Raw genomic sequence first — 57671 nt, 5'->3', positions numbered from 1 at the left:
TTTTATGGATTTTCCATGTGATTATGACTGGTCTAGGTTTTATGGTGATGAGCTTATTAGGCGTTACGATTGGTAATACAGATGGTGGCGTTCTTGACTTCTTAATCTTTGGTATTATGCAAGGCAACTATACGAAATGGTGGCTAGTCTTGATTGTAGGAGCCGTTTGGTTTGCAATATATTATTTTGTCTTTAGGTTTGTTATTGTCCGAAAAAATTTAGCTACTCCTGGACGTGAAGAAGTCATTGATACAACGGAATATTCTAATGAAGAAGTAAACTATAGTAAAAAAGGCAGTTTTGATGCAACAGGAATTTTAGCTGCTTTGGGTGGTACTGAAAATATCGAGTCTTTAGATAATTGTATTACACGCTTACGTTTGGTATTAAAAGATGGAACCTTAGTGAATGATGCTCGTTTAAAAGAGCTTGGGGCGTTAGGAATTGTTCATTTAGATGATAAAAATGTTCAAGTGATTATTGGGACCAAAGTAACGACAGTGCGTAATGCGCTAGATGCATTGCTTTAATAAGGAGGAATCATGTTGAATTTTGATAACATCATAGATCGTAAAGGAACTTTTTGTACCCAATGGGATTTTGTTCAAGACCGTTTTGGTGTCGCTGATCTTTTGCCATTTACGATTTCTGATACTGATTTTGCATTGCCTCAAGAAGTTATTGAGGTGCTTACACAACGTTTAAAGCATCCAGTTTTTGGGTATACTCGTTGGAATCATACCACCTTTAAAAGTAGTGTCTGTCAATGGTATCAAAACCGTTTTGATACGCCGTTTAATGAAGAGTGGCTCATGTATAGTCCATCTGTTATTTATTCGATTTCTAAGTTAATTCAATTGGTCTCAAAAGAACATGAGGGTGTGGTTGTTCAAACACCTGCTTACGATGCTTTTTTTAAAGTGATTGAGGGAAATAACCGACAAGTGGTTGAAAATCCACTCTGCTATCAAGAGAATCGTTATACGATAGACTTTCAGAACTTGGAAGAAAAATTAGCAAAAAAAAACAATACAATTTTATTATTATGCTCGCCACACAATCCTACTGGACGGGTGTGGTCCACGCAAGAGCTTAGAAAAATTGTCGCATTATGTGAACAGTATGAGGTTTTTTTGATTTCAGATGAAATCCACATGGACGTCTTGCGCAAAGGAGTGACACATCAGCCAATTCTTAATTTTTCTAACAAAAAAATAGCGTTAGTTAGTTCAGGTTCTAAAACCTTTAATTTTCCAGGTTTAGTTTTTTCATATGCTATTTTGCCAGACGAACAAGTACGTGCCCAGTTTCAATTGGCTTTAAAAAATCAAGATGGGCTTTCTTCTGCAAGTACGCTAGGAATGTTGGCAACGATGACAGCATACGACGAATGTGGGTATTGGGTAGATGAATTAAACAATTATTTAGATGAAAGCATTGCGATGGTCACTGCTTTTATTCAACAGAACATTCCTGAAATAAAGATTATTCCTGCTGAAGCGACCTATTTAATGTGGCTAGACATTAGCCAATTAGGCGTAGAAATGACTGAACTCCAAAGAGCGCTAATTGATATTGGCAAAGTTGCCATTATGGATGGCAGTGTCTATGGTGGGAATGGGCAGTCATTTTTACGTTTAAATATTGGCTGTCCTAAAGCAAAAGTGTTCGATGGGTTAGAGCGATTAGAAAAAAGTATTCAGTATCTTAAACAAACCACTAGATAAAAAGTCTGGTGGTTTTTTCTTTCAAAAACTTCTATAATAAAAGTAAAGTAGGTGAGAAAATGCGTTTAGTAATTGATGGTGATGGTTCACCGGTTAAAGAAGAAGTGATTCAATTAGGTGCAAAATTTAAGTTGCCCGTGTTAATTGTCACGAGTGTCGATCATTATACAACAAAAGAGTATCCTGATTTTGTTCGGTTTATTTATGTTGATAAAGGCGCAGATAGTGCAGACTTTCAAATTGTGAAAGAAATTCAACCCAACGATCTTTTGATTACCCAAGATTATGGCTTGGCATCGTTGGTTTTACCAAAAAAAGTACGCGTTTTTCATCATTCAGGAAAAGAATATTTACCAGAAACAATCGATCAACTATTGGCACAACGCTATCTAGGGACGCAAATGCGTAAAGCTGGGAAACGAACCAAGGGACCCAAAGCCTTTACTAAAAATGATCGTCAACATTTTTATCAAATTCTAGAACAAAATATCCGAAACTATTGTGAGTAATTTGATTAAATGAAAGCATGGCAAAAAATTCAGTGAGAAGACTCGCAAAATAACAGTTAATGATGTGACAAAGTATTATTTTGTGCTAAAATATGTGAGAATCATACGTGAAATGTGACTCTAAACACAGGAGGAAAAACGTTGAAAATTATTTTACTTTACGGCGGACAAAGTGCAGAGCATGATGTATCTATTTTATCAGCTTTTTCTGTACTTAATGCTATTTACTACAACTATTATCAAGTACAACTTGTCTTTATTTCAAAAGATGGACAATGGGTGAAAGGGCCTTTGTTAACTGACAAACCCGCAGCACCAGAAGAATTACACTTAACTTGGTCAGCGACAGGTGAAGCAGGCGAATTTACAGGAACATTGATTCAACCAGGAGATATTAAAGAAGACGATGCAATTGTCTTTCCTTTATTACATGGTCCAAATGGAGAAGATGGTACGATTCAAGGTTTCTTGGAGACAATTCGGATGCCGTATGTTGGTGCTGGCGTTGTAACAAGTGCTTGTGGCATGGACAAGATTATGACGAAATATATCTTGCATTCAGCAGGCATTCCACAAGTTCCTTATGTTCCAGTATTGAAAAATCAATGGAAAGAAAATCCAAAACAAATTTTTGAACAATGTGAAGGTTCTTTACGTTACCCAATGTTTGTTAAACCGGCGAATATGGGATCAAGTGTGGGTATTTCAAAAGCGGAAAATCGTGTTGAATTACAAAATGCGTTAGAAGAAGCTTACAAATACGATACTCGTGCAGTCATTGAACAAGGTATTGAAGCTCGTGAAATTGAAGTAGCGATTTTAGGAAATGAAGATGTGCGCACAACAATGGCGGGTGAAATTGTTAAAGATGTTGCTTTTTATGATTACAACTCAAAATATATCGACAACAACATTGTGATGCAAATTCCTGCACAAGTTCCTGATGAAGTGCAAGAAAAAGCCCAAGAATATGCAAAACTTGCTTATACAATGCTCGGCGGTAGCGGCTTAAGTCGTTGCGATTTCTTCCTGACGAATAAAAATGAATTATTCTTAAATGAATTAAATACAATGCCTGGTTTTACTCAATTTAGTATGTATCCATCATTGTGGAGCGAAACAGGTTTGCAGTATGGTGACTTAATTGAAGAATTAATTCAATTAGGTGTAAAACGATATGAGCAACGCCAAAGCTTTCTAACAGAGATGAAATAAATCGACAAGGCATCATCGAGCAAACTCGACATGCCTTGTTTTTATATGAAGGAGAAGAACATGAAGTTAACAGTAAAAGAAATCGCAGATGCGTTGCAGATTTCATTGGTTGGAAATTCAGAAGCGGTGGTAACTAGTGTTGAATTTGATAGTCGTTTAATTCAAGAAGGTAGCTTATTTGTTCCGTTAGCTGGTGCTCGTGATGGACATGAATTTATTGGACAAGCAATCGCTAAAGGCGCAGTGGCGACTTTATGGAGCAACGATCTTTCGGAGGCACCAACGGATATAGCTGTGTTGCCTGTAACAGATACCACCCAAGCTTTTCAACAACTTGCTGTCTATTACCAACAAAAAGTGGCACCTAAACTTGCGGCAATTACGGGCAGTAACGGTAAAACAACAACCAAAGATATGACAGAATCAGTGTTGGCACAAAAATTCCGTACGTATAAAACGCAAGGAAATTACAATAACGATTTGGGAATGCCCTATACGATTTTACATATGCCGATAGACACGGAAATGTTAATTTTAGAAATGGGAATGGACCATGCCGGTGAAATTTCTTTCTTATCAAAATTAGCTAAACCAGATGCAGCAGCCATCACTCTAATTGGAGAAGCTCATATTGAACATTTAGGCTCACGTGCAGGGATTGCTGCTGCCAAAATGGAAATTGTCGATGGCTTAAAAGAAGATGGCTTGTTGATTATTCCTGGTGATGAACCACTCTTACAGCCATTGTTCGCCGATTTGACGCAACAACTTGCGACATTTGGATTAAGCGAAGGAACCATTCGTGGTGAAATTTTAAATGAAACCAAAGAAGAAACGACGTTTATGATTGATGGTAATGAATACCGTATTCCAGTTTTAGGTGGCTATAATGTCAAAAATGCTTTAATTGCTTATGGATTTGGTCGTTACTTTGGTTTAACAACCGAACAAATTGCTACGGGCTTAGCTGAATTTAAACTAACTAAAAATCGTACCGAGTGGTTAAAAGCTTCGAATGGTGCAGATATTTTAAGCGATGTGTACAATGCCAATCCAACGGCGATGGGCTTAGTCCTAGATAGTTTTGGACAGTTAGACTTACCTGGTCGTCGCTTAGCTGTATTAGCAGATATGCTTGAATTAGGTCCTGATTCAAAAGCAATGCACCGTCAAATGGCCGATCATCTTAGCAACAACTATGATATTGTATACTTGTATGGTGAAGAGATGTCAGCTTTACATGATGCTGTAAGCAGCAAAGTGTATTATTTTGAACCTAATCAAAAAGAAGCCTTAATAGCGCAAATTAAAGCCGATTTATTGCCAACAGACAGCATTGTCTTAAAAGGTAGTAATGGCATGGGATTAGCAGAGGTTGTTGCCAAGTTATAAAGAAAAGTAACTGGAAAAGAAATTTCTTGTAAGCAAGCGTGGAAACTTGCTGAAATTTTCAACCTATGTTAGACTGTTTAAGTGCCGAAAGATGAAGAAAAAATTGGAATAACTGATAACCTAAGCCGGTTGCGGTTTAGATAAAAAAGAAATGATCCTATCATTATAAATTCAAAATGAGGCTAGACAACAGCAAAGTATCGTTTGTTCTAGCCTTTTCTAATGCCTTCAAGAAGTGGTTTTTCGGTGAGAAATGATTAAATAAATATGTCAGGGACCATGTTTGGATAATCATGGAAAAAAGCGAACGCTTCAAACTATCAACAGATACAAAAAATTGTATCTAGTTAAAAACGACGAGATGAGAGTATCATCTACGATCACACTTAGGAGGATCCATTTGAAATTTAAAGAATTAGAACTATCACAAGAATTATTGACTTCGATTGAGCGTGCCGGCTTTGAAGAAGCAACACCCATCCAAGAAGCAACAATTCCACTAGCATTGACAGGTAAAGACGTGATTGGACAAGCCCAAACAGGTACAGGTAAAACTGCTGCATTTGGTCTACCAATGTTAGAAAAAATTGACCCAGCAAAACAACAATTACAAGGTCTAGTAATTGCCCCAACTCGTGAGTTGGCTATCCAAACACAAGAAGAATTATACCGTTTAGGTAAAGACAAAAAAATCCGTGTACAAGCTGTTTACGGTGGTGCTGATATTGGTCGCCAAATCCGTCAACTAAAAGATCGTCCACATATTGTTGTAGGAACACCTGGACGTATGTTAGACCATATTAACCGTCACACTTTAAAATTAGCAACAGTAGAAACATTAGTTTTAGATGAAGCAGATGAAATGTTAAATATGGGCTTTTTAGAAGATATTGAAACAATTATTGCCCAAGTCCCTGAAGAACGCCAAACATTATTATTCTCTGCAACAATGCCACCAGCAATTAAAAACATTGGCGTAAAATTTATGAAAGAACCTGAACATGTAAAAATCAAAACAAAAGAAATGACTGCTGATTTGATTGATCAATATTATGTACGTGCAAAAGATTTCGAAAAATTTGATATCATGACACGTTTATTAGATGTTCAAAAACCTGAATTAACAATTGTTTTTGGTCGTACAAAACGTCGTGTTGACGAATTAGCACGTGGTTTAGAAGCACGCGGATACAAAGCAGAAGGCATCCATGGTGATCTTTCTCAACAAAAACGTATGAGTGTGTTACGTGCATTTAAATCTGGCAATCTAGATATCTTAGTTGCGACAGACGTTGCTGCACGTGGTTTAGACATTTCAGGCGTGACACATGTATATAACTATGATATCCCTCAAGATCCAGAAAGCTATGTTCACCGTATTGGTCGTACAGGACGCGCTGGTAAAGGTGGAATGTCTGTCACTTTCGTAACACCAAACGAAATGAGTTACTTACATGTCATTGAAAACTTAACGAAAAAACGTATGTCAACACTACGTCCACCAACTGAAAAAGAAGCTTTCAAAGGTCAAATTGGTGCGGCTATGGAAACTGTTGAAGAAAAAATGGATGCCAATGGGTTGGAAAAATACCTACAAGGCGCAGATCAATTATTAGAACAATATTCAGCACAAGATTTAGCAGCATTGTTATTAAAAACATTAGCCAAAGATCCTTCTGATTTAGTTCCAGTAAAAATTACACCTGAACGCCCATTACCACAAGGGAAAAAATCATTCAAAGGTGGTGGCGGACGTCGTAGCAGTAACAACCGTGGCGGACGTCGTGAAGGCGGACGTGGACGCGATGACCGTAACAGAAGCCGTGGCGATCGTGATCGCAACCGTGATGACAAAGAAGGTCGTCGCACAAACAAAGGTAGTTACAATAAAGACGGTGGTTCTCGTAAACCAAGCCGTCGTCCAAGCGATAAAAAACGTAGCTTCGTTATTCGCAATAACCAAGATTAAGAAAAAATTAATGATTTTATGAATGGCTGAAGACCAACGAATAAGTCGTTAAAAATTACCCATCTGCACCTGAGAAAAGAAATTTTCTTGGGTGTTTTTTTTGTTTCTGAAAAAATTTTCAGTGGTATTTCTTTTAAAGTTTGGTAGAATAAAGCTAACTTAAAAGGAAAGAGTAGGAACCTATGATTCAAGGAATTGGAATCGATGCTGTAGATTTAGCACGTATAAAAAAACTTATCCAAGATAAACCAAAATTTATCTCACGGATATTAACTCCCAATGAGCACATGTTATTTGATAACTTACCTCTAAAACGTCAAATTGAATTTTTAGGTGGCAGATACGCTTGCAAAGAAGCATTTTCAAAAGCATGGGGAACTGGAATTGGTAAAGTTACCTTTCAAGATTTAGAAATTTTAACCAATGATTTTGGTGCGCCTGTTGTAACAAAATCACCTTTTACAGAAGGCAATGTTTTTGTCAGCATCACGCATACCGAAGAACTCGCATTTGCACAAATTATTTTAGAGAAATAGAAAGAAGGATATTCGATGGCAATCTCTTATCATCGCCCAACCAAAATAGTTGTAGATTTACAAGCAATTCAGCAAAATCTTAAAAATGAGCTTGCACATAATCAAGGAAAAGACATTTTTGTAGCAGTCAAAGCGAACGGCTACGGACACGGTGCAGTGGCTGTTTCCAAAGCCGCACTTGAAGTTGGCGTGACTGGTCTATGTGTGGCAACTATTGATGAAGCAATTGAATTACGAGAAAACGGCATCGATGCACCCATTCTTTGTTTAGGAATTATAGATATTTCAGTAATTCCTTTAGCTATCACATACGATATTGCAGTCCCTGTAGCCACACTTGACTGGTTACATGCTGCCAATGAAATGCTAACAACGACGCCACTAAAACTACATATTGCAGTCGATACAGGGATGGGCCGAATTGGCTTTTTAACAGTCGAAGAAGTCAAAGAGGCGGCGTTATTTATCGAGCAGGCTCCTGCGATGACGTGGGAAGGTATTTTTACGCATTTTTCAACCGCTGATCAAGAAGAGGATATGTATTGGCAAAAACAAAACCAGCGTTTCAAAGAAATCTTGGAGCATTTGCCACGTTTGCCACATTATGTACATGTTAGCAATAGTGCCACATCGTTATGGCATGATGATTTAGGTAATATGGTTCGCTTTGGAATTGCCATGTATGGTTTGAATCCATCAGGAACAGCTATGACCGCCAGTTATCCATTACAACCCGCACTCTCTTTAGTTTCGCAATTAGTACAAGTCAAAAAAGTACCAAAGGGCGAAGGAATTGGCTATGGAAAGACGTACGAAACAAGTGAAATGGAATGGATTGGAACAGTTCCGATTGGGTATGCAGATGGTTATTTGCGTAAAATGCAAGGTTTCCATGTATTAGTTGAAGGGGAATTTTGTGAAATTGTTGGTCGGGTGTGTATGGACCAGTTGATGATTCGTTTACCAAAACCCGTTGCAACCGGTACTCGTGTTACGTTAATTGGCAAAGATAAAGATAAGGAAATTACGTTGCAGGAAGTAGCCGATTATTTAGATACGATTCATTATGAAGTTATTTGTTCATTTTCAGAACGAATACCACGAGAATATAATTAAGAAAGGAAGATGTCTATGGTCAAACGTGGTGAAATTTACTTTGCAGATTTATCTCCAGTCATTGGTTCTGAGCAAGGTGGATTACGTCCAGTATTAGTGATTCAAAATGATTTAGGGAATCACTTTAGCCCCACAGTTATTATTGCAGCCATCACTGCAAAAATGGCAAAACCCAAGTTACCAACACATATTGGAATTACAGCAGCTGGGACAGGGTTAGGTCGCGATTCTGTTATTTTAATGGAACAAATTCGCACAATTGATAAGTCACGATTAAAAGAAAAAGTGTGTCGTCTACAAAATGATGTGATGAACTCGGTTGATATTGCTTTGAAAATCAGCGTAGGTTTAAATATTACAGTAGACGAGAAGGGTCTAGTACATAAAAAATAAGTTGGTGAATAAATGGGATACATTGTCGTCAGTCTAACACTGATTTTATTAGTCTGGTTTACTTTTCAACGTGTGCGTCAATCTTTTTTATTTCGTCAACCAGTTGAAAAGTCTGGGTATTACTTATTAGTAAAAAAATATGAAGATCCCTCTGGCAAGTATTTTGGCGTATTTCAACAAGGTGAGGAAGAAATAATCTTAGAAATGTCAGCAAATATTTATATAAAAGTTCAAGTTCCTATGCGAGGCTATTTAGAAATCATAAATGCACGTGTAGAATCTTTTGAATAGGAGTGAAGGAAAATGAGCAAAATTGGTTTTTATGGTGCCGGTCATATGGCAGAAGCAATGATCCATGGTTTGATTGAATCAGGCATGTATCAACCTGAAGAAATTTATGTGTATAATCATCGATATGAACCAACCTTAAAAAAGGTTGAGACAGCCTATCATATTCAAGCGCTCGTGGATGAAAAAGAGCTATTTGCATCAGTGGAGGTCATTGTTTTAGCTGTACAACCCCAAATATTAATCAACGTATTACCCACGATTAAGAACTATGTAACGGACAATCATCTATTGGTCTCTGTTGCCTCAGGTGTGTCTTTAGAAGTAATTGAAGCTGGTTTAGGCGCTCACAAAATTGCTCGCGCTATGCCTAACACGCCCGTAACAGTGGGAGCAGGCATGTCTTCGATTTCAGTCAATTCATATTGTACAGAAAAGGAACGTCAATTGCTGATTCAAATTTTTGAAAGCTTTGGTCGTGCTAAGATTTTACCTGAAAGTCAAATAGATGCAGTCATCGGTGTTAGTGGGTCATCACCAGCTTATGTGTATCTATTTATTGAAGCTTTAGCAGATGGTGCAGTTGCAGAAGGAATGAGTCGGCAAGATGCCTACGAATTTGCAGCCCAAGCAGTGTTAGGTGCGGCTAAAATGGTCCTAGAGACCGGCAAGCATCCCGCTGAATTAAAAGATGCCGTTTGCTCACCTGGAGGAACAACCATTGCGGCGGTTGCTTCTTTAGAGAAAGATGGTTTTCGTTCAGCGGTAATGAATGCAGTACAAGCAGCGATTCGTAAAAATCGAGAATAAAAAAAATGCGTGGAATCGTTAATCCACGCATTTTTTTGTTCAATCTACTAATTCAAGTGATTCACAGGTAAAATCATCTGACGTTGTTCAGTTAATTGATAGGTAGTTACTGGTTTATCATAAAATTTTGGCAGTAATTCAGGCGTTAAAATTTCTGGACGAGTCCCTTTGGCAAAAATCTTCCCATTCTTTAACATCATGACATGGCTAATAATTGGTAAAATTTCTTCTGTATGATGCGTAACAAATAATAGACTGGGTGCGTTAGGTTGGCGAATTAAGTGATCGATTTTGATTAGCAATTCTTCTCGAGCAAACAAATCTAGTCCGTTACACGGTTCATCTAAAATTAATAGCTCTGGTTCTGCCATCAATGCTCGTGCAATTAAGACAATTTGACGTTCGCCTTGAGAAAGAAAATGGTAGTTTTTACCAATCAAACTTTCAGCATCTAAAGAAACCAGCAGTTCTTTTGCTTTATTTAAATCCTCATCAGTAAATTCTTGATAAATGCCGATACTAGCAAATTTCCCCGACAAAACAATTCGTTCAGCGGTATCGCTGACATTCAAACGATATTGTAACGCAGTACTAACCCAGCCAATTCGTTTAGAAAGCTCTGGAATCGATGCTTGCCCAAATACTTGATCTAAAACCGTTAATTTTCCTTTAGAAGGCCAAAGACTGCCAGTGATTAACTGGAGTAATAAGGTTTTCCCGGCCCCATTTAACCCTAAAATAGCCCAATTTTCACCTTCTTTAATTTGCCAATTAATCGTGTCTAAAAGTGGTTGTTGTTGTCTGATAAGTGAAACATTTTCAAATGTTAAAATTGCCATATGCGCGCCTCCTTTCTCTTATCATACCAGTCTATGATACGTTTTACCAATAGTGTTTTGAATTTTCAAAAAATTAGATGGAGTGATTAATCCTTCACTTTTTTGTTATTTTTGGTAGAATAAAAAAAACAAGAAGGTGGCGAAAATAATGGCAAATTGGCGAGATACTGTCAAATTATGTAGTGATGAAAAAATATTCTGGGAAGATCATTATTATCGTTTCCGTAAATTAGACGATACGCATTATGAATTGGCGCGTTTAATTGCAGGACCGTGTGGTGACTTCACGTATCATCCAAAAATTACTGTTATGGTTCAAAATGAATTATTTGTTCCCATCTCATATTTTGATAATGAGGAAACTCCAGTGAAACAACTAACAAGAAAAGATGATGAGAGTTTCTTAGATCAGACTTTTGTAAATTTATTAGATTCATTTTTACAAGCAAAACAAGCGCAAGAGTAAGGGAGAAGTCAAGAGCTTCTCTTTTATTTTTGGACATAAATCAATAAATGTCTAAAAAAACAATAAAAGAGAAGCAATTAGATGGAAAGAAGCTTGAAATCGTGATAAATTATCCAACGACATTGAAGAAATGATGGTGAAAAAAAGTGAATCAGATAAAACAATTCCCCCAACATTTGAAAAATACTTGGGCATTATACAAACTTGATTGGAAACGATTGGCAAGCAATCCGGTTACAATCTTCCTCGTTATTGCATTAATGGCGTTGCCGTCTTTGTATGCGTGGTTTAACATTAAAGCATTGTGGGATCCTTACGGTAATACCAATGAACTACCGATTGCTATTTATAGCGACGATGAAGGATCAAAATTGAAAGACAAAGAAATCGCGATAGGCAATCAAGTCATTGAGACATTGCATGACAACGATCAATTAGGCTGGCGGTTCGTTGACTCAAAAAAAGAAGTGACAGAAGGCGTGAAATCTGGGAAATATTATGCTGGGATTTATATTCCTAAAAATTTCTCCAGTGATTTATTGAGTTTTACAACGGGCGAAATTAAAAAGCCGGAAATTGATTATTATTTTAATGAAAAAATCAATGCGATTGCCCCCAAAATTACAGCTAAAGGTGCTAGCAGTCTGCAAGAACAAATTACGCAAAATTTCATTCACACTGCAAGCGAAACATTATTAAAAGCGTTAAATGAACTTGGTTATAATGTGGAATCAAATTTAGTTTCAATTAATAAAATTAAAAATTTGATTTTGGAAGTAGATGCGAATACCGATAAAATTGATGGTTATACGAAGGATGTACTTGCATTCCAAGCAAAATTCCCTGAACTAAAAGAAAAATTAGGAAAAGCAGATGAATTTGTTGCGCATATTCCTGAAATTGATGCGATGGGCGAAAAATTAGTGGCTATGAATAATAAAATGCCTCAAATCGAAGAACAAGCTAAAATTATTTTGACTTTACAAGAAAAAATTCCAGAAATTCAAAATGCAGGTCGCCAAATTGCAATGATTGATGAAGACTTTGACAATATTTCAGCAACATTAACTGAAGGAATTGGCGAAGCAAAGCAAGGATTACAAATTATTCAAGATGTTCAAGCCCTATTACCTAAAATTCATCAATTAAGTGATGATGCAAGTTTTTTTGCGGATAAAACGATTGAAGCAGCGTATAAATTAGATGATAATTTAGATGCGATTACTCAAGCTGTCCAAACGAATTTTGAAATGATTACTGGTTTAGCAACGACCGTCAATAATTGGGCAAATACCTTGAATACGATTGTGACTAATGCGGAAGAATTAACACCTGAAGAACGCGAGGCACTCAAACAAACGTTGAATGACATCGCGACAAGTTTAGAAAAGCAACAACAAATCGTAACGGATTTAATAGATTGGTTAAGTCAATTACAATCACAATTAGATGGTGACTTTAGCGGACCTATTGCCCGCTTAACTCAAGTTCGCGATTTAATGTCTTCAGCACAAAAGACAGCAACGAACTTAGCTGCGGGTGTTGGAACGATTAGCAAAGAAGAAATCCAACAATTTTTACAACAATTAGAAAGCTTATCTGGGAACTTAGCTGCTTTAAGTAATGATGTTAATGTGGATGAGATTAGCCAAAATGTGCGAGCATTATTAGAAAATAAATTGATTCCAGGCTTAACTAACGCCCAAGATTTATTAGCAGATGCCAATAAAATTGATTTAGATGGACTATTGAGTTCTACTGCTCAAACAGTTACAAATGCGATTGACATGTTAGAAAAATACGAAAAAGAAATGCCGGCTTTAGGACAAGAAATTCATGATGCAAACGTCATGTTAAACGGTCATATGGATGAAATTGTTGATGGTATTAATAAAGGGGTAGACTTATACCAAAATGAACTTCCTGAATTAACAGCCAAACTCAATAAAGCTGCAGATTTTGTTGTCAATGATTGGCCAACATTGAAAAATGAAGTGACTTCTACATTAGATACTGTTCATGAAAAATTACCGACAGTTGAATCGGCATTGGATATGGCAGCAGGTCTGATTGAAGATGAATGGCCTTCTCTGAAAAATGGAGTGCATAAAGCTGCAACGGCTATCCATAAAGGAGAAGAAATTGCGGATTTAGGAGATATCATTAAACTGCTAAAAAATGATGCACAAGCTGAAAGTGACTTCTTTACAACACCCGTTGAGTTAAAAACAACCACAATGTATCCAATTGAAAATAATGGTTCTGCAAGTACACCATTCTATACGGCTTTATGTTTATGGGTAGGTGCTTTGTTGTTATCAAGTGTAGCAGGAACAGCCTTCCACTTAGAAGGTGAAGATAAAAAACGATTTAGTAAACGTGAAATGTTCGTAGCACGTATGATGACTTTCTTAACTTTTGCAATTGGGCAAGCCTTGATTGTTACTTTAGGAAACTATTTTGCTTTAGGAGTAGATGTTCGTGAGCCAGTTTATAGTATCTTATTTGGTTTACTTGTGGCACTAGCCTTTATGATGATGATTTATGTTTTTGTGGGTCTTTTTGGGAATGTTGGTAAAGGGATTGGGATTATCTTATTAGTTCTCTCAATTTCTGGTGGTGGTGGGAACTATCCAATTCAAGTTTCTGGACCATTCTTCCAATTTATTCATCCATTATTACCCTTCACCTATGCAGTTAATCTATTGCGTGAGTCAGCAGGGGGGATTTATTGGCCTAATGCCACTCTCGACTTATGGGTTTTAGGTGGAATTTTCGTGGTATTTGGGATTATTGGGACAGTGCTTTGTCCGTTTATGGTGAAACCAATGGCACGTGTCGAAGAATTAGCACATAAGAGTCATTTTTTCCATTAAAAATGAAAGAAAACTGTTTGAATTGATGAAGTTATTCCGTTAATTTAAACAGTTTTTTTGTGTTTTTGTTAACCTTAGAAAATGTAATGAAAAAATGAAAATACCTAAAAAAATATGATGAAAAACAACACAGAAGCTCGTTGACTTTTACCATAGCGAGGCGTAATATACAGTCTTGTTCCGGAGAAAATCGGTACAAGATAAAAAATGTAAAATAACAAAATAAAAAATATTTTTTCAAGGAGAGCGAAAGAAGTGAATGCGTTAAAACGTTTGTTGGTAGGCAAACCGTTAAAATCTGCAGAGAACGATGATCAGAAATTAACTCGTTTTGCGGCCTTAGCTTTATTATCATCTGATGCCTTATCATCAATTGCATACGGTACAGAGCAGATTGTGGTCGTTTTAATCACTTTATCTGCGGCAGCGATTTGGTATTCCTTACCAATTGCAGCATTTGTCATTATTTTATTAGTATCATTAACCTTATCGTATCGACAAATTATTCATGCGTATCCTCATGGTGGTGGGGCGTATGTAGTAAGTAGTGAAAACTTAGGGGAAAAAGCCGGTTTGATTGCGGGTGGTTCATTGCTTATTGATTATATGCTGACCGTTGCTGTGTCTGTTTCAGCAGGTGCTGAAGCCATTACTTCGGCTGTACCAGCTCTTTATGGTCATCAAGTGGCTATTTCTGTCATTATTGTGTTGCTCATCATGATGATGAACTTACGTGGTTTGCGAGAATCAGCAACATTTTTAATGGTACCAGTTTACACCTTTATTGCGGTTATTAGTTTATTAATTGTCGTAGGTTTATTTAAAATTGTTACAGGAGCAGCACCTTTACATGCAACAGCTTTACCAGGAACGATGGTACCGGGAATTTCTATTGCCTTATTATTACGTGCCTTTTCATCTGGTTCTTCTTCATTAACTGGGGTTGAAGCGATTAGTAATGCGGTTCCTTTCTTTAAAAAACCACGTGCTAAAAATGCAGCGGCAACTTTAACCTTAATGGCAGCTATTTTAGGCTTCTTCTTCGTAGGGATTACCTTTATCAACTATTGGTATGGGATTGTACCTGAAAAAGAAGTAACAGTCCTTTCTCAAGTGGGACAAGCTGTTTTTGGTCATGGTGTCTTGTTTTATGTCTTACAATTTGCGACAGCATTAATTTTAGCGGTAGCCGCAAATACTGGATTTTCAGCATTTCCTGTACTGGCGTATAATTTAGCTAAAGATAAATTTATGCCGCATTTATATCAAGATCGTGGCGATCGTCTGGGGTATTCCAATGGGATTATCACATTAGCAGCCGGTTCGATTGTTTTACTCTTTATTTTCCAAGGGTCCACTGAACGTTTAATCCCACTCTATTCGATTGGTGTATTTATTCCTTTTGCGTTATCCCAAACAGGAATGGTCATTAAATGGCGCAAAGAAGGCAAAGGCTGGTTAAAAAAATCGATTGCGAATATTATTGGTGCGTTCATTTCTTACGCGATTATTGCGATTTTATTTGCCTATCGTTTAGATGATATTTGGCCGTTCTTTATTATCATGCCAATTTTATTGTTTATTTTCTATAAAATACATGATCATTATAAAAAAGTAGCAGAACAATTACGTTTAGAAGAAGACGTGAAGTTGCATACGTATGATGGCAATACAGTCATTGTTTTAGTTGGGAATGTCACTCGTGTAAACATTGGTGCGTTGAATTATGCGCGTTCGATAGGCGATTATGTGGTAGCCATGCACGTATCGTTAGATGAAGATGTTCAAAAAGAAAAAGAAATTGAAGCAGAATTTAAAGCAAAATTCCCTGATGTTCGTTTTTCGATTGTTCATTCCTTGTATCGTTCGATTGAAAATCCAGTTATTCGGTACGTGGATATTGTCAGCAAAAAAGCGCGACAAAATAATTACACTACGACGGTTATTATCCCGCAGTTTGTACCAAAACGTCGTTGGCAAAATATCTTGCATAACCAAACAAGCTTGCGTTTACGCTTCCGTCTGTCATGGCGTGAACATATTATTGTTAGCACCTATAGTTATCATTTGAAGAAATAAGAAAGAAGTCTTAAAAATTTCGTTTCATTCGACGGAATTTTTAAGACTTTTTGTGAGGGAGCTTATTTAATTGAGACGGATTGTTCCAGCAATGTATCTTCGCTAGTTACGATATTGATAGCATTTTGCGGATTTTCTTTGATTTGTTTTAAGCGGTTTGCATTATCCGTTATGACTAAGATTCCAATTTTGTTCTCACGTATTTTTTCATACGGGATAAACTGTATCTTTTTTTTGTCATCAGAGTGTTTTAAGCGTAGCATTAATTCAGGTGCTTTTTTGTTATATAAAATTAATTTAAAGTAATATGAATCATCTATCGTTGATTTCCTAACTAGGTACAAATAAAACATGATAAATTAGTAAGTTTAAACCTTACTAGATTTATCATGTTTTTATTTTTATAAAAAGTTTAATGTATTCTACTAATAAGCAAGAAAATCATTCATCTTTATTTACTAGTACGGCTTGCTGGATCTAGGCGTCTTTCAATTAAACCTAAGAACCAATCGGTAAAAATTGACATGACAGCGGTTGGTAACGCACCTGCTAGGATAATCGCGGCACCATCTGTCGCGTTTGTACCACGGACAATAATATCCCCGAGACCACCTGCACCTACGAAGGTACCGATAGCGGTGATTCCGATTGCGACTACTAGCGCGTTACGAATTCCTGCCATAATGACTGAAACGGATAAAGGTAACTCAATCATATACAGACGTTGCCAAGCAGTCATCCCCATGCCTTTACCGACATCTAAGGCATTACGGTCTACTTGAATCATGCCGGTATAAGTATTTTTGATAATTGGTAAGAGTGAGTATAAGAAGACGGTCACAATAACCACATTTACACCCAAACCAAAACCAAACATCAAGATCGAAACCATCGCCAAAGCGGGAATAGTTTGAATGATATTCGCGATTCGAATAACCCAATCCGCTAATTTCCTGCGTCTAGAAATAGCAATCCCAATCGGAATTCCTACAATTGCGGCAAAAAGGACACCATAAATCGAAATCAAGAAGTGGCGCAAAAATTGAGCAAAAACGTAACTGCCGTTTTCTTGAAAATAATAGAAAAATTGTTGCAGTAAATTCATTTCATTCATGTTCATTGCGCATCCTCCTCAAAGTAATGATGGTCTTCTAAAAAGCGTTCTGCGACAATTGATGGTTCCACCAAATTATTATCAGATTCATAGTTTAGTTGTTGCATCGTTTCTGTATCAATTTTTCCTGCTAAACGAAGTAAGGCATTTTCTAATTCAGGGACTTCATCCAGTAATTCTTGATTGACAACGGGCGAAGCATCATAAGGTGGGAAGAATTGCTTATCATCTTCAAGCATGACTAGATCATAACTAGCAATTCGTCCATCTGTAGAGTAACCTAACACGACGTCCATTCGGTGGGCGTCCACTGCATCATATACTAATCCAATTTGCATCGGTAAAATTGATCCAAATTTAAACCCATATGTTTCAGTAAAGCCATCATACCCGTCTCCTTCACGTGTCATCCACGCACGATCGGCACCAACTACTAATTCATCCGCAACGGCTTCTAAATCGCTGACGGTTTTTAAATTATATTTTTCAGCAGTGTCTTTTCTTACAAGAAAGACATAGGTGTTATCAAAGCCATACGATGGAAACCATACTTGGTCGTAGCGTTCTTTAAATTCTTTTTGCACGACTTCTAAAGCTTTGTCAGGATCCATCACAGGCTCAAGCAAGAGAGTCGAAGCAATATCGGTCCCTGTATAACGAGTCGACGAGATACCGGCATCGCCATTGAGCATGGCTTGGTGATTGATGTTGGTTGTCCCTAAGTTATTGATAATGGTTGTTTGTTTATCTGTATAATGTTCGACCATACCAGCAACGATACTTCCCAAAATTTGTGATTCAGTTGTAATACCACCTGTAATCGCGATAGTATCTTCATCTGTATTGGTCGCTAGTCCTGGAAATGAACAACCTGCAAAAAGAAATAGTCCTCCAAAAAGTACGAGTAATCGTTTCAATTTATTCATTATTCATTCTCCTCCTTTAAAGCGGATGGAGTCAATTTATCTTCTAGTTTTCCTAAAAGATAGTCCGAAATCAGAGCTAATAAAATAACCGGAATTGTTCCCGCGAAGATAAGTGGCGGTTGATAGTTATCTAAACCACTGAAAATCAAGACCCCTAGACCGCCCGCACCAATATAAGAGGCAAGTGTTGCCCAAGCGATAACATAGACTGCTGCTAAACGAACGCCAGCCATAATTGTTGGTAATGCAATAGGCACTTCTACGCTGATAATTGATTGAAGATTGGTCATACCCATACCTTTGGATACATCCAGATAGTTAGGATCAACATTTTTCATACCAATATACGTATTACGTAAAATCGGCAACAGTGAATAGATAAACAATGCGACAATTGCTGGAGCAACACCGACGCCAAGAAAAGGAATCATTAGTGTTAATAGCGCCAGAGATGGAATTGTTTGTAACGCACTGGTAATCCCAATCACGATGCTAGCAATTTTAGGTGCACGTGTTAAAAGAATCCCTAAAGGAATAGCGACTAATGCGCCTAAAAAGAGCGCTGAAAAAGAAATTAAAATATGTTGCCAAATATTTGAAATTAATTGAGAACCATATTCTGAAAAGAAAGCTTGCATCAGACTAGACCTCCTTTATTTCTTCAGGATTGAATGCCTCAACTGCTTCTATAATAGATTGCTCTTCTCCCCAAAGAACGTCATATACGATTTCTACTAAAGAGGCACGCGTTAAAATACCAACGACGCGTTGTTTTTCATCCACAACAGGTACATATTTTAACCCACGTGTTAAAATACGTCGTAAGGTATTGCGTAACAAGGCAGTTTCTTTAACGAAAAAGACATCAGTTTTTAAAATATCGCCGACACTACTTGAATTACCACGACGAAGATTGATTGACTCAATGTCAATATAACCTTTTAAAATGTTTTGATTATCTGTAACTAACAAAGTATCAACACGTTTTTCACGCATTAATTTAATTGCTTCTTGTAATGATTTTTCCGGAGTAATAGTGACAGCTGTTTTCAGCATTACTTCACTTACTGGGGTAGTATCAGGTTTGGCCTGTAAGAGCCGGTCTTCACCAATTAACTCTTCAACAAAGGTAGTCGCTGGATTTTTCAAGATATTGGAAGGCGTATCAAATTGAATAACCTTACCTTCACTCATAATCGCAATGCGACTGGCTAGTTTTAGAGCCTCGTCCATATCGTGGGTGACAAAGACAATGGTTTTACCTAAACGTTCTTGCAAATCTTTAACCAAATCTTGCAAGGAATCGCGCGTAATTGGGTCAAGTGCACCAAACGGCTCATCCATTAAAATAATGTCTTGGTCGGCAGCTAATGCACGTACGACACCAATTCGTTGTTGTTGCCCACCGGATAATTCATGGGGGTAACGATCAAGCATCTCGCGAGGGAGTTCCACTAAATCAATCATTCGTTCGGCAATGGTATTCCGTTCTTCTTGAGAAACTTTGAGTAATTTAGGAACTAGCGTGATGTTTTCGCGAATAGTCATATGAGGCATTAGGCCAATATTTTGAATGACGTAACCGATTTTACGACGTAATTCGACCGGGTTCATCTTTTGAATGTCTTCTCCATCAATCAGAATTTTCCCTTTTGTTGGTTCTGTCATGCGATTAATCATACGCATAGAAGTGGTTTTTCCACTCCCGCTGGTTCCGATAAAACAAATGAATTCACCTTTATCAAATGACAAATTAATATCTTCGACAGCAACTTTTCCACCTTTATAAATTTTTGAAACGTGTTGAAACTCAATCATTGATTTCACCTCAAATTATTTATTTTTAGTGTACCTGTTAGTAATAGTATGAACAACATTCGTAAAAAATACAAACGATAAAACACTGTTAGCGTTATCAAAAGGGTGGAAAACGAACGGAAATCAAGATGTTTCACAAAAAAGAACGATTGCACAACCCCTTGTACCTGTAAGAGTTCACAGACTTTTCTCATAAAACAAAAAAGAGAAATTCATTTTTTTGAAACAATTTGAAAAAAAGTGCTAAAATGGGTAGGCAGATTGAGAAAGAAAGAGTGAAGAATATGTTAACAACAGAAGATTTTGATTTTGAATTACCAGAAGAATTGATTGCACAAACGCCTTTAACAGATCGTACAAGTTCACGTTTGCTTGTCTTAGATTCAAAAACGGGAAAAATGGAAGATAAACATTTTTATGATATTATCGACGAATTAAACGAAGGTGATGCGTTAGTTATGAATGACACGCGTGTATTACCTGCACGTTTATACGGTGAAAAGGTAGAGACAGGTGCGCATTTAGAAATTTTATTGTTAAACAATACAGAAGGCGATACGTGGGAAACGTTGATTAAACCGGCTAAACGCGCCAAAATAGGTACAGAAATTTCATTTGGTGACGGTCGTTTAAAAGCGACTGTGAAAGAGGAATTAACGCATGGTGGTCGAATCATTGAATTTAGTTATGACGGTATCTTTTTGGAAATTTTAGAATCACTAGGTGAAATGCCATTACCACCATATATTAAAGAGCGTTTAGAAGATCCTGACCGTTACCAAACCGTTTATGCAAAAGAAAATGGTTCAGCAGCGGCACCAACTGCGGGTCTCCATTTTACAGAAGAATTACTAGAAAAAATTCAAGCCAAAGGAATTGAGTTAGTCTTTTTAACGCTACACGTAGGATTGGGAACCTTCCGTCCAGTTAGTGTAGACAAGATTGATGAACATGAAATGCACAGTGAATTTTATCGTTTGACCGAAGATGCTGCTGACAAGTTGAATCATGTTAAAGCCAATGGTGGTCGCATTGTTGCAGTTGGAACAACGTCGATTCGCACTTTAGAAACAATTGGGACTAAATTTGATGGAAAAATTCAAGCTGATAGTGGTTGGACAAGTATCTTTATTACACCTGGCTATGAATTTAAAGTAGTGGATGCTTTTTCAACGAATTTCCATTTACCAAAATCAACCTTAGTTATGCTTGTTAGTGCGTTTGCAGGCAGAGAACAAACTTTAGCTGCGTACCAACATGCAGTAACAGAACGCTACCGTTTCTTTAGCTTTGGCGATGCTATGTTCGTTAAATAGTACAAAAAAACGGTTGCCACAAATTTCGTGGCAACCGTCTTTTACTTTGGAAGGCTTTGTTGAGTTGTCGTGCGTGTTACTGTGGTACATGGAACAAAAAATTTTGTCTTGGAATACAAACTCGACACTAATTTTTTAGCAAGTTTTGTTACAATGGGGTTCATGTTTTTCTTTTAAAGAAGGTGTAGCTTTGAAACATTCATTACATTTACTTTTAAAATACTAGGTGAAACTTGTAGCTGTGACAACTTTTTGCTTTGCTGTTATTTATAGTGAACTAACTCAACAAATGTTGCTCCTTCCTTACACTCAAAGCATACCATAAAATGATAGCGTTTGCAAAACAAAAGCATTTTAACACGAAAATAAGAAGAAATTGTGAAGATGATATAGATAAAAATCAAAAAAATAACAAAACTCTATTTATTTTTTATGCTGAATTTGAAAAAATATTTAATAGTTTCGGATAACCTAAGTTGAATGTTGCATGATATGAAAAGTTCGTGGTACAGTAGAAGTATACGTAAAGGAGGGGTTTAATGGAAGCATACAAAAAAACTACAGAAGAGGTTCGTCAAGAATTGCAAGCGACAAATACAGGTGGTTTAACACAACAAGAAGCATCTGAACGCTTGGAACGAGACGGACGCAACCGTTTTGAAGAAGCGCCAAAAGAGTCAATGGTGAAGAAAATTTTACATAGTCTGTCTGATTTTACGACAATTGTTTTATTAGTCGCAGCAGCCATTTCATTTTACACTGCCGTAGCAACGGATCACGGTGATTTATTTGAAGGAATTTTAATTATTGCCATTGTTATTATTAATTCAGTTTTGGCGATTGTTCAAGAAGGAAATGCTGAAAAAGCATTAGCAGCTTTGCAAGATATGAATAAGCAAACTGCTTCAGTTATTCGAGATGGCCAGTTACTAGAAATTGATGCAGAAGAAGTGGTCGTTGGGGATACATTAGTTATTGAAAATGGATCAATGATTGTTGCTGATGCAAGAATCATCAAAGGGTCACAATTACGTGTGGAAGAATCTGCATTGACCGGTGAAAGTGAACCTGTCGAAAAAGAAGTTGATTTTGTAGCTACCGGAGACGAAAGCTTAGGAGATCAAATCAACATGTTGTTTAAAGGTTGTACAGTCGTAAATGGCCGTGGACAAGCGATTGTGACAGCAACTGGAATGCAAACAGAGATGGGTAAAATTGCTGGTTTATTAAATGAAAGTCAAGCCCAAGAAACACCGTTACAAGCACGTTTAAATAATCTAGGTAAGCGTATCAGCTTAATTGCCTTAGTCGCAGCTGCCATTGTTTTTGCTTTAGGGTATATGCAAGGCGAACCAGTGTTGGATATTTTTATGACAGCTGTCTCACTAGCGGTTGCTGCGGTGCCAGAAACATTAATGGTTATCGTAACATTAGCATTGGCTTTTGGCGTCCAAAAAATGGCAAAGAAAAATGCCATTATTCGCCGTTTGCCAGCCGTAGAGACATTGGGTTCAGCAAGTGTGATTTGCTCAGATAAAACAGGAACATTGACACAAAATAAAATGACTGTTCGCCGAGTTTGGGCGCACGGTGATGAAGTCGTCGATACACAAGATGCCATGACTGAAGAAGCGATGGAAGTCTTAAAAATTGCTGCTTTATGTACCGATGTGGTTGTTGAAAAAGAAAAAGATGAATTTAACTATATTGGGAACCCAACTGAAATTGCAATTGTACGCTCAATTCAAGAAAATTATCACTCACAAAAAGAATTACGTGAAGAATTTCCTAGAATTGGAGAAATTCCATTTGATTCAACTCGTAAAATGATGACAACTGTCCACAAACGTGGGAAAAAATACATTTCCGTTACTAAAGGAGCCTTTGATGTCTTATTACCACTGTTCCGTTTTGGCGATTTGGATCAAGCAACTGTGGTTAATGACCGCTTTGGTAAAAAAGCGTTACGAGTTATTGCAGTCGGCTACCGTGTTTATGATGAAGAACCAACAGAAATGACTTCAGAATTTTTAGAGCGTGATTTGAAATTAGTTGGTTTAATTGGAATGATTGATCCACCACGCCCAGAAAGCAAAGCAGCGATTGCTCGCGCAAAAAAAGCTGGTATTAAAACAGTTATGATTACTGGTGACCATGTTGTGACAGCAAGTGCAATTGCCAAAGAATTAGGCATCTTGCAAAAAGGAGATAAAGCTTTAACGGGTGCGCAATTACGTGACATGTCAGAAGAAGAGCTAGATAGCACGGTCAAAGAATATTCTGTATATGCTCGTGTGACACCCGAAGATAAAATTCGTATTGTTCAATCATGGCAACGAACTGGCGCAACAGTCGCAATGACTGGGGATGGTGTTAATGATGCGCCTGCCTTAAAAGCTAGTGATGTTGGTTGTGCTATGGGAATTACTGGAACCGATGTTGCTAAAGGTGCCGCAGATATGGTATTGACTGATGACAACTTTGCAACAATTGTTGATGCCGTAGAACAAGGGCGTACGGTATATCAAAATATTCGTAAAACAGTTAATTTCTTATTGAGTTGTAATATCTCTGAAATTTTTATTGTGTTAATTGCCATGTTAGTAGGCTGGGGTGCACCATTTACAGCAGTACAACTTCTGTTTGTTAACGTAGTAGCAGATGGGCTACCCGGTTTTGCCTTAGGGAAAGAACCAGCGATGAATGGTATTATGGATGAAACACCGATTTCACCAAAAGAAAGTATTTTTTCACGTGGTTTATGGCAAAAAATTGGTATTAATGCATCTATATTTACAGTCGTGACACTATTTGGTTTTTATCTAGGCGCATTCGTTGATGGTGTAAGCCCTTGGGTTAGTGCAAGTCATGAAGTCGGACAAACAGTAGCCTTCTTAATCTTAGCTTATTCATCAATTATTCATGTGTTTAATGTGCGTAGTGAAAAATCAATCTTCCAAGTCAAATTATCTTCAAATAAATCATTATTTGAGATGGCTGTCTTGGCAATTATCATCACTACTGTTATTGCTTTAGTACCATTTACACAAGAACTATTTAACTTAGTGCCAGTTGGACTGAATCATTGGATGTTAGCAATTGTTTTATCAATTGTTCCAGTATTCGTTAATGAAATGATTAAATTCCATAAGTTACCAGAAGAAGAATAAGATAAAAAGACGGATAGCTCCTAGTTACAGGAGTATCCGTCTTTTGTTAAAAATTATTTCGGTAAATTATCATAAAAAGCTGCTTTTGTTGCTTCGATATAAGGGGTTAACCATAAATAACCAATACCTAATGTCGCAATGGCTAAAAGATGCCAACCAATAAAGCTTAAGTCTAATAGGAATAGTTGTCCTTTATGACCATCCATTAAACGACGGCTGGCAGTGATAGTATCTAAATAACCTGGTCGCTCACCCGTTGCTTCGACAGTATCATAATAAATCATGTAAGCTTGTGAGTAAGAATATGCTTTGATGATTCCTGGAATTACAAATAATAGAGACCACAAAGTTGTGAAAAGTGTTGTTAAGAAATACAATACAAAAATTGCTAGTGCATAAGGTGAACGGAATCCACGAAAAATATCTCTAAAAGATTCAATCACGACTTTGCGTCCACGGAGGACATCTAAAAACGTCCAACCGATTGCTACAGTGAAATAGGTACCTAGTAAACTGCTAACAAAACTACCACCAGAACCGCTGCCACCTCCATCACTAGAAACGCCCATTGAGCCATCCACATAAGTTGGTAAGTCTCTCAGCATAATAAATAATGGAATTAACAAGATAAGTGCAATAGCAATGGCTAAAATACCTAATAAGGTTGGGACTAGACAAAGCAAAATACTTTCTTTCCAACGTCCTTGTAGCATTTGTTTTGCTTCCATTTTTAATTCAGCATTTGATTTCATACTATCGACTCCTTTCATAATTAATTAGTACGTTTATTAGTGTAACAAAAAAATAACATTAAGAGAAAAGAAACGATAAAAAAGAAACTTTTTTCCTCCAGAGTTGCAAAAAGACCACCTACGATTTATGATGGAGAGAGGTATATATTAACTAAAGAAAGTAGGGAAATGAATGTCGGAACCTGCCATTCGTTATCGATTAATAAAAAAAGAAAAGCATACAGGAGCGCGTTTAGGAGAGATAATCACTCCACACGGAACGTTCCCAACACCAATGTTTATGCCAGTTGGAACACTAGCAACAGTTAAAACAATTGCTCCCGAAGAATTAAAAGCCATGGGCGCAGGCGTTATTTTAAGCAATACGTATCACTTGTGGTTGCGTCCAGGAGAAGATATCGTAGCTGAAGCAGGCGGCTTACACAAATTTATGAACTGGGATCAGCCAATCTTAACTGATTCAGGTGGTTTCCAAGTTTTCTCATTAGCTGATATGCGTAATATCGTTGAAGAAGGTGTGCATTTTAAAAATCATTTGAATGGTTCACCATTGTTCTTGTCACCAGAAAAAGCAATTGATATTCAAAATAAATTAGGCTCAGATATTATGATGAGCTTTGATGAATGTCCACCATTTGATGAAAGTTATGATTATGTAAAAAAATCAGTAGAAAGAACATCACGTTGGGCAGAACGCGGCTTAAAAGCGCATGCCAATCCTGATCGCCAAGGATTATTTGGTATCATCCAAGGAGCAGGCTTTGAAGATTTACGTCGTCAAAGTGCCCATGATTTAATTGGCATGGATTTTCCAGGGTATTCTATCGGAGGACTCTCCGTTGGTGAACCAAAAGCTGAAATGAATCGTGTATTAGAATTCACTACCCCATTAATTCCCGAAAATAAACCGCGCTATTTAATGGGCGTTGGGACACCAGATTCATTAATCGATGGTGTCATTCGTGGAATTGATATGTTTGATTGCGTATTGCCAACTCGTATTGCGCGTAATGGGACGTGTATGACATCAAAAGGGCGCTTAGTTGTTAAGAACGCTCAATTTGCTCGTGATTACCGACCAATTGATGAAAACTGTGATTGCTACACTTGTCGTAATTACTCAAGAGCCTATATTCGTCATTTAATTAAATGTGATGAAACGTTTGGTATTCGATTGACTTCCTATCATAATTTGCATTTCTTATTGAATATGATGAAACAAGTACGTCAAGCAATTATGGATGATAACTTATTAGAATTCCGCCAAAACTTCTTTGAAGAATATGGATTTAATAAGGAAAACGCAAAGAATTTCTAAAAAAGCTAGTGAATTCTAAGCGTATCTGCTAAAGTAAAAGAGGAAGCTTAAAATATTGAGGTGAAAAAAATGGAAATGCTTATTATGATTATTCCGATTGCTGCCATGTTGTTTTTCATGCAACGTTCTCAAAAGAAACAACAGCAACAACGTCAAAACTTATTAGATAGTATGCAAGTCGGAAGTCGCGTCGTAACAATTGGTGGTTTACATGGTGTTATTTCAGCTATTAATGAAACAAAAAACACCGTAGAAATCGATTGTGATGGAATTTATTTAGAATTCGATCGTACGTCAATTCGTACTGTGAACGCTCCAACTGTTTCTGAAGAAGTAACAGTAATTGAAGAAACGAAAGAAGATTAAAAAATACCGTAAGAGAATGTTCTACACATTCTCTTACGGTATTATTTTTTCTTGCGCAAGGCGATATATAAGACGAAGCCTTCAACGACAAACAAGAAAAGATAAAGAAATAATTGAAAGGCATCTTGCATAATTGAAGCAGGGGGACGACGTAAATGTCGTGTGAAAGCAAATAAGGTGCAAAAGATAATAAAAGCTAAAATCCCAAGCGCTATTTGACGTTTTTTATACACTATAACAAACCTCTTTCCAACACGTTTTCTTAAATGAAATATTTCGCTGTTATTAGTATAACGTGAGATTTCAAAAGTGGGTAGTAAAGTGATAAAAATGTTCAAAAAAAATTTAAAAAAATAATTGTGAAAAACATCACTAAAACACTTTACAAATAAAAAATAATCGTGTATCATTCTATATGTGAAATACTTAACAATAAAAAGTAGATAATCTTTAGGAGGATTACCATGGCTAAGACAGTAGAAAAAGAAGTTGGAACTATTGATGTATCAGTGATGATTGACGATTTGGCAGTGAAAGCAAATGTCGCTTTAAAAGAAATGGAAAACTTTGATCAAGAAAAAATCGACAACATTGTGCATGAAATGGCAATGGCTGCGTTAAATCAACACATGCCTTTAGCAAAAATGGCTGTTGAAGAAACGGGTCGCGGAATTTATGAAGATAAAGCAATTAAAAATATGTATGCTTCTGAATATATTTGGAACAATATCAAACATGATAAAACAGTCGGAATTATTAACGAAGACAAACAAAAAGGAATTATCGAAATTGCAGAACCAGTCGGCGTTGTTTGTGGAGTAACTCCAACAACTAATCCAACATCAACGACCATTTTTAAAGCAATGATTGCATTAAAAACACGTAATCCAATTGTTTTTGCCTTCCATCCAAGTGCACAAAAATGTTCAGCTGAAGCAGCTCGTGTTGTACGTGATGCGGCAATTGCAGCTGGTGCACCAGAAAATTGTGTTCAATGGATTGAGCATCCATCTATTGAAGCGACACAAGGGTTAATGAATCACCCTGGTATTGCGATTGTATTAGCAACTGGTGGTGCTGGAATGGTGAAATCAGCGTATTCAACAGGAAAACCAGCTTTAGGTGTAGGACCTGGTAACGTACCAGCGTATATTGAAAAAACAGCTAAAATTAAACGTGCAGTGAACGATTTAATCGTTTCAAAAACATTTGATAATGGAATGATTTGTGCTTCTGAACAAGCAGTGATTGTTGACCGTGAAATCTATGCAGCCGTAAAAGCTGAATTCCAAGCGCATCAAGTATACTTTGTAAAACCAAATGAATTACAAAAATTAGAAGATGCCGTAATGAATGAAGGTAAATATGCAGTAAATCCAGCAATCGTTGGCCATTCAGCTATTGAAATTGCACAATTAGCAGGCATTACCGTTCCAGAAGGCACAAAAATGTTAATCGCTGAATTAGAAGGCGTTGGTGAAGATTATCCATTGTCACGTGAAAAATTATCTCCAGTATTAGCGATGATTAAAGCAAAAAATACAGAACACGGATTAGATTTATGTGAAGCGATGTTGAACTTAGGCGGCTTAGGTCATACAGCAGTTATTCATTCAGAAGATGAAAACTTACAAGTGCGTTTTGGTTTACGCATGAAAGCTTGCCGTATTTTAGTGAATACGCCATCAGCAGAAGGTGGTATTGGTAACATTTATAATGAAATGATTCCATCACTAACATTAGGTTGCGGTTCTTACGGTAAAAACTCTGTATCTCGTAACGTATCAGCTGTGAACTTAATCAATGTGAAAACTTTGGCGAAACGGAGAAATAACATGCAATGGTTTAAACTACCATCAAAAATCTATTTTGAAAAAAATTCTCTTTTATATTTAGAAAAAATGGAAAACGTTGAACGAGTGATGATCGTTTGTGACCCAGGAATGGTTCAATTCGGATATGCAGATACGGTTCGTGAAGTATTAGCTCGTCGTAAAAATCCAGTACAAATTGAAATCTTCTCTGATGTTGAACCAAACCCTTCAACAAATACAGTTTACAAAGGAACTGAAATGATGGTTGATTTCAAACCTGATACCGTAATTGCTCTAGGCGGTGGTTCAGCAATGGACGCGGCAAAAGGCATGTGGATGTTCTATGAACACCCAGATACATCATTCTTTGGTGCAAAACAAAAATTCTTAGATATTCGCAAACGTACGTACAAAATTGACAAACCAGAAAAAACACAGTTTGTATGTATTCCAACAACTTCTGGTACCGGATCAGAAGTAACACCATTTGCGGTAATTACAGATAGCGAAACACATGTGAAATACCCATTAGCTGACTATGCGTTAACACCAGATGTTGCAATCATCGACCCACAATTTGTCTTATCTGTACCAGCTTCAGTAACTGCTGACACAGGAATGGACGTCTTAACTCATGCGATTGAATCATATGTTTCAGTCATGGCGTCTGATTATACACGTGGTTTAAGTTTACAAGCAATCAAATTAGTCTTTGAAAACTTAGAAAAATCAACAAAAACACCAGATATGGAATCTCGTGAAAAAATGCATAACGCTTCAACAATGGCAGGGATGGCCTTTGCAAATGCCTTCTTAGGAATTTGTCACTCAGTTGCGCATAAAATTGGTGGAGAATACGGCATTCCACACGGTCGTACGAACGCAATCTTATTGCCACATGTTATTCGTTACAATGCGAAAGATCCACAAAAACATGCGATGTTCCCTAAATATGATTATTTCCGTGCAGATCAAGATTACGCAGACATTGCCAAATTCTTAGGTCTGAAAGGTGAAACAACAGCGGAATTAGTTGAAGCCCTTGCCACAGCAGTCGCTGATTTAGGAACAAGCTTAGGAATCGATATGAACTTGAAAGCACAAGGTGTCACACAAGAAACGCTAGATACAACGGTTGATCGTATGGCAGAATTAGCATACGAAGATCAATGTACAACGGCCAATCCAAAAGAACCATTGATTTCTGAGTTAAAACAAATCATTATTGATGCATATAACGCATAAGATAAATCAAAACCTTAAAACGCATGAGAAATTCTAAACAGGATTTCTCATGCGTTTTTTGAGTGATTGGATAAGCAGTGAAGGAAAAGCTAGAGCTAATAATAACAGAGGCATTTAATGTGATAAGTTTGAAAGAACAAACGAGAAAACTCAGAGCAATATCGTGATAGTTAAACCAATCCTCTAGAACTTCACGAACCAATCTACATGTTTATCTCAATGACTCAAGCTATTGTGATAATTTTTAAGTATATAGTAAAACTAAGAGTTACACTAAATCATCAATGGAGGAAGAGGATTCTTTTGGTAACTGACATTACGTATTGTTTTTTAAACAATAATGACCAGAGATAACGGTTTTAAAAAATGCTTTTTCTTCTTCAGAGACAATAAATTCATTTGTGTAACATAGTTGTAAATTCGAATTAAGTAAATGTGCTAAATCATACTGGATACTAGTAGTTGGGCAGGAGTTATTTTGAAGACCAAGCAAATAATCCGAACTACTATCAAAGATTTCAGCTAATCGAATCAATTCATCGGTAGTAATTTTTCGAGAGCCATTTTCTATTTTACTCATGGTTGATTTACTAATTCCTAATTTTTTAGCTAGAGTGGTTTGAGACCAGCCATTTTTCTTTCGTAAGTCGATAATTTTTTTGCAAATGCTACTATTAGTCACCGAAATTCTTCCTCTTTTCTGCAAATTTTTAACATTGCGTATCATTGAGTTTCGAAAAAAGATACAAAATGTTTATTGGTTTAAATGTAAAGCATTGACGATACTTAAAAATAAAGCTTATAATAAAAAGTGTATCTTAAATAGAAACTTTTTGGAGAAGAGCGTTTTTTTGAAAATACGTTTATTTTAAGAGGAAACCCCCTATAATAAACGAATGGTTTTCAGAGTGTTTTATTTCTAGGAATAAAACACTCTGAAAAATTAATTAAAAACGTTTCTTTTAGTTTCGAAAAAAGAAACATATGTTGATAATCTTTTAAAATAACAAAGTCTAATAGGGAAAGCAATTAAAAGCATAGACTATTTTCAAAATTTAATATGCATTTAATGTTGTGACGCGAAATAATAGCCAAAAAGCAGGGAGGAATAGTCATGTTTGGATTTTCTAAAGAAGTGTTGTTAAAGAGAGAATTATTATTGTTTTTAGATCAACAAGAAGAGTGTGTCACTAGTGAAATGCTGGCAATCCAAATGAAAACAGTCACCAGTCAAACCATTCGAAAGGTGCTAAAAGACCTCTCAGCTTTAATTGCTTCACTCTATAATCAAGAACAGTTAAATTTACATATTAGTACCAAGTATGGGGTGAAATTAACTCGAAAGGGTGCTAATTTTACCCCTGTTTTTGAAAAACTCTACTCCGAAGATTTGGTATATGGTATTTTTCGAGAGCTGATGTTGTCTCGCTTTTTTTCTACAGAAGATTTTTGTCAGCAACAACAAATAAGTGTCTCCAAAGCGCGACGAGTGATTCGTCAAATCAATGAGTTCTTGATACCGTATGAATGTGTCCTCAAAGTAGGCAGGAAAGTCTCTATTACTGGAAAAGAAAGTCAAATTCGTCTCCTTTTTTTTATGTTTTTCTATTATGTTCATCGTAAAATCAGTCAAGTTGAATGGATTGAAAAAGAAACTTACTTGATGTTAAGTCGTAGTGTTTGTCAGGCGTTTTATTTAATACCTGCCAAGCAAAATATAGAGGTTTTGGCATTGTGGCTGTTTATTAATTTACATTCACAATCTTTAGGAAAAGAATTAGAAATAACGTTTGACAAGCAAGCGTATATGCTAGAATTGCCCCAGAGTGATTGCTCACAATCAGATTGGACGTATCTTTTATTTGTTATGTATTCGCTAGATTTTATTAATTTTGAACCTCAATTAACTTTTGAGATTTTACACCAAAAGGACATAGAAGAAGTAATCAATGAATGGATTACTCTTTTTGAGCAGCATGTACGTGTGTTGAATAAAAATGAAAAAAAACAGCTATATATTAAGCGATATAAACGCTTGTTGTTAGAAAAAATGATTCCTTTAAAAGATATTTATACGATTTTCAAGTTGTCTAGTCAAGTAAGATCAGAGACAAATAATCCCTATGCTGTCAGTGTATTTAATCAATTGTGGCGTTTGTTCATTCAGAAATTCCCACACTTATCTACTGAGTTAAATAGACGTTATTTTTTGGATACTTGTTTTTATTTTGGTTCTTCTGAAAGTTTGGTTGCACCTGTTTATTGTCGTTGGCATTCTAGCTTATCTGTAGAACGACTACAGCAAATGGAAAAAATTATTCAACATGATTTAATGAAATTAGCAAAGGTCACTTTCGTGGAGTCACACGATTCAGCGGTGGTTATTTCTACAGAGTCCCCGCAAGCAGGTATCTTAATCGATCCTATGCTATCTAAAAGAGATTTAACTTTTTTGAGAGAAGAGATAAAAAAACGCATTCAAATAACTCATATCGTCTCTTCCAGCTAAGTATTTTCATTTTATCTAAATAAATCGTATTTTTCTCTTGACGAATTTTTGCTTTGGAGTAGACTGTATCTATTAACAATTTAGGAGTGTGCAAAACAAAATGGCGATAGAAGAACAATTAAGACAGCTTGCTGAATCACAAGTGAGTTTGGTGGCGTTACAACAGCGTTTATGCCAAAATCGTTCATTGATGAATCGTGAAGTGACACAAACATTTATTTTTGAATTACGTGATTATGCAGATAGCTTGTCGATTGTGACAGACTTTGTCGAAGGGGCAACAGCAAAAGAAGTTGGACCAACTGAAATCTCAACTGTATTAAGTGAGCAAAATCAATTAGTTCATACATTGGTTGAAGAGTTGGCGCAGTTGATTGAAGAAAATGGCGAACTGTTTGGGCAAAAAGAAGGGGAACTTCGTCGCACATGGACTAGTTTGCAAGGGGTATTAGAACTAAATAGTTTGATGCTGCAAGATAATTTGGGATTTCAACGAATGCTAAATGACCAATTGGTAGATTTGGATGAAGTTCCGGCTGTATGTAAACAAGGTTTTTTCCAACGATTACTAAGTAAAAGATAATAATAAACCGCGAACATCTAAACTATGTTCGCGGTTTTTTTAGCGTGAGCTATATTTTTTATAATCAATATTGCGAATTTCGCACCATTCTTTGGCATGGCCAGTTAAGATAAGCGGCACTTTTTTGAGTTTGGCTGTTTCAGTGGTTCCTGTCAAGGCGTAGAGGGTATGCAGTTCTTGTTGCCATTGATGGACAAGCTCGATGGTTTGCTCTAAGCCGTGTGTTAATAGGTGATTTAAAATAGTACCAGAAACGCCGACTGTTTGAGCTCCAAAGCATAAAGCCTTAAAAATATCATAGGCATTACGAATCCCACCAGATGCAATCAGTTCAAAAGGAACCGGTACATCTTTGGCTTCCAATAAAGTTGCCACATTGGAAAGACCGAAATTATCTAAATAAGCAAATTCTCGTTGTTTGCGGCGAGCGTTTTCGATTTGAGTGAAACTGGTACCACCGCTACCAGCGACATCAATAATCGTCACGCCAACAGCTAGTAGTTGTTGAATCGTTTCACGTGTCATCCCGAAACCAACTTCCTTTACAATGACCGGTACGTCCAAATGAGTCGCGATTTCTTCAATCGTTTGCAACCAATTAGTAAAATCACGATCTCCTTCAGGCATTACGAGCTCTTGAGGCGCATTTAGATGAATTTGTAAAGCATTTGCTTCAAATAAATCTACGGCGCGTTGAGCGTTCTCTAATGACGTACCAGCACCGACGTTGGCTAATAAACAACCATTAGGATATTCCTTGCGCACAATTTGATAAGAATCTGCAACAGAAGGGTCTTTTAAGGCTGCTGAAACGGAACCTGTCGCCATCATTAAATCTGTTTCTCGGGCTAGGATCGCTAATTGCTGGTTGTATTGTTTCGTTTTTTCACTGCCACCAGTCATTGCATTAATAAAAAATGGACTGCTCAATGGGCGTTCAAAAAGTTCTGTCGCAATCGAAACATCTGTTAAACGAACACTTGGAAATGAGCGATGAAGCAAGGCCACATCATCAAAGTCATTTCGTTTGGTTTTATGAAAAGCTTTGGCTAAAGAGACGTGTTCATCTTTGCGGTTCATTTAATTCCTCCTCGATAGTGATAGACGTGTAAAGGTAGTGGGGTGATTTCTGCTTTTTCCCATCGACTCATTAAAGGTAAAATCCCTGTTTTTTGATCTGCAATGACAATTCCACAGTCGCCACCGCCAGCACCGGATGATTTCGCTGCACCTCCACAGGCTTCGGCCAAATCACACAGCTGTTTTAAGGCGGGAGTTTCAATCCGCACGCCAGTAATACAAGATAAGTCTGCTAATAATTGGCGATTTTTACTAATCATCTGTTTAATTTTAGTAACATTATTGTCTAAAAAGCCATCGATTAAGTCTTCAACGCATTCTTTGCTTTTATCTAAAAATTCTTGATAGGCTTGTTGCTTTTCCGTTTGACTTTGTGTCGATTGATTGACTTGGTCGACTAAATCAGAAGTGGAGGCTGGACTACCCGTCCAACCAATTAATAAGCGTAAATTTTTAGGAACAGTCAATGGTTTAATAGATAGTTGTGGCCAGTCACTCGTTAATAGCTGTGACATTGACCAGATTTTTTGTTTTTCCTTGACCCAATCGTGATCGAATGTTGAAAAGGCAATCCACCCACCATAACAGCTTGCGGCAATATCACCACAAGAACCATTTCCTTGAACGGCTAAGTGCGCTAAAGCAGCAATTTTAAACTGTGTTAACTGATCCATTTTTAAATCGTAGAAAAGATTTAAGGCTTTAACAGTTGCGACTGTGACCGCACCACTAGAACCTAAGCCGTATTTTCGGCCACTTGAGTTATCTAATTCACTCGTAACTTTTAAATCATAAAAAGTGAGCAGGGTTCCTTTTTCCAATGCATATTTCTCTGTTAAACGAATCGCTGCTAAAATATAATGAAACGGATTTTCGCGATGATCTAACACTAGTTCACCATTGCGACGTGTCCAACGAATCGGTAATTCACTGTATTGTTGTGATTGAATGCTCCCATTTTTAATGGCACTATCAATCGTTACAGTAATAAATTGGTCAACGGCAACAATAATGGCTGGATGTCCTGGTTCAACCACTGCATATTCGCCAGCAATATATAATTTTCCCGGAGTAGAGACTTCGATCATTTCGACACTTCCATTTCTAAAGATTTTAATCCTTGACCAGCATAGGCGCAGGTTAATTGTTCTTCTGTAAACTCTTCTTGCAAGGCTGTTAAAATTGAAGCAACATCTTTTTTCTGACACAAGACTTTAACATTAGGACCAGCATCCATGGTAAAGTAACACGCTAGCCCATTTTGACGAATTTGACGAACCTTGTTCATCGCTTTTAAGCTATCAGGTGACCAATAAGTAAATGGCGGAGTGGCTGCCAAAGTGGTCGCATGCATTTTTAATCCATTGGCTTCGGTGACTTCACCTAAAGCTTGGAAATCTTTGTTTGCAATTGCTTGTTTGGCTGTTTGAATATCACGAGCTACGGCATCGAGCCAACCATCATAAAAGTCAGAAGTTGCGACGGTCCGCTCCATCCCGTCACGACTAGATACATCTTTTTGTTGGTCGTTAATCAAAATAAAAATCATAGCTAGTTCATCTTCCCAATGATTGGATGGGACCACCTGTGCATAAGAGGTGGTATCAGAATATCCTTTTTCCCATTCAACGAAACCACCAAAAATACTACGACAAGCAGAACCAGAGCCACGACGTGCAAGCTGGGAAAGTTCTTTATCAGAAAGTCCTAATTGCAAAGCCTCATTACAAGCACCAGCTAAAGCAGCTAATCCGCTAGCAGAAGAAGCCAAACCGGCAGCAGTGGGAACAAAGTTTTGGCTTTCGACATGTGCAAAATACGGAAGCCCAGCTTTCTTACGAGCAAGGTCTAAGAAATGACTGATTTTAGCTGTCGCTTTTTCATCTTGCAAGACACCATCTAAGCTAAACGTATCTTCGGTATAGGCTTTTGAGAAAGAGACGCTGGTTTCTGTGTAAAACGCATCTAATGTTAATGATAAACTATTATTCATTGGTAAAATCAGTTCTTTGTCTTTTTTGCCCCAATATTTGATTAAGGCAATATTGGTATATGCGCGTGCTTTTCCATTATACATGTTGGTAAACTCCTAATCCTTGAAGCCAAATATCTTTTGCTCCATGTGCTTTTAATTTCTTAGCGATTGCTTCGGCTTTTAATTTCGTATCACAAAGGGCAAGAAAACAACCGCCTCGACCGCCTCCAGTTAATTTTGCACCGAGTGCGCCTTCTGCTAAGGCAAGTTTGATGCACGAATCTAAAGTGTCGTTGCTGACGGTTAATTGCTGTAAATAATGTTGTGCTTGGGTCATCGCGAGTCCAAGCTTCTCAGGTTGATTGCGGATAATCGCTTCTTTGGCTGTTTTAGCTAATAATCCTAATTGATGAATATCCAAACTAGTTTGGTCAGGTTCTTTTTCAAATAGTTTAGCCACAGAACGAACCGCTGCTCGTGTTTGTCCTTTGATACCGGTATCGGCAACAAGCAAATAAGCATCGATGTTTAATGGAAAAGGTAAAAACTCTTTTCCGCGTTCAAAATAAATTGGGTTACAACCACTTGTTGCAGCAGCATCTATTCCGCTTGGATTTCCATGCGCAATACTTTCTGAAAAGTTAACGTATTTCAACAAGGTTGTTTGCGATAGCTTTTCTTCTTGCCAATCAAAAAAAGCACGGGTCACAGCGACAGCGACAGCAGCGCTTGATCCCATTCCTCGTTCAGAAGGGATGGTGCTTTGAATCATCAAATGAAAATTTGGCGTGTGTAGATGTTGTTGTAACTTGGCTGTTAATTGTTGAATATTGGTTAAGCCTTGTGGTGCGTCAGCTAAAGCACCTTCATGATAGGTGGAGCATAATGATGGTACACTACTTTCTTTCACTGTAGCAATCACTTGTGTACCGCTAAATGGAAAAGCAATTGCTGGTTCGCCGTAAACGACAGAATGTTCTCCCATCAAAATAATTTTTCCAGTGGCTTTTCCTATCCCCTCTGCTAACATGACGTACCTCTTTCTTTTTCATAATAGAATCCCTTAGCTATTTTACTAGATTAATGCCGTCTCGTTAAGCCCTCAATGTTGATTCTAAGAAAAAATCCTAAATCTTAAGACTTTTTTTGAGAATTTTCTTACGTAATCCTCAGCCAACTTTCGCTTGACCATACTATATATAGTGTTGTACATTAGTTTAGTTGAGAAAATAATACAATATTTAGTGATGAGTGAGTTGGAGGAAATGAGTGTGATTGTATTAGCAGGAACGATTGGTGCCGGTAAGTCAAGTTTAACTGCATTATTAGCAAATCGTTTAGGAAGTGAAGCTTTTTATGAATCAGTGGATGATAATGAAGTTTTGCCGCTTTTTTATGAAGATCCAAATAAGTATGCGTTTTTATTACAGATTTATTTTTTGAATAAACGTTTCGATAGTATCAAACAAGCATTGAAAAATGAGAATAACGTTTTAGACCGTTCTATTTATGAAGATTCTTTATTGTTTCACTTAAATGCTGACCTTGGTCGTGCGACTGAAACAGAAGTGCGGGTTTATGATGAATTATTAGCCAACATGTTGGAAGAATTACCTTATGCAGCCAAAAAGAAACACCCTGACTTATTGGTTCATATTCGCGTGTCATTTCCAACGATGTTAGAACGAATTAAAAAACGTGGAAGAGAATTCGAACAAATTGAACATGATCCAAGTTTGTATGATTATTATGAGGAATTAAACTTGCGTTACGATCAATGGTTTGACGAATACGATGCCAGTCCTAAAATTCAAATTGATGGCGATCAAATGAATTTTGTAGAAGATACGCATGCAGCCGAAGAAGTGCTAAATTTGATTGAAGAAAAATTACAAGAAGTGCGCCAAGAAGCATAGAGTGAAAATGAATCTAAAAAAAGCCTAGGAAATTTATTTTCCTAGGCTCAGACTATAGACAAATAGTCTAAAAGAAGAGCTATGTATATACGCAATTCGAGGTATATATTATACTCTGTGTATACAATTAAAGGGTGAATAAAATGAAAATACACGGAAAAGTTATGTTAGACTAAATCACAACAATTGATTATGAGGCTAGAAATTGTAAATTTCTAGAATACACTTCTGAAAGCTTAATAGAAGAATTGCTAACAAAAATTCGAGCTGTGTTTCAAAAGTATAAATCAAAAAAGGAAGTAAATAATATCTTTAATAAATGAATAATCGTACTAAAAAAACCAATTTTATTACATTGGCTTTTTAGTACGATTATTCGTTTATTTTTTTATAGTCCCAGAAATACTCCCTGCTACAACATTGTTATTTCCAGGTGCAACTCTCAAGTAAAATGAAATATCTGTATAACTCACTGAGATAGTACCTGTTTTTGTTGTATTACCTGATAAAGAACCAGTAGCATAGTTAAAAACTAAATCTTTCCATTGATAGCTAAGTGGAGTGCTACCAGTATTCTTTAATTCAAATTTATATTTTTTTAGACCAGTATAGTTATAGTTACTATACAAAGTTCCATAATTGTTAAAACTGCCAGAAAGTGCCGGTGGATTTCCTTTTGAAGCAAGATTCCACTCTGACCAGGGAATTGAAGGTCCTTGAGGAGAAACACCATTTTCTTGAACTTCTTTCATTACATCAGTTTCATCTGCAAGAGGTTCTGAATCATCCCAATTATTTTCTATCTTCCACTGCTCCAAAAATTCATTGGGAATGGTATTCGTAACAATTTCAACTCCATTAGGAAATGTTTCAACTTCAGTAGTTATTTTTGAATAATCAATAGAAACTTGTTCTTCGGCACTAACCATTTGAGAACCTAAACTTACCGATACTAACAAACCGCCCAACAATACTAATTTTTTCATTATAATTCCTCCTTGAATTTTAATAAATGTTTACAAATAAAAAATATCATAAGTTATCAATGTTTTAAATTAAAATTTTTGATAATAAGATTAAAACCTTGATATATCAACATGACAGTATTTGTGTCATTTATAATAGAGCTAGTTTTTGAACTAAAATATAGAAAAATGCTATTGTGAGTGTTAAGCTGACAAACATAAAACTCTTATAAACAAAAATGGGCGATAATCTGTCTAGGATATAAAATGAAAAAATGATATTAATAGTTACGAGGGGGATAGTTTATGAAAACTATTGGCGAAAAAATAAAAAAATTAAGAAGTGAACACAAATGGACTCAAAAAGAACTAGCAGAAAAATTGAATATTTCTAGATCTTCTATTACAAATTGGGAAAATGGAAGAAATTATCCGGATATTCAGTTAATCATCAATATTTCAGAATTATTCAATATATCCCTCGATGAATTGTTGAAAGGAGATAAAGTTGTGGTGGAAAAAATTACTAATGATACAAAAATTAGAAAAAAACAAACTACACAATTACGAGTCTTTTATTTTTTAGGTACAGTATTAGTATTATTATGTTTATGCTTTGGCATACCCGCATTTATACATGCTAATGTTTTTTCTATGAGCCAAATTAAATCTGTAGAAGTCACTGAAAACAATTTAGTAATAGAAACAGATTTACCATTTTATAGAGAATATACAGGGTATATGCTATCTGGTTCTTTAGCGAATCCATGGAATATGGAACTACAACTAGGAACAACAATCAGTTTTTCAAAAAATAAAGACAATATAATTGTGATACCATTAGACGATTCACAATTGTTTGGAGAAATGCACGGTATAGAATTTGTTAATTCATTCGGTAATAGGTACAATGTTGTTAGAATTGACAATAGATAAAATTCGATAATTAAGTTGAAAAGAGTAGCATATATGCTGCTCTTTTTTTATGAAAACCAATGCTATAATTGAATATACAAACAAATTATTTTAAACAGTACACATTTCGGTATACTAAAGCATGTTTTTTGTATGGCAAAATAGTTAAAAATTAACGATACAATTTGCCACATATATTTTTGTGACAAAACATAACTTTTTTATATATTTTAGATGAGCTAAAGTAACGTTGAGGAGGATATTATGATTAAGGATATGATTAAATCTAAGAGAAAAGAATTAAATATGACACAAGAAATACTAGCAGAAAAATTAAATGTATCTCGTACAACAGTGTCTAGTTGGGAAACTGGCCGTACATATCCAGACCTTGATATGGTTGTGAAGTTATCAGAAGAATTTAAAGTTAGTTTAGACTACTTATTGTTAGGAGATGAGGTAATCGTGAATAAAATATCAAAAGATACTAGAAAAGGAAGAATTCTAAAAAAAATAATTTGGATTGTAATATTTTTATTCTTATTGTTAACGATATATTCTTTAATATGGAAAGTTAAAACAGATAATTTATACAGAAATTTGGATAGGGAGGAATGGAAAGAGACTGAATACGGTTTTTATAAAAAAGAAGATTCAATTGGGTACAGTGTTAATAAAATAAAAACATATAAAATATGGGAAATACCCAGTCAATTGGATCTTATTGCAGATGCAAACTCTACACATGGGGACGAATCATTTATAAATGGTGTATCAATTATCTATAGTGGAACAAAAGAAAAGTTTTTAGTTTCCTGGTTATCAAGGAATCTATCAGGTCAGCAATTATATATGGACTCTTCATTCACTTACAAAGAAACGTTACAACCTTTGGAAATACCAACTATTTCATATGAGTTTCAAAAAATTTTTGATAAAGAATTGGATATTGAACGGCCATATCTTTTACAATTTTTAAATAAAATAGATTCTGAATGGAAAAAAATAAATTAAAAACTAAGGCATGAATTATTTTAAGATAATTCATGCCTTAGTTCATGTCACCAAACTCGATATTCTATAATGTGATCCATAAGTTGGATTCTTTGGCCACTGGCATCTCTAGTTATACTAATTTGTATTCCATATCTACCACTCTCTTCATAGCCATTTCTGACATTTAATGTTTTGTATCTATAGTTTGCATATCTAATATGCTGTAGAGATGGATAGTAACGATATTGATAAAATGCAGAAACAACGTCAACAAACATTGCTTATGGTCCAATCTCAATTGAATTAAGAAGATTTTGTTTTGCCAGATTTTGCTTATCTGTTAAATCGTAAATTTTTAAATTAGGATTAGCTAAATCATAGCCGAGATCAGAAATTTGTTGTTTAGCATTTTCACTCAACTCATCTACAGTAACAAGTTGTTCATCTTTTATAGGATGAACAGGATATAATTCCGATGCAACTACAGCTTTTTCTCCAACACTTAGACCAATACCAACCAATAAACTTGTAAACAGTAACAAACAGATTTTTTTCATTAAAATTCACTCCTTATTATTTTTTACAAGCTTATTATTTGACTAGTTTAGTAATAAAGTAAAGACACAGTTTGTAGCATTTAGATGATACAAATGAGTTTTTAAATACTAATATTATTTCAAATATATATATTTCCATATACAAATGTATATTTTGGTAGTACAACGATATACAATAAAAATATCTTTGGTATAGTTAAATTATACAAATTTTTCATATTAAAGGAGGAACTTTATCAAATGGAAATGACAATTAAGCAATTAGCTGATGAACTGGGTGTAAATAAAAGAAAAATAATTTATAGAGTAAAAAAATTACCTCATAACTTATACACTAAAAGAAATAATGTCGTTTATATAACTGAAGAAGGAATCAAAAAAATTACAGATGAGATATCAAAAAATATGAGTTCAACACAAAAATCTGATAATGATACTGAAAAGAAAAATGATTATGAAAAAAGTTTAATTGAGCAACTAGAAATTAAAGATCAACAAATTAGGATACTTCAAAATGCATTAGAGACACAACAAAAATTACTAGATCAACAACAACAATTAAGTGCTGAAGATAAGATAGTAATAAAAGAGCTGCAATCTCAAATAGCATTAAATGAACCAATGAAAGAGTATTATTCTATTCATGAAAATAATAATGACAAAAAAAACAAAGAAATTAGAAAATGGTATCAATTTTGGATTCATAAAACAAATAACTAAAAATTTTGTAAACGTAAATAAATTCAACGGCGGTGAAGTTAACCTAGCATCAGAACACAACTTTTTCTTTTTTTGTTTATCTATCAATTAAACTCTTATGGTTTCGTTCCTACATCAGACGAGTTTTCTTATTTTGATTGTTCCTCTCAAAATAAAAACATTGACATATGCCAGAACTGTCTCTTACATTCTCAATGTACTATGAGTAAACCATGTTAAAAAATGGTCACTCGGCATATTTGGCAAGAGTATCTTAAACAAGTAGAAGAATTGTGTCACACAGAATTGAATCGTCGGATTTATAAATGATGGAAAGAAACAATTGAACGTGTCTTTGCAGATGCGAAAGAAAAGCATGGGTTACGGTAGACGAACTATCGCTCCTTAGAAAAAGTTGCCGTACACACAATGCTTACGTTTGTTGCCATGAATTAAAAAAATTAGCCACTTGGCTAAAAAAGGCAGAAAGCCTTTTTTTTTGAGTAAAAACAAAAATAGAATGTATAATCGCTATGTTTTAGGATTATACATTCTATTTGTCTACAGTCTGAGCCTAGGAAATTTATTTTCCTAAGCTTTTTTTAGTTTTAAGGTCATGGCATTTAAGGCGACAACAATAGTACTAATTGACATCAAAATCGCTCCGAGAGCTGGACTTAATAAAATACCCATAGGAGCTAAAACTCCGGCAGCTAAGGGAATCGCAAGGATGTTGTAACCTGCGCCCCACCAAAGATTTTGAATCATTTTTTTTCGGGTTTCTTTGGCTAAATCTAAGAAATGTAAAATATCTTCAGGATTGCTATTGGTCAACACGACATCAGCAGAGTCAATTGCGACATCAGTCCCTGCACCAATCGCTACGCCAATGGTGGCACGTGCAAGACTCGGTGCGTCATTAATTCCATCACCTACCATCATTACGCGGTTGCTCTTGTTGACCCATTCTGATACAATTCGCTCTTTGTCATCTGGGAGCAAACCTGCGTAATAATTTTTTATTCCTAAATAATTCGTCACATTTTTGGCAGCTTCTTCATTATCGCCTGTTAGCATGACTGGTTCGATGCCACGGCTTTGTAGATGAGCGATAAATTGTTTTGCCTCAGGTTTGATTTGATCACCTAATGCAATAAAAGCAATCAATTCATTTTCTATAACAAGGAAACTTAAGGTATTTCCTTGTTCTTGATAAGGTCGAATCAGGGAGGCAGTCACTGTTTTATCCATTCGTTGCAATTCTTTTTGATTAATAATTTTGATTGCTTTGCCTTCGACGGTGCCTGATAATCCCACACCGGAAATATTTTGTTCGTCTTGTGCAGTGTAAGGTTGAATTTCTTTTGTTTTTAAATAGTTCATAATTCCAGTTGCGATGGGGTGATTTGCAGAAGCCTCTAAGGCACCAATATATTTCAGAGCCGCTTCTTTAGAATAATTGCTATCGATCACTTCAACGCCAGTGACGGAAAATGTTCCTTGGGTTAACGTTCCTGTTTTATCCAAGAAAATCGTATCAATATCGTGAGCATTTTCAAGTGCATTCCGATTTTTTAACAATAAACCATTTTTTGCAGCAATCGAAGTAGAGCGAGCAACCACCAAAGGAATAGCTAAACCTAACGCATGCGGACAAGCAATAATCAAGACCGTCACCATGCGTTCTAACGCCATAGGTAAATCTGTAAGAGTCAACCAAATCACAAAGGCAAGCACGCCAACTGTCACAGCAATATAAAATAACCACTTAGCAACTTTATCCGATAGCGCTTCTAGCTGTGATTTTTCAGATTGGGCTTTTCTAACCATTTCCATGACTTGGGCTAAATAGCCATTCTCACCTGTCCCCGTTACTTGAATATGAATGGTTCCATCACCGTTTACAGAACCACCAATCACCCGATCACCGATTGTTTTTTTTACGCCTTTTGATTCACCCGTTACGGCGGATTCATCGACGATAGTTTGTCCTTTTAAGATATGTCCATCGGTAGGCATCTTATCTCCAGCACGAACAACTAAGGTATCGCCTTTGTGAATAGCTTGTAACGAAAGCCGTTCTTCTTGCCCATCTGTATGCAGTTTGGTCACTTCATCTGGTAAAAGCTCGGCTAATTTTTGTAAGGCATTACTAGCATTGGAAACGGCATTCATTTCAATCCAATGACCTAATAACATAATGACAATCAAACTTGCTAGTTCCCAGAAGAAATCCATAACATGTTGATGGAAAAAATTCGTAGCAATAAACGAGTAGAGACTATAGACATAAGAAACTGTAATCCCTAAGGAAATCAGTGTCATCATGGCAGGATTTTTTTGTTTGATTTCCATTTTAGCGCCACTTAAAAATGGTTGTCCACCATAGAAAAATAAAATGGTTGCTAAAACTAAGACGACCCATTCTGAACCAGGAAAGCTAAATTGAAACGGCAATTCCATACCCATCATTGGCGATAAAATAATAATCGGAATAGCTAAGATGAAGGAGAGCCAAAACTTTTGTTTAAAATTTCCCATATGCATAGAATGATCCATCTCATGCATATGTTGATGATCCATGTTTTCCATATTTTCCATATGACTTTTTTCATGGTGTGAATGATCCATGTGTTGGTGGTGCTTTTCATCGTGCATTAGAAACACTCCTTTATATTGTTTACTTTTGTAATCATTTGTAACTTCATTGTAGACTTGTAATTTTTTTGTGTCAAATAAAAGCCATCTAGGTTTTTTCCATAAAAACAACGGATGGAAAGCAATCATCAATGATGCGTTTCCATCCGTTATTTTTAGTTATTTATCGTCTTCTTTATGCGAAAAGTAGACTGCTAGTAAGTCATTAATGTACGATCTATCCGTTTTAGAAAGAAAACCTTGATCGTTGTAAAGAATTTGTACGTTTGAGTCTAATAAATCATGAATATCAAATGGTGCTAATTGTGCAGAAGATGCAGGTGGGGTGATACCTAATAAATAGTCTATTGAAACACCGAAAATTTCTGCTAATAGTTTTAGTTCATCTGTGGTAATTTTTCGATAACCAGATTCAATTTTACTCATTGTAGACTTGCTTAAACCCATTTTTTCAGCGAGCTGTGTTTGTGTCCAATTTTTACTTTCTCTTAAATCAATGATGCGTTTCGAAAGCTCATTTGTCATGGTAAACATACGCTCCTTTCTCGGCTTAATTATGGCTTCATTTTAGCACCGTTGCGAAAAAAGCTACGGAATATTTATCAAAAAGAAACTAACTCTATTGACGTTTCTAAATGCGAAATATATAGTAAAAAAGAGAGGTGTTAGAAAAATGGAGGATGAGAAGGGTTATGTTGTTAATCTAGAGTTAATTAGGAAAACTCGCCTTGAAAAAGGGTATTCATTGCAAAAAATGGTTAATTTAATCGAAATATTAGATAAAACAAAATACTACCGGCGCGAAAAAGGCTTGGTTAGCTTTAAGCCAGAAGAAATCCCGTTGATTGCATGTATTTTAGAAATCCCGTTAGAGCAAATGTTTGTCAAAGTTTCTAAAAAGAAAAAAACGTTCACGAGGCTAAGAAATTAATTCATAAGAAAAATATTAAAAATAAATTTTGGATAGTGCGCAAGATTTAACAAATAAAATCTAATGTACTATCTTTTCGTATGCAAAAATTAGATGAAACGAAGAATTATTTGTAGAACTTTTATTAGAAAATGATTAATTTGAAATGTGTATACGGTTAAATTAAATGAGGTTATAACCGATAAAGATAGAGAATAATTAATAAAGAGAGGCGTGTTTGTGATGAATTTTAATTTAGACTCCCAACAAAAAGAGCTATTTTTTAATGCAATGTTCAAAGAATTAGCAGTTATCATTTTTAATATAGATAAAGAAGTCGTTTTTTCAAATGAAAAAATGGCAGGTGCCCTAGGATATACACCAGAGGAATTAATCAATGTTCGCCATCAAAATTTCTGTTTTGATGAGTATGTTGCTAGTAATGATTACCAAAATTTTTGGAATTCATTATTAATAGCTAAAAAAAGTTTTCAAGATAAGATTTTTCGTAAAAAGAAAAACGGTGAGTTAATTATTTTAGAAAGTGTTTATTTTCCAGTATTGGATGACCGTAAAAAAGTAATTAATGTGATCAAAATTGCCTTTGATATTACCAAAAGAGAAAGTCTGCTAACAACGACCATCAAAAAAGTGCAAGATAGTTCAGAAGCATTGACCGAAATTTCTATAGATGGTAATGAAAAGATTAGTATTTTAACCGATAATTTAAAAGAGGTGGATTCCTTATCAACCAATAATCAACTAGCTACCAAAATTTTGGAAGAAGATATAAAAAAAATATCCGCTATTTTAACAGCAATTAATTCAGTGGCGCAACAAACTAAATTGCTGTCATTCAACGCTTCTTTAGAGGCAGCGCGTGTCGGCAGCAAAGCATCAGGTTTTAGTATTGTAGCGAGTGAGATGCAAAAGTTAGCCAATCAAACCAAGCAACTTACGCAAGACATCCATAATAATATCGAATCAATTAATGAACAATCCAGTAAAGTTTTGGAAAGTTCTACGTCAACCAATAATAAAATTAATGATTCTAAAGAGAACTTAGAAAGTCTTCTAGAATCATATAAAAAATTGCTTGAAACAGCCAATAGTCTAAATAATGAAGCCATCGCTTTACAAGATGTTAATTAGCGATTAATTCCACAAAAAAAGAGCGTTCACTGATTTTTAAAAGTGAACGCTCTTTTGCTTAAAATAAAAAAGTGCCCGTCAGTGGGGGCTGACGGGCAAGGAGTAAAAATGAAAAAGTGTTTTAGGGTTGTTTGTTGGTATGCTTATACTATAAAGAAGAGATGTGAAAAAAGTGTGATGAAAATATTTCGTTTTAGTTAAATTACTAAAATAACAAAAAAAGTAAAAAAAAAGAGCCTGCCAGTGGGTAGCTGGCAGGCAAGGAGTTAAAAATGAAAAAGTGTTAGTTAGGGTTGTTTGTTGGTATACATATACTATAAATAATAAATGTGAATTATTTGTGATAAAAGTGTTTTAAAGTTATTAAAAATCCGCGAAAATAACTATTTTCGATCAACCAAGTACCAAATCATCCCAATGACAAAACCAATGAAAGCAGGTAAGACCCATCCCATGCCAATGGCGAACAAAGGGAGATATTCTTCGCCTAAATGGATCATCCATTGGGCAAAACTCGTGTTAGCTAAAAATTTTGGACTAGCATTTAAGCCATCGATAATTGAAGCAATTAACGTAAAATAAGTGGTCATTTGATAGACACGTGAATCATGCTTAAATAGTGGGCCGATAATTGCTAATAAAATTAACGTCATCGCTAATGGATATAAAAACATCAAGACGGGTGTAGAAAATTCAATGATTTTTGTTAAACCAATATTTGCAAATAAACAGGCCATTAAACTGACGCTAGTAGCAAAAAAGAGATAGTTTTGTTTGGGAAACAGTTCAATAAAAGTTTCTGAGAAGGCCGAGATGAGGCCAATCGCTGTTTTTAAGCAAGCAATAATAACAATTAAAGCTAATACAATGCTACCAAACGTTCCTAAATAATGTTGAGCAATTTGTGCGAGCGCAATACCGCCATTTTGACTTAGTTCAAAGGTCCCTAAACTCATTGTTCCCATATAAGACAAAAGACTATAAATAACACCCATTAATACAATGCTGATAGCACCCGATTTAATCGTATCAATTGCAATGGTTGCAGGTCGAGTGATTCCACGATGACGAATGGTGGTGACAATAATAATTCCAAATGCTAAAGAGGCTAAGGCGTCAAGCGTATTGTAACCTTCCACAAAGCCTTTAAAGAATGCGTTTGATTCATAAGCTACTTGAACTGGTGCACTATTAATCGCCCCCATTGGCTTAATAAAGGCCATCAATAATAAAATTCCTAATAAAAGTAAGAACAATGGATTTAAAAATTTTCCAATATAGTCCAATAATTTTGACGGTTTACGCGCAAACCACCACGCAGTAAAGAAAAACAATAGACTGAATAAAGCTAACACCAATGTTATTTGCTTTTCAGGTATAAAAGGAGCTAGCCCGATTTCAAAAGAAGTGGTGGCTAAACGAGGAAGCGCGAAAAAGGGACCGATAACTAAATAAAGTAAAATGGTAAAAATAAAGGCATATTTCTTATTAATTTTTGATGCTAAATCAAATAATCCATTGCTTTGGGAACTCCCAATAGCAATCACACCTAAAAAAGGTAAGCCAATTCCTGTTACTAAAAATCCTAAATTTGCAGCAAAAACATTTGCCCCTGCTTCTTGTCCCATATGAACAGGAAAAATTAAGTTACCTGCTCCAAAAAATAATCCAAATAACATGGAACCAATATAAAGATAATCTTTGAATATTAATTTTTTTTCCATAACAAACTCACTTTCTAAAAATACTAAAAAATTGCTGTCCTCAAAGTAACAAACTATATCCGAAATAGCAATTCATATTATTATTTTTTCAGTAAATACTCATGAAAAGAAGAAAGTATCTTCTACATAAAAACAAGACAAAAAATTCAAGCTATCAGTAGAGAATCTGTAATAGCTTGAATTTTTCTATAATGCTTTACAATAGACGGGGTTAATCGTTTAATACACGATGTAAAAACTCCTTGGTACGTACTTCTTTTGGATGAACAAAAATATCTTCAGGAGTACCTTCTTCGGCAATCACTCCTTTGTCCATGAAAATAACACGGTCAGAAACTTCTTTGGCAAAGCCCATTTCGTGGGTAACGATAACCATTGTTAACCCAGTTTCTGCTAAATCTTTCATGGTTTTTAATACTTCACCGACCATTTCTGGGTCAAGTGCAGACGTTGGTTCATCAAAAAGCATGACATCGGGGTTCATTGATAAGGCACGAGCGATGGCAACGCGTTGTTTTTGTCCACCAGATAGTTGGGCAGGTTTAGCTGAAACAAAACGGTCCATGCCGACTTTTTTTAAGTTTTCTAAAGCAATTTGTTTTGCTTCTTCACGATTACGTTTTAAGACAGTTACTTGTCCTGTTACACAATTTTCTAAAACATCCATATTATTAAATAAATTGAATGATTGGAAAACCATCCCTAAATGTGTTCGGTATTTTGATAAACTGTAGCCTTTTGCTAAGACATTTTCACCTTTATATAAAATTTCACCACTTGTTGGTTTTTCTAATAAGTTGATGCAACGCAATAATGTTGATTTTCCTGATCCAGAAGAACCAATGATGGTTAACACTTCGCCTTTATTGACAGTTGCATTAATATCTTTTAATACTTCATTTGAGCCAAAGCTTTTCTTTAAATGATTAATTTCGATAATTGCTGACATATTGGTTCCTCCTTATTGTTTGCTTTCTTCAGTTTCTTCTAAACGAACATACGCAGAAGGGCCGTCCATTCTCTTCTCCATTAAGCGCAGTAGACGAGTGGCAGTAATGGTTAAGACAAGGTAAATGGCACCGATAATGGTAAATGTTTGGAAGAACAATAAATTAGTTCCGGCAGCAGCAGATCCTTGATAGAATAAATCCCCTACACTGATAACACTTAAAACAGCGGTATCTTTAATGTTAATGACTGTTTCATTTCCGATAGCAGGTAAAATGTTACGGATAACTTGTGGCAATACAACTTTGGTCATGGTTTGACGATGTGTCATCCCAATTGCTTGTGCAGCTTCGAATTGTCCTTTATCAACAGCGAAAATTCCGCCACGTACGATTTCAGACATGTATGCTCCTGTATTAATAGAAACAATTAGTAAGGCAGCAATCGTACGATTTAAGTCAATTTGGAAAGCCAGTGCTAAACCATAGAAGATAACCATTGCTTGCACCATCATTGGTGTGCCACGGAAAACTTCAATATAGATTGTTAAAATCCAGTTGATAATTTTTTGGCAGAAACGTGCAACAGGATTATCTGATTCAGGTAACGTACGGAAAACACCGACTAATAAACCAATTAAAGTACCGGCAATGGTTGAGAAAATCGCAATAAAGACGGTGACTCCTGCACCACGCAAGAATAATCCACCATATTGCGTAATAATATTTTTAAAAACTTGAACAAGACCTAACTCTTCTTCATATGAGGCGGAAGGTTGATTTGCTACCGCATCATCCATGATTTTATTGCGCTCGTCTTGAGAAATCGTTGCTAAGACTTCATTGACTTTAGCAATCATTTCATCATTTTTGCGCATCCCCACCGCTACTTGAACATCTTCTGGATTTGTTTGGAATCCTTGCTCTTCAGAAAACTCAAGCATTTTAAAGTTTTTATTTACGTTAGCTGCAGTGACACCTTCTGGACGTTCACTGACATAACCATCAATGACTCCGGAAGACAACGCCACACGCATAGCTGAAAAGTTTTGTTGGGCTTGTTGTTTTTCAACGCCAGGAATTTGGTCAATTACACTATAATGAAAAGTATTTAATTGTGCAGTTACTTTGGCGCCTTCTAAATCAGTTAAACTTTGCGCATCGGCATATTTGCCATCTTTTTGAACCACCACAACTAAATGTGATTCATAATAGGGATCGGTAAAAGAAATTTCTTTACGACGTTCCTCGGTAGGTGACATCCCTGCCACGATGGCATCAATTTTATTGGAGTTTAATGCAGGTACAAGACCATCCCATTGAATAGCCACAACTTCTAATTTTTTTCCTAATCCGTCAGCAATTCGTTTGGCAATTTCAACGTCGTACCCACCGACGTATGTATTTTTTTCGCCACTTTTAGGTACAGCACCGTGTGCATCTGTTGTTTGCGTCCAGTTAAATGGCGCATACGCTGCTTCCATTCCAACACGGAAAGTATCTTCGTCATCGGCAAAACTTGTTGGTGTTATTCCCAAAAATAACGTTGCTATAAATGAAAATAAGACAAGTAAGGTTGCTTTCTTTTTCATAATAAATCCTCTTTTCTTTTTTACGAGCACGCCAACGAAAAATAAAAAACAGCCGCACTCCATTATTGGAAAACGGCTGTTGGACTATTTTGTCAACAAACTTCTCACAAAAACATAGCGCATCTTAGCTGTTGCTAAGACAGTTCGCAAATTATTCACTTGCGACCCAACAGTTCTTTTAAGCAAAAAAAGACTGTTTCGGCGATGTTCCCTAGTTCTGTTTCTATGTGTTGCTTCACTCCACAGAGTTAATGAACCTCGCGACCTCTACCTCGTTGAAGGTATCTCGTATTCAATTTTGATTCTTGGAAAATTCTAGAAGAAATCACACGATTTGTCAACTAAAAGCTTAAGCCGCTTTTAGTTTTGGTTCCCGTCCAAGAACTGCTTGAATTACAGTTAAGCCAAGCAAAACAGCTAAAACTAAATAAATTAAACTTGAGTATTGAGTCACGCCAAAGCCCCATGTACGATAAATCACTAATGAAACTGCTTGAATAATCGCCACAACTACATTAAAGAATGCAAACGCCCATAGGTTTCCATTTTCTTTGCGAGATAGGTAAAAAATTGAAAACCATACACTTAAAATAGCCCAAGCAATACAAACAAAAATAATCGCCCAATAAATAATAGATGCTAACATGTCATTTTCACCTCACTTTTTCTTTATACAATCACGTTTTATTTTAGCACGTTTTTACAAGAGTGTCATGAAAAAATCGCAAATAATTGTGGAATTTGTGAAAAAATGTGAAAAATAAATCCTAACTAAAAATTCAGTAGCAGGATACTTTTTCGAAAAAAAGCACTAGAATTAACTGAAAAAGTTTTTTTATACGCATAATACACGTATAATATGTTACGAGGTGATAAACGTGAATTATTGCAGCCGTCAAGAAGCAAAAAAACAAATTCTAGATGCTCGCTCACTGACTTTTTTAACAGGTGCGGGTATTTCAACACCCTCAGGTATTCCTGACTATCGTTCGTTGAAAGGTGTTTATCAAGGAATGGACGCACCAGAGTATTTACTAAGTCGTGAATGTCTGGAAAATGAACCACAAAAATTTTACGATTTTGTTATGCAGTTGTATCATCCGACTGCTAAACCGAATATCATTCACCAGAAGATTGCGATGCTATCTAACGAAAAAGACGTACATGTGGTAACGCAAAATATCGACGGTCTTCACGAAAAGGCGGGGACGCCACACTGTACGAATTTTCATGGCACGTTATATGCTTGTACTTGTCATAAATGTGGAGAAGCAGTGGCTTGGCAGTCGTATATTCAATCAGATTGTCATGCAGTGTGTGGCGGTCAAATTCGTCCAAATGTTGTATTGTACGGTGAGGGGTTTCAAGAAACGATAGTGCAAAAGGCGATGCAAGCTGTCGCTCAAGCAGATTTATTGGTGATTGTAGGGACGTCTTTTCAGGTGCACCCATTTTGCGATTTGATTCATTATAAAAAAGCTTCGGCTGATTGTTTAGTCATTAATCAAACGGAGATTTATTTACCGATTTCGCATCATTTATTACAAGAAGATGCGAGTCACGTTTTTGCTGAACTTTAATTATAGGAGGAACTAGAATGACGTTTCGTAGTGAAAAAGAAAAAATGATTGCCGGAGAATTGTATTTTTCAGGTGATCCAGAATTAGCAGCTGATCGCAAATTTGCAAGAGAACAAATGCGCTTGATTAATCAAGAAGTGGATTCAGAAATTCGCGGACAATTGTTAAAAGAAACATTTGGTCACGTCGTTAATCGTGCGCACGTAGAACCCAATTTACGTTTTGATTATGGATATAATATTTTTGTTGGGAAAAACTTCTATGCCAATTATGATTGTGTGATGTTAGATATTTGTCCGATTCGAATTGGTGATAACTGTATGTTTGCACCAAATGTACAATTATATACAGCCTCACATCCCTTACATCCTGTGAAGCGCAACAGTGGATTAGAAGATGGTTCACCGATTACGATTGGTGACAATGTTTGGATCGGTGGAAGTTCGGTTATTATTCCAGGAGTAACGTTAGGTGATAATGTCGTGGTTGGTGCGGGGAGTGTTGTGACCAAATCATTTCCAGATAATGTCGTCATTGCAGGAAACCCAGCACGTGTGATTAAAGAAATTGAATTAGAACCGAACACGCTGACACCTTTAGCAAAAGAACGTCAAAAAATTGATCGCATTGATAAACAAATCGCGCAATTATTAGAAGAGCGCATGAATGTTGTCGCAGAAATTGCCCATATTAAAAAAGAAACAAAAACATCTGTATTGGACAATTCACGTGAAGAACGGGTGTTAGAACAAGTGCGCGAGTATGTAGAGAATCAAGATTACGCAGATACGATTGTTGAGACGTTTAAAGATGTCATGAAACATTCTCGAACATATCAAAATCGTCAATTGGAGGAATAGAGATGGAAGGAACGAAACGCCGTCAGCTTATTCTAGAACAATTGGCGCAAAGCACCCAACCAATCAGTGCGAGTCGTTTCGCTAAAGAATTCGGTGTGAGTCGTCAAATTATCGTAGGAGATATTGCGTTATTACGCGCAGCGGGTGAAGAAATTATTGCTACTGCTCGTGGATATAAAAGAGAGAAAATAAATCACGCGAAAGAAAGCAAGATTGCGGTACAGCATAATGAAGAACAGACACAAGAAGAGCTAGAAACGATTGTGGCGCTTGGTGGCGAAGTTCTAGATGTGATTGTCGAACATGAATTATATGGAGAACTAGTCGGACAGTTACAAATTAGCAGCCAACAAGATGTCGAAATATTCATGAAAAATTATAAAAAAACAAATGCTAGTTTGCTTTCAAAATTAACGGGTGGGATTCATTTGCATACAATTCGTTATAAAAATGAAGAAATGTTCGAAAATATCAAAAAGGCACTTGCTGAAAAAGGAATCTTGTATCAACAGTAAAAAAATGAATCACGGCTGTTGACATTTGCTTTTGGATACTGTAAATTAATCACATCAAGTAATAAATATAAACATTTCTTATGAGAAGGAAAGTAAACTTGGATGCTTTGTAGAGAGACTCTGGTTGGTGAAAAGAGTCAAGTTCAGAAGAGTTGAAAATGGCCTTGGAGGAAAGAATATCGATAGGTAGGTATTCTCGGAGCGTTCTACCGTTAAAAGGAACACCAATTTTTCTAAATAGAAATGTTGGATTGAGGGAAGGCAACTTCCGAACAAAGGTGGTAACACGATTTATTCGTCCTTTTGCTAGTTTAACTAGTAAAAGGACTTTTTTTATACACTTTATACAAAGACATGGTAAGTAAAAAAGCAGATAACTTTAATCAGAGAGCTTCGGTAGCTGAAAAGAAGCAAAGAGATCATTTTTGAAAATGGCCATCGAGTATTCAATGTCGAGCAAACAACCGTTTGTAAGGAATTGACGGAGCAACCGTTACATTGCACGAGTATAGTCATGCTATACTTACAGAGAAGCTGAGTATTCAGCTAAAACTGAGGTGGTACCACGCAAAAAAGCGTCCTCAAGAAAATAAACAATAGCGTTATTTTCTTGAGGATGCTTTTTTTATATCAGAGGCGACCATCAAGAAATCGAGGAAAATAGGAGGAAAAATAATGATTGATTTAAAAGATATTTCTGTAACCTTTACGCAAGGAAATCGTGAAATTCATGCAGTTAAAAATGTTAATTTACATGTAGATAAAGGGGATGTTTACGGCATAGTTGGTTACTCTGGTGCCGGCAAAAGTACATTAGTACGTGTTATTAATTTATTGCAACGTCCAACAAATGGATTAGTGGAAATTAATGGGACGGAATTCACTAAATTAACAGCCAAAGAATTGCGTGCAAAAAGAAAATCAATTGGTATGATTTTCCAGCACTTTAACCTAATGAAAAGCCGCTCCATTTTTGATAACGTTGATTTTTCTTTGAAATATTCAGGAAAATCGAAACAGGAACGTCGTCAAAAAGTAACGGAACTACTTGAATTAGTTGGCTTGTCAGATAAAGTGGATGCTTACCCAAGTCAACTATCTGGGGGACAAAAACAACGGGTGGCGATTGCCAGAGCGTTAGCCAATGATCCAGAAATTTTACTTTGTGATGAAGCAACTAGTGCTTTGGATCCAAAAACAACCTTACAAATTTTAGCTTTGTTACGAGAATTAAATAAAAAATTAGGGTTAACTATTGTCTTAATTACCCATGAAATGCAAGTGGTAAAAGAAATTTGTAATAAAGTTGCTGTCATGGAAGACGGTGAAGTAATTGAGCAAGGCGATAGTGTTCAAATTTTCAGCAGTCCACAAAAACCACTGACGAAGGACTTTATTCGTACAGCAACACATATCGATCAAGCGTTAGAAACCATTTTAAGTAGTGAAAGTTTCTCTCACTTAGAAGAAAATGAATGGTTAGTTGAACTATCTTATGTAGGAGACTCAACTAGTGAACCATTAATTGCGAAATTATTCCGTGATTATCAATTGACCACAAATATTCTATATGGAAATGTTGAAATTATTCAAGATGTGCCACTTGGAAGCTTAGTTGTCACGTTAGCTGGTGATTTAGAACAACGATACAAAGCGTTTGATTTCTTAATTTCAGAAGGCGTAACAGTTAATATTTTGAAAAAAGCAGAAGAACATACAGCAACTGTAAGGGGAGGTATCTAGGATGCAAGCTTTATTAGAAAAATATTTACCAAATGTGATTCAAATTCCTAATGAATTTGTCCAAGCAACAATTGATACGTTATACATGTCATTTTTTACTTCAATCGTTTCAGGTGTACTAGGTATTTTCTTTGGGGTTATTTTAGTGGTGACGCGTCAAGATGGGATTTTAGAGAATCTATTTATCTTTAATATCTTAGATAAGGTGGTCAATATTGTTCGTTCAATTCCATTTATCATTTTATTATCGTTATTAGTAGGGGTAACTCGCTTGATTGTGGGAACATCCATTGGCGCAACTGCCGCATTAGTACCATTGATTGTCGGAGTCGTACCATTTTTTGCTCGCCAAGTGGAGATTGCTTTATTAGAAGTTGATCCTGGGGTCATTGAGGCAGCAGAAGCGATGGGGACGAGTCCAATAGGCATTATCTTCCGAGTCTATTTATTGGAAGGTCTACCAGGAATTATTCGTGTATCAGCATTAACAATTATCAACGTAATTGGTTTAACAGCGATGGCCGGAGCGGTTGGAGCTGGTGGTCTAGGAAGCTTAGCCGTTACGCGTGGATACAATCGTTTTCAAACAGATGTTACCTGGGTTGCGATGATTATCATCTTAATTCTAGTGTTCATCAGCCAAGCAGTAAGTAATTGGATTATTAAAAAAATTAGTCATTAATTGATAAAATGGGGGAATTCAAATGAAGAAATGGTTGAAATTAACAACAGCAGCTTTAGCAGTATTAGCATTTGCAGCAGGATGTGGTAGTCCAGCAAGTACCGAAGAAAGTGCGAGCAGTGAAAACACCAAACAAGAAGAAGTGACAGTTAAATTAGGTGTAATCGGCGCGGATACGGATGTTTGGGATAGCGTGAAAGATCGTTTGAAAGATGAAGGAATTAATTTAGAGTATGTTCAATTTACGGAATATAGTCAACCAAATACGGCATTAGCCAATGGTGATATTGATTTGAACTCTTTCCAACATCAATATTTCTTAGATAATTTCAATGCAGAACATGGAACAAACTTAGTTTCAATTGGAAACACAGTGAATGCACCATTGGGTATTTACTCTGAAAAAATTGAAGATATTACTGAATTAAAAGAGGGTGCGAAAGTTGCGATTCCAAATGATGTAACGAATGGTGGACGTGCATTGTTATTACTACAAACAGCAGGTTTAATCAAAGTGGATGAAGCAGCCAAACAAGCTCCAACAGTTTCCGACATTACTGAAAATTCGAAAAACTTAGATATTACTGAATTAGAAGCGTCACAAACAGCACGAGCATTACAAGATGTTGATATTTCAGTAATCAATAGCGGAATGGCCGTAGACGCTGGTTTCATTCCATCCGAAGATGCGATCTACTTAGAGCCAGTAGATGACACGTCTCGTCCATACGTAAATATCATTGCGACACGTGAAGAAGATGCTGACAATGACGTGTACAAAAAAGTGGTTGCAGCTTATCAAACCGAAGAAACAGCCAAAGTTATTGAAGAAACATCAAAAGGTTCAAGCATTCCAGCTTGGGAAACATTTGGTACAAAATAAAAAAGGAACTAGTCTACTTAGGAGGATTACTATATGACAGCAAGAGAAGAAAAATATGCGACAATCAAAGCGTTTATTCAAGAACGTTTGCCTGAATATAAAGATGTAGCGGTGGATATTCATGAACATCCAGAAGTAAGTAACTATGAAGTTTATTCATCCGATGCATTGATTGC

General features: G+C 36.1%; 54 protein-coding genes, 1 pseudogene, 1 riboswitch and 2 other annotated features (2 of these 58 only partly in view). Of the genes and pseudogenes, 35 read left to right on the top strand and 20 right to left on the bottom strand.

The genetic code is table 11. The features are described from left to right. The 11 genes from malX to proC form a co-directional block, all read left to right on the top strand. Positions 1–530: the final stretch of a maltose/glucose-specific PTS transporter subunit IIBC gene (malX, locus tag AC4BC7_RS10665; protein ID WP_490502824.1), read on the top strand. The gene continues 1030 nt to the left of window position 1, outside the view; the window shows 530 of its 1560 coding nt (coding positions 1031–1560); its start codon lies beyond the left edge, outside the window; its stop codon occupies positions 528–530. Between the two features lie 12 nt (positions 531–542). Next, positions 543–1727 (top strand): MalY/PatB family protein, encoded by a 1185-nt coding sequence (locus tag AC4BC7_RS10660; protein WP_490502823.1) that lies wholly within the window; start codon positions 543–545, stop codon positions 1725–1727. Between the two features lie 59 nt (positions 1728–1786). Beyond that, positions 1787–2236: a YaiI/YqxD family protein gene (locus AC4BC7_RS10655; protein WP_207871725.1), complete on the top strand. Its 450-nt coding sequence runs from the start codon at positions 1787–1789 to the stop codon at positions 2234–2236. A gap of 141 nt (positions 2237–2377) precedes the next feature. Next, a complete protein-coding gene (locus AC4BC7_RS10650) occupies positions 2378–3451 on the top strand; it encodes a D-alanine--D-alanine ligase (RefSeq protein ID WP_207871724.1) in 1074 nt (357 codons plus the stop codon). Between the two features lie 60 nt (positions 3452–3511). Further along, positions 3512–4843: a UDP-N-acetylmuramoyl-tripeptide--D-alanyl-D-alanine ligase gene (locus AC4BC7_RS10645; protein ID WP_490502822.1), complete on the top strand. Its 1332-nt coding sequence runs from the start codon at positions 3512–3514 to the stop codon at positions 4841–4843. 400 nt (positions 4844–5243) lie between these two features. Next, on the top strand, positions 5244–6812 hold the full coding sequence (cshA, locus tag AC4BC7_RS10640; RefSeq protein ID WP_207871722.1) for a degradosome RNA helicase CshA: 1569 nt from the start codon (positions 5244–5246) through the stop codon (positions 6810–6812). A gap of 182 nt (positions 6813–6994) precedes the next feature. After that, positions 6995–7348 (top strand): holo-ACP synthase, encoded by a 354-nt coding sequence (gene acpS / locus AC4BC7_RS10635; protein ID WP_207871721.1) that lies wholly within the window; start codon positions 6995–6997, stop codon positions 7346–7348. A 15-nt stretch (positions 7349–7363) separates the two neighbouring features. Beyond that, positions 7364–8464, top strand: coding sequence for an alanine racemase (gene alr, locus AC4BC7_RS10630; protein WP_207871720.1), 1101 nt, complete (start codon positions 7364–7366; stop codon positions 8462–8464). A gap of 15 nt (positions 8465–8479) precedes the next feature. Continuing rightward, a complete protein-coding gene (locus AC4BC7_RS10625) occupies positions 8480–8857 on the top strand; it encodes a type II toxin-antitoxin system PemK/MazF family toxin (protein WP_207871719.1) in 378 nt (125 codons plus the stop codon). Positions 8858–8869: 12 nt separating this feature from the next. Beyond that, positions 8870–9148, top strand: a complete 279-nt coding sequence (locus tag AC4BC7_RS10620; RefSeq protein WP_207871718.1) for a hypothetical protein — start codon at positions 8870–8872, stop codon at positions 9146–9148. Positions 9149–9160: 12 nt separating this feature from the next. Then, a complete protein-coding gene (gene proC / locus AC4BC7_RS10615) occupies positions 9161–9955 on the top strand; it encodes a pyrroline-5-carboxylate reductase (RefSeq protein WP_207871717.1) in 795 nt (264 codons plus the stop codon). 47 nt (positions 9956–10002) lie between these two features. Here proC and AC4BC7_RS10610 read toward each other — a convergent pair whose 3' ends face one another. Further along, positions 10003–10794 carry an ABC transporter ATP-binding protein gene (locus tag AC4BC7_RS10610; protein WP_207871716.1) on the bottom strand — a complete coding sequence of 264 codons (792 nt, stop codon included), beginning with the start codon at positions 10792–10794 and terminating at the stop codon, positions 10003–10005. A gap of 148 nt (positions 10795–10942) precedes the next feature. Between AC4BC7_RS10610 and AC4BC7_RS10605 the strand changes: the two genes are divergently transcribed. The 3 genes from AC4BC7_RS10605 (at position 10943) to AC4BC7_RS10595 (ending at position 16215) form a co-directional block, all read left to right on the top strand. After that, on the top strand, positions 10943–11260 hold the full coding sequence (locus tag AC4BC7_RS10605) for a hypothetical protein (protein ID WP_207871715.1): 318 nt from the start codon (positions 10943–10945) through the stop codon (positions 11258–11260). 146 nt (positions 11261–11406) lie between these two features. After that, complete coding sequence (locus AC4BC7_RS10600; RefSeq protein WP_490502821.1) at positions 11407–14136, top strand: YhgE/Pip domain-containing protein; 2730 nt, start codon at positions 11407–11409, stop codon at positions 14134–14136. Between the two features lie 255 nt (positions 14137–14391). Continuing rightward, complete coding sequence (locus tag AC4BC7_RS10595) at positions 14392–16215, top strand: APC family permease (protein ID WP_490502820.1); 1824 nt, start codon at positions 14392–14394, stop codon at positions 16213–16215. A 451-nt stretch (positions 16216–16666) separates the two neighbouring features. Here the strand turns inward: AC4BC7_RS10595 and AC4BC7_RS10590 are convergent, their stop codons facing one another. From AC4BC7_RS10590 to AC4BC7_RS10575, 4 genes are read right to left on the bottom strand one after another with little or no spacing between them, the layout of a single operon-like run. After that, on the bottom strand, positions 16667–17335 hold the full coding sequence (locus AC4BC7_RS10590; protein WP_207871712.1) for an ABC transporter permease: 669 nt from the start codon (positions 17333–17335) through the stop codon (positions 16667–16669). Further along, positions 17332–18255, bottom strand: a complete 924-nt coding sequence (locus AC4BC7_RS10585; protein WP_490502819.1) for an osmoprotectant ABC transporter substrate-binding protein — start codon at positions 18253–18255, stop codon at positions 17332–17334. Before AC4BC7_RS10585 ends, AC4BC7_RS10590 begins: the two co-directional genes overlap by 4 nt. Beyond that, the gene (locus AC4BC7_RS10580; protein WP_207871710.1) at positions 18255–18893 is read right to left on the bottom strand and encodes an ABC transporter permease; all 639 of its coding nucleotides are present in this window, start codon (positions 18891–18893) and stop codon (positions 18255–18257) included. Before AC4BC7_RS10580 ends, AC4BC7_RS10585 begins: the two co-directional genes overlap by 1 nt. Before the next feature lie 4 nt (positions 18894–18897). Beyond that, positions 18898–20073, bottom strand: coding sequence for a betaine/proline/choline family ABC transporter ATP-binding protein (locus AC4BC7_RS10575; protein WP_490502818.1), 1176 nt, complete (start codon positions 20071–20073; stop codon positions 18898–18900). A 284-nt stretch (positions 20074–20357) separates the two neighbouring features. Here AC4BC7_RS10575 and queA point away from each other — a divergent pair, with 284 nt between their 5' ends. Both queA and AC4BC7_RS10565 read left to right on the top strand, forming a co-directional pair. Then, complete coding sequence (queA, locus tag AC4BC7_RS10570; protein ID WP_207871708.1) at positions 20358–21389, top strand: tRNA preQ1(34) S-adenosylmethionine ribosyltransferase-isomerase QueA; 1032 nt, start codon at positions 20358–20360, stop codon at positions 21387–21389. 539 nt (positions 21390–21928) lie between these two features. After that, complete coding sequence (locus tag AC4BC7_RS10565) at positions 21929–24559, top strand: cation-translocating P-type ATPase (protein ID WP_207871707.1); 2631 nt, start codon at positions 21929–21931, stop codon at positions 24557–24559. Positions 24560–24612: 53 nt separating this feature from the next. Here AC4BC7_RS10565 and AC4BC7_RS10560 read toward each other — a convergent pair whose 3' ends face one another. Beyond that, positions 24613–25311, bottom strand: a complete 699-nt coding sequence (locus tag AC4BC7_RS10560; RefSeq protein WP_207871706.1) for a DUF975 family protein — start codon at positions 25309–25311, stop codon at positions 24613–24615. A 172-nt stretch (positions 25312–25483) separates the two neighbouring features. On the opposite strand from AC4BC7_RS10560, the gene tgt reads away from it, so the two are divergent. Then, positions 25484–26629 (top strand): tRNA guanosine(34) transglycosylase Tgt, encoded by a 1146-nt coding sequence (gene tgt / locus AC4BC7_RS10555; protein WP_207871705.1) that lies wholly within the window; start codon positions 25484–25486, stop codon positions 26627–26629. Between the two features lie 69 nt (positions 26630–26698). Further along, entirely contained in the window at positions 26699–26995 is a 297-nt protein-coding gene (yajC, locus tag AC4BC7_RS10550) for a preprotein translocase subunit YajC (RefSeq protein ID WP_207871704.1), read from the top strand. Positions 26996–27036: 41 nt separating this feature from the next. Here yajC and AC4BC7_RS10545 read toward each other — a convergent pair whose 3' ends face one another. Continuing rightward, positions 27037–27228, bottom strand: a complete 192-nt coding sequence (locus AC4BC7_RS10545) for a hypothetical protein (protein WP_207871703.1) — start codon at positions 27226–27228, stop codon at positions 27037–27039. A 231-nt stretch (positions 27229–27459) separates the two neighbouring features. On the opposite strand from AC4BC7_RS10545, the gene adhE reads away from it, so the two are divergent. Continuing rightward, entirely contained in the window at positions 27460–30054 is a 2595-nt protein-coding gene (gene adhE / locus AC4BC7_RS10540; protein WP_207871702.1) for a bifunctional acetaldehyde-CoA/alcohol dehydrogenase, read from the top strand. Positions 30055–30370: 316 nt separating this feature from the next. Here the strand turns inward: adhE and AC4BC7_RS10535 are convergent, their stop codons facing one another. Further along, positions 30371–30736 (bottom strand): helix-turn-helix domain-containing protein, encoded by a 366-nt coding sequence (locus AC4BC7_RS10535; RefSeq protein WP_490502817.1) that lies wholly within the window; start codon positions 30734–30736, stop codon positions 30371–30373. A 432-nt stretch (positions 30737–31168) separates the two neighbouring features. Here AC4BC7_RS10535 and AC4BC7_RS10530 point away from each other — a divergent pair, with 432 nt between their 5' ends. Together AC4BC7_RS10530 and AC4BC7_RS10525 are read left to right on the top strand one after the other, a co-directional pair. Continuing rightward, on the top strand, positions 31169–32563 hold the full coding sequence (locus AC4BC7_RS10530; protein ID WP_490502816.1) for a helix-turn-helix domain-containing protein: 1395 nt from the start codon (positions 31169–31171) through the stop codon (positions 32561–32563). A 100-nt stretch (positions 32564–32663) separates the two neighbouring features. Next, on the top strand, positions 32664–33146 hold the full coding sequence (locus AC4BC7_RS10525; protein WP_207871699.1) for a hypothetical protein: 483 nt from the start codon (positions 32664–32666) through the stop codon (positions 33144–33146). A gap of 39 nt (positions 33147–33185) precedes the next feature. Here the strand turns inward: AC4BC7_RS10525 and fni are convergent, their stop codons facing one another. Genes fni through mvk form a run of 4 tightly spaced genes read right to left on the bottom strand, consistent with a single transcriptional unit; the run spans position 33186 to position 37231 of the window. After that, positions 33186–34226: a type 2 isopentenyl-diphosphate Delta-isomerase gene (fni, locus tag AC4BC7_RS10520; RefSeq protein WP_207871698.1), complete on the bottom strand. Its 1041-nt coding sequence runs from the start codon at positions 34224–34226 to the stop codon at positions 33186–33188. Next, a complete protein-coding gene (locus AC4BC7_RS10515) occupies positions 34223–35314 on the bottom strand; it encodes a phosphomevalonate kinase (RefSeq protein ID WP_207871697.1) in 1092 nt (363 codons plus the stop codon). Before AC4BC7_RS10515 ends, fni begins: the two co-directional genes overlap by 4 nt. Then, entirely contained in the window at positions 35311–36303 is a 993-nt protein-coding gene (gene mvaD, locus AC4BC7_RS10510) for a diphosphomevalonate decarboxylase (protein ID WP_207871696.1), read from the bottom strand. Before mvaD ends, AC4BC7_RS10515 begins: the two co-directional genes overlap by 4 nt. Beyond that, positions 36296–37231 (bottom strand): mevalonate kinase, encoded by a 936-nt coding sequence (mvk, locus tag AC4BC7_RS10505; RefSeq protein WP_207871695.1) that lies wholly within the window; start codon positions 37229–37231, stop codon positions 36296–36298. The genes mvaD and mvk overlap by 8 nt, the downstream gene beginning before the upstream one ends. A gap of 235 nt (positions 37232–37466) precedes the next feature. Between mvk and AC4BC7_RS10500 the strand changes: the two genes are divergently transcribed. Next, positions 37467–38117, top strand: a complete 651-nt coding sequence (locus tag AC4BC7_RS10500; protein ID WP_243430369.1) for a deoxynucleoside kinase — start codon at positions 37467–37469, stop codon at positions 38115–38117. A 380-nt stretch (positions 38118–38497) separates the two neighbouring features. On the opposite strand, the gene AC4BC7_RS10495 is transcribed toward AC4BC7_RS10500, so the two are convergent. Then, positions 38498–39103 (bottom strand): hypothetical protein, encoded by a 606-nt coding sequence (locus tag AC4BC7_RS10495; RefSeq protein WP_490502815.1) that lies wholly within the window; start codon positions 39101–39103, stop codon positions 38498–38500. A 285-nt stretch (positions 39104–39388) separates the two neighbouring features. On the opposite strand from AC4BC7_RS10495, the gene AC4BC7_RS10490 reads away from it, so the two are divergent. Together AC4BC7_RS10490 and AC4BC7_RS10485 are read left to right on the top strand one after the other, a co-directional pair. Beyond that, complete coding sequence (locus AC4BC7_RS10490; RefSeq protein WP_490502814.1) at positions 39389–40018, top strand: helix-turn-helix domain-containing protein; 630 nt, start codon at positions 39389–39391, stop codon at positions 40016–40018. A 243-nt stretch (positions 40019–40261) separates the two neighbouring features. After that, positions 40262–41011, top strand: a complete 750-nt coding sequence (locus AC4BC7_RS10485; protein WP_207871691.1) for a helix-turn-helix domain-containing protein — start codon at positions 40262–40264, stop codon at positions 41009–41011. A 263-nt stretch (positions 41012–41274) separates the two neighbouring features. On the opposite strand, the gene AC4BC7_RS10480 is transcribed toward AC4BC7_RS10485, so the two are convergent. Next, positions 41275–41550, bottom strand: coding sequence for a hypothetical protein (locus AC4BC7_RS10480; RefSeq protein ID WP_490502813.1), 276 nt, complete (start codon positions 41548–41550; stop codon positions 41275–41277). Between the two features lie 240 nt (positions 41551–41790). Here AC4BC7_RS10480 and AC4BC7_RS10475 point away from each other — a divergent pair, with 240 nt between their 5' ends. Both AC4BC7_RS10475 and AC4BC7_RS10470 read left to right on the top strand, forming a co-directional pair. Next, the gene (locus AC4BC7_RS10475; RefSeq protein WP_207871689.1) at positions 41791–42270 is read left to right on the top strand and encodes a DNA-binding protein; all 480 of its coding nucleotides are present in this window, start codon (positions 41791–41793) and stop codon (positions 42268–42270) included. 165 nt (positions 42271–42435) lie between these two features. Beyond that, positions 42436–42844 (top strand): annotated as a pseudogene (locus AC4BC7_RS10470) (transposase); the annotation flags it as partial. Here the strand turns inward: AC4BC7_RS10470 and AC4BC7_RS10465 are convergent. Both AC4BC7_RS10465 and AC4BC7_RS10460 read right to left on the bottom strand, forming a co-directional pair. Beyond that, complete coding sequence (locus AC4BC7_RS10465) at positions 42841–45036, bottom strand: heavy metal translocating P-type ATPase (protein ID WP_490504427.1); 2196 nt, start codon at positions 45034–45036, stop codon at positions 42841–42843. The pseudogene AC4BC7_RS10470 and the gene AC4BC7_RS10465 sit on opposite strands and share 4 nt — an antisense overlap. Positions 45037–45066: 30 nt before the next feature. Continuing rightward, entirely contained in the window at positions 45067–45432 is a 366-nt protein-coding gene (locus AC4BC7_RS10460; RefSeq protein WP_490502812.1) for a helix-turn-helix domain-containing protein, read from the bottom strand. A gap of 148 nt (positions 45433–45580) precedes the next feature. On the opposite strand from AC4BC7_RS10460, the gene AC4BC7_RS10455 reads away from it, so the two are divergent. Continuing rightward, a complete protein-coding gene (locus tag AC4BC7_RS10455) occupies positions 45581–45838 on the top strand; it encodes an XRE family transcriptional regulator (protein ID WP_490502811.1) in 258 nt (85 codons plus the stop codon). Positions 45839–46060: 222 nt separating this feature from the next. Further along, the gene (locus tag AC4BC7_RS10450) at positions 46061–46969 is read left to right on the top strand and encodes a methyl-accepting chemotaxis protein (protein WP_207871686.1); all 909 of its coding nucleotides are present in this window, start codon (positions 46061–46063) and stop codon (positions 46967–46969) included. A gap of 383 nt (positions 46970–47352) precedes the next feature. Here the strand turns inward: AC4BC7_RS10450 and brnQ are convergent, their stop codons facing one another. From brnQ to AC4BC7_RS10430, 4 genes are all read right to left on the bottom strand, one after another. Next, on the bottom strand, positions 47353–48693 hold the full coding sequence (gene brnQ / locus AC4BC7_RS10445; RefSeq protein ID WP_490502810.1) for a branched-chain amino acid transport system II carrier protein: 1341 nt from the start codon (positions 48691–48693) through the stop codon (positions 47353–47355). 211 nt (positions 48694–48904) lie between these two features. Beyond that, positions 48905–49642 carry an amino acid ABC transporter ATP-binding protein gene (locus AC4BC7_RS10440; RefSeq protein WP_207871684.1) on the bottom strand — a complete coding sequence of 246 codons (738 nt, stop codon included), beginning with the start codon at positions 49640–49642 and terminating at the stop codon, positions 48905–48907. A 12-nt stretch (positions 49643–49654) separates the two neighbouring features. Continuing rightward, the gene (locus AC4BC7_RS10435; RefSeq protein WP_490502809.1) at positions 49655–51232 is read right to left on the bottom strand and encodes an ABC transporter permease subunit; all 1578 of its coding nucleotides are present in this window, start codon (positions 51230–51232) and stop codon (positions 49655–49657) included. A 107-nt stretch (positions 51233–51339) separates the two neighbouring features. Then, positions 51340–51510: riboswitch (Lysine riboswitch) on the bottom strand. A gap of 71 nt (positions 51511–51581) precedes the next feature. Next, positions 51582–51878 carry a hypothetical protein gene (locus AC4BC7_RS10430; protein WP_207871682.1) on the bottom strand — a complete coding sequence of 99 codons (297 nt, stop codon included), beginning with the start codon at positions 51876–51878 and terminating at the stop codon, positions 51582–51584. Positions 51879–52110: 232 nt separating this feature from the next. On the opposite strand from AC4BC7_RS10430, the gene AC4BC7_RS10425 reads away from it, so the two are divergent. The 7 genes from AC4BC7_RS10425 to AC4BC7_RS10395 all read left to right on the top strand — a co-directional run. Then, entirely contained in the window at positions 52111–52812 is a 702-nt protein-coding gene (locus tag AC4BC7_RS10425) for an NAD-dependent protein deacylase (RefSeq protein WP_207871681.1), read from the top strand. A gap of 17 nt (positions 52813–52829) precedes the next feature. Beyond that, positions 52830–53672 (top strand): chorismate mutase, encoded by an 843-nt coding sequence (locus AC4BC7_RS10420; protein ID WP_490502808.1) that lies wholly within the window; start codon positions 52830–52832, stop codon positions 53670–53672. A gap of 2 nt (positions 53673–53674) precedes the next feature. After that, entirely contained in the window at positions 53675–54187 is a 513-nt protein-coding gene (locus AC4BC7_RS10415; RefSeq protein WP_490502807.1) for a transcription repressor NadR, read from the top strand. Positions 54188–54258: 71 nt separating this feature from the next. Further along, positions 54259–54493 (top strand) — a binding site (T-box leader). A gap of 34 nt (positions 54494–54527) precedes the next feature. Then, positions 54528–54773: a binding site (T-box leader), on the top strand. Positions 54774–54862: 89 nt separating this feature from the next. Then, entirely contained in the window at positions 54863–55930 is a 1068-nt protein-coding gene (locus tag AC4BC7_RS10410) for a methionine ABC transporter ATP-binding protein (protein WP_490502806.1), read from the top strand. A gap of 1 nt (position 55931) precedes the next feature. Further along, on the top strand, positions 55932–56612 hold the full coding sequence (locus tag AC4BC7_RS10405) for a methionine ABC transporter permease (RefSeq protein WP_490502805.1): 681 nt from the start codon (positions 55932–55934) through the stop codon (positions 56610–56612). A gap of 22 nt (positions 56613–56634) precedes the next feature. After that, the gene (locus tag AC4BC7_RS10400) at positions 56635–57495 is read left to right on the top strand and encodes a MetQ/NlpA family ABC transporter substrate-binding protein (protein ID WP_490502804.1); all 861 of its coding nucleotides are present in this window, start codon (positions 56635–56637) and stop codon (positions 57493–57495) included. Between the two features lie 33 nt (positions 57496–57528). Further along, positions 57529–57671 carry the 5' end (the start) of a M20 family metallopeptidase gene (locus tag AC4BC7_RS10395; RefSeq protein ID WP_490502803.1) on the top strand. Its footprint extends 1066 nt past the window's final position, so the window shows 143 of its 1209 coding nt (coding positions 1–143); its start codon is at positions 57529–57531; its stop codon lies off the right edge, out of view.

The organism is Enterococcus sp. AMC1623 (genome assembly GCF_058216495.1).
The sequence above is the reverse complement of the archived record's forward strand: the minus strand, read 5'-3'. Positions and strand labels throughout refer to the sequence as shown.

Coding starts and splice junctions, on each gene's coding strand:
- AC4BC7_RS10660 (WP_490502823.1), top strand. CDS start 543: ATGTTGAATTTTGATAACATCATAGATCGTAAAGGAACTTTTTGTACC.
- AC4BC7_RS10655 (WP_207871725.1), top strand. CDS start 1,787: ATGCGTTTAGTAATTGATGGTGATGGTTCACCGGTTAAAGAAGAAGTG.
- AC4BC7_RS10645 (WP_490502822.1), top strand. CDS start 3,512: ATGAAGTTAACAGTAAAAGAAATCGCAGATGCGTTGCAGATTTCATTG.
- acpS (WP_207871721.1), top strand. CDS start 6,995: ATGATTCAAGGAATTGGAATCGATGCTGTAGATTTAGCACGTATAAAA.
- alr (WP_207871720.1), top strand. CDS start 7,364: ATGGCAATCTCTTATCATCGCCCAACCAAAATAGTTGTAGATTTACAA.
- AC4BC7_RS10625 (WP_207871719.1), top strand. CDS start 8,480: ATGGTCAAACGTGGTGAAATTTACTTTGCAGATTTATCTCCAGTCATT.
- AC4BC7_RS10620 (WP_207871718.1), top strand. CDS start 8,870: ATGGGATACATTGTCGTCAGTCTAACACTGATTTTATTAGTCTGGTTT.
- proC (WP_207871717.1), top strand. CDS start 9,161: ATGAGCAAAATTGGTTTTTATGGTGCCGGTCATATGGCAGAAGCAATG.
- AC4BC7_RS10610 (WP_207871716.1), bottom strand. CDS start 10,794: ATGGCAATTTTAACATTTGAAAATGTTTCACTTATCAGACAACAACAA.
- AC4BC7_RS10605 (WP_207871715.1), top strand. CDS start 10,943: ATGGCAAATTGGCGAGATACTGTCAAATTATGTAGTGATGAAAAAATA.
- AC4BC7_RS10590 (WP_207871712.1), bottom strand. CDS start 17,335: ATGAACATGAATGAAATGAATTTACTGCAACAATTTTTCTATTATTTT.
- AC4BC7_RS10585 (WP_490502819.1), bottom strand. CDS start 18,255: ATGAATAAATTGAAACGATTACTCGTACTTTTTGGAGGACTATTTCTT.
- AC4BC7_RS10580 (WP_207871710.1), bottom strand. CDS start 18,893: ATGCAAGCTTTCTTTTCAGAATATGGTTCTCAATTAATTTCAAATATT.
- AC4BC7_RS10575 (WP_490502818.1), bottom strand. CDS start 20,073: ATGATTGAGTTTCAACACGTTTCAAAAATTTATAAAGGTGGAAAAGTT.
- queA (WP_207871708.1), top strand. CDS start 20,358: ATGTTAACAACAGAAGATTTTGATTTTGAATTACCAGAAGAATTGATT.
- AC4BC7_RS10565 (WP_207871707.1), top strand. CDS start 21,929: ATGGAAGCATACAAAAAAACTACAGAAGAGGTTCGTCAAGAATTGCAA.
- AC4BC7_RS10560 (WP_207871706.1), bottom strand. CDS start 25,311: ATGAAATCAAATGCTGAATTAAAAATGGAAGCAAAACAAATGCTACAA.
- tgt (WP_207871705.1), top strand. CDS start 25,484: ATGTCGGAACCTGCCATTCGTTATCGATTAATAAAAAAAGAAAAGCAT.
- yajC (WP_207871704.1), top strand. CDS start 26,699: ATGGAAATGCTTATTATGATTATTCCGATTGCTGCCATGTTGTTTTTC.
- adhE (WP_207871702.1), top strand. CDS start 27,460: ATGGCTAAGACAGTAGAAAAAGAAGTTGGAACTATTGATGTATCAGTG.
- AC4BC7_RS10530 (WP_490502816.1), top strand. CDS start 31,169: ATGTTTGGATTTTCTAAAGAAGTGTTGTTAAAGAGAGAATTATTATTG.
- AC4BC7_RS10525 (WP_207871699.1), top strand. CDS start 32,664: ATGGCGATAGAAGAACAATTAAGACAGCTTGCTGAATCACAAGTGAGT.
- fni (WP_207871698.1), bottom strand. CDS start 34,226: ATGAACCGCAAAGATGAACACGTCTCTTTAGCCAAAGCTTTTCATAAA.
- AC4BC7_RS10515 (WP_207871697.1), bottom strand. CDS start 35,314: ATGATCGAAGTCTCTACTCCGGGAAAATTATATATTGCTGGCGAATAT.
- mvaD (WP_207871696.1), bottom strand. CDS start 36,303: ATGTATAATGGAAAAGCACGCGCATATACCAATATTGCCTTAATCAAA.
- mvk (WP_207871695.1), bottom strand. CDS start 37,231: ATGTTAGCAGAGGGGATAGGAAAAGCCACTGGAAAAATTATTTTGATG.
- AC4BC7_RS10500 (WP_243430369.1), top strand. CDS start 37,467: ATGAGTGTGATTGTATTAGCAGGAACGATTGGTGCCGGTAAGTCAAGT.
- AC4BC7_RS10495 (WP_490502815.1), bottom strand. CDS start 39,103: ATGAAAAAATTAGTATTGTTGGGCGGTTTGTTAGTATCGGTAAGTTTA.
- AC4BC7_RS10490 (WP_490502814.1), top strand. CDS start 39,389: ATGAAAACTATTGGCGAAAAAATAAAAAAATTAAGAAGTGAACACAAA.
- AC4BC7_RS10485 (WP_207871691.1), top strand. CDS start 40,262: ATGATTAAGGATATGATTAAATCTAAGAGAAAAGAATTAAATATGACA.
- AC4BC7_RS10480 (WP_490502813.1), bottom strand. CDS start 41,550: ATGAAAAAAATCTGTTTGTTACTGTTTACAAGTTTATTGGTTGGTATT.
- AC4BC7_RS10475 (WP_207871689.1), top strand. CDS start 41,791: ATGGAAATGACAATTAAGCAATTAGCTGATGAACTGGGTGTAAATAAA.
- AC4BC7_RS10465 (WP_490504427.1), bottom strand. CDS start 45,036: ATGATTGCTTTCCATCCGTTGTTTTTATGGAAAAAACCTAGATGGCTT.
- AC4BC7_RS10460 (WP_490502812.1), bottom strand. CDS start 45,432: ATGACAAATGAGCTTTCGAAACGCATCATTGATTTAAGAGAAAGTAAA.
- AC4BC7_RS10455 (WP_490502811.1), top strand. CDS start 45,581: ATGGAGGATGAGAAGGGTTATGTTGTTAATCTAGAGTTAATTAGGAAA.
- AC4BC7_RS10450 (WP_207871686.1), top strand. CDS start 46,061: ATGAATTTTAATTTAGACTCCCAACAAAAAGAGCTATTTTTTAATGCA.
- brnQ (WP_490502810.1), bottom strand. CDS start 48,693: ATGGAAAAAAAATTAATATTCAAAGATTATCTTTATATTGGTTCCATG.
- AC4BC7_RS10440 (WP_207871684.1), bottom strand. CDS start 49,642: ATGTCAGCAATTATCGAAATTAATCATTTAAAGAAAAGCTTTGGCTCA.
- AC4BC7_RS10435 (WP_490502809.1), bottom strand. CDS start 51,232: ATGAAAAAGAAAGCAACCTTACTTGTCTTATTTTCATTTATAGCAACG.
- AC4BC7_RS10430 (WP_207871682.1), bottom strand. CDS start 51,878: ATGTTAGCATCTATTATTTATTGGGCGATTATTTTTGTTTGTATTGCT.
- AC4BC7_RS10420 (WP_490502808.1), top strand. CDS start 52,830: ATGACGTTTCGTAGTGAAAAAGAAAAAATGATTGCCGGAGAATTGTAT.
- AC4BC7_RS10415 (WP_490502807.1), top strand. CDS start 53,675: ATGGAAGGAACGAAACGCCGTCAGCTTATTCTAGAACAATTGGCGCAA.
- AC4BC7_RS10410 (WP_490502806.1), top strand. CDS start 54,863: ATGATTGATTTAAAAGATATTTCTGTAACCTTTACGCAAGGAAATCGT.
- AC4BC7_RS10405 (WP_490502805.1), top strand. CDS start 55,932: ATGCAAGCTTTATTAGAAAAATATTTACCAAATGTGATTCAAATTCCT.
- AC4BC7_RS10400 (WP_490502804.1), top strand. CDS start 56,635: ATGAAGAAATGGTTGAAATTAACAACAGCAGCTTTAGCAGTATTAGCA.